This is a genomic window from Pseudomonas sp. NPDC089428, from assembly GCF_044749325.1.
Lineage (GTDB): Bacteria > Pseudomonadota > Gammaproteobacteria > Pseudomonadales > Pseudomonadaceae > Aquipseudomonas.
The window spans coordinates 57,672-112,522 of the sequence record NZ_JBIVHT010000015.1 but is presented as its reverse complement, the minus strand read 5'-3'; the positions used below and the strand labels follow the sequence as shown (position 1 = coordinate 112,522).

The window sequence follows — 54,851 nt, the reverse complement described above, 5'->3', positions numbered from 1 at the left end:
CTACGGCGGCTACCACCCAGAGCTGGGCCTGATCTTGCGCCAAGCCCAGGAAAAAGGCCTGAAAGCCAAGTTCATGGGTCCGGAAGGCGTGGGTAACGACTCCATCTCGCAAATCGCCCAGAACGCCTCCGAAGGCCTGCTGGTCACCCTGCCGAAGTCGTTCGATGCAGACCCAGAGAACAAAGCCATCGTCGACGCCATCAAGGCCGACGGCAAGGACCCAAGCGGCCCGTTCGTGTTCCCGGCCTACTCGGCTGTCGAACTGATCGCCAAAGGTATCGAAGCGGCCAAGTCCGAAGACACCGACAAGGTGGCAGCCGCCATCCACGCCGGCTCCTTCAAGACCCCGACCGGCACCCTGTCGTACGACGAGAAGGGCGACCTGAAAGACTTCAAGTTCGTGGTCTACGAATGGCACTTCGGCAAGCCGAAGACTGAAGTCTCCCCTCAGTAACTGCGTGACTAATAGCTGACCGTAGAAGCCCACTGTGCGAGCAGTGGGCTTTGTTTTACGAGGTTCATGGGCCTGATCCCCGCGATCCGGGGGCCGACCCACCTGAAAATCTTAAAACCGTCACCCGCGGTTTCCTGGCCGTACCCCTGCCAGCGAAATGCAAATCAGGTTTTTAGGAGCGCTGTAATGCCTGAGATCTACCATTTCTTCCAACAACTGGTTAATGGATTGACCATCGGCAGCACCTATGCCTTGATCGCCATCGGCTACACGATGGTGTACGGCATCATCGGCATGATCAACTTCGCCCACGGCGAGGTGTACATGATCGGTTCCTACGTGGCCTTCATCGCCTTGGCGGGCCTGGCCATGATGGGTATCCATTCGTTGCCGATCCTGATGACCGTCGCCTTCGTCGCGACGATCTGTGTCACCAGTGCCTATGGCTACAGCATCGAACGGGTTGCCTACCGCCCTCTGCGTAACAGCAACCGCCTGATCCCGCTGATCTCCGCCATCGGTATGTCGATCTTCCTGCAGAACACGGTCTTGCTGTCGCAAGACTCGAAGGACAAATCCATCCCCAACCTGATCCCGGGAGCCTTCTCCTTCGGGCCGGGTGGTGCAGAAGAAGTCCTGGTTTCCTACATGCAGATCCTGGTGTTCGTGGTCACCCTGGTGGCCATGACCTGCCTGACCCTGTTCATCTCCCGTTCCCGTCTGGGCCGCGCCTGCCGCGCCTGCGCCGAGGACATCAAGATGGCCAACCTGCTGGGCATCAACACCAACAACATCATCGCCCTGACCTTCGTCATCGGTGCCGCCCTGGCGGCCGTGGCGGCCGTGCTGCTGAGCATGCAGTACGGGGTGATCAACCCCAACGCCGGTTTCCTGGTGGGCCTGAAGGCCTTTACCGCGGCGGTACTGGGCGGCATCGGCAGCATCCCGGGCGCCATGCTCGGCGGGCTGGTGCTGGGCGTGGCCGAAGCGTTCGGCGCCGATGTCTTCGGCGACCAGTACAAGGACGTGGTGGCATTCGGCTTGTTGGTTCTTGTCCTGCTGTTCCGGCCGACCGGCATCCTCGGCCGCCCGGAGGTTGAAAAAGTATGAACAGAAATCTCAAACAGGCGTTCTTCAGCGCCTTGCTGGTCTGGGCCGTGGCCTTCCCGGTGCTGGGCCTGAAACTGAGCATCGACGGCATCAGCCTGGCGGTGCACAGCCAGGGTTCATTCACCATCAGCATCATCGCCGTGTGCTCGGTACTGATGTTCCTGCGCGTGCTGTTCGACAAGCAGTGGAACTCGGTGATGGGCCGTCGCTCGGATCGCAAGCTGATCCCGCCAGCCGTCAGCAACTACCTGACCCTGCCGAAAACCCAGCGCTATGTGATCATCGGCCTGATCGTCGCGGCGCTGGTGTGGCCGTTCTTCGGCTCGCGCGGGGCGGTCGACATCGCCACGCTGATCCTGATCTACGTACTGCTGGGCCTGGGCCTGAACATCGTGGTCGGCCTGGCCGGTCTGCTCGACCTCGGTTACGTCGGCTTCTACGCCGTCGGTGCCTACAGCTACGCGATGCTCTCGCACTACCTGGGCTGGAGCTTCTGGGTCTGCCTGCCGATCGCGGGTCTGATGGCTGCTACCTTCGGCTTCCTGCTCGGCTTCCCGGTGCTGCGCCTGCGCGGTGACTACCTGGCAATCGTGACCCTCGGCTTTGGCGAGATCATCCGCCTGTTCCTGCGTAACCTCACCGACTGGACCGGCGGCCCCAACGGCATCAGCAACATCCCCAAGCCGGAGTTCTTCGGCCTGACCTTCGAGCGCAAGGCTGCCGAAGGGATGCAGACCTTCCACGAGTTCTTCGGGCTGGAATACAACTCGATCAACAAGGTCATCTTCCTCTACCTGGTCGCACTGCTGCTGGCCCTGCTGGCGCTGTTCGTGATCAACCGCCTGCTGCGCATGCCGATCGGCCGTGCCTGGGAAGCGCTGCGCGAGGACGAGATCGCCTGCCGTGCGCTGGGCCTGAACCCTACCGTGATCAAGCTCTCGGCATTCACCCTGGGTGCCTGCTTCGCCGGTTTCGCCGGCAGCTTCTTTGCGGCGCGCCAGGGTCTGGTGACGCCGGAGTCGTTCACCTTCATCGAGTCGGCGATCATCCTCGCCATCGTCGTGCTCGGCGGCATGGGCTCACAACTGGGCGTGATTCTCGCGGCCATCGTGATGATCCTGCTGCCGGAGCTGATGCGTGAGTTCAGCGAATACCGGATGCTGATGTTCGGTGCGCTGATGGTGTTGATGATGATCTGGCGTCCGCAAGGCCTGCTGCCTATGCAACGTCCCCACATGGAGCTGCATCGATGAGCCGTGAAATTCTGCAAGTCAGCGGCCTTAGCATGCGCTTCGGCGGCTTGTTGGCGGTCAACGGCGTGGCCCTGACCGTCAAGGAAAAACAGGTGGTGGCGCTGATCGGCCCGAACGGCGCCGGCAAGACTACGGTGTTCAACTGCCTGACCGGCTTCTACAAGCCTAGCGGTGGCACCATCCTGCTCGACGGCCAGCCGATCCAGGGCCTGGCCGGTCACCAGATCGCCCGCAAGGGCGTGGTGCGAACCTTCCAGAACGTGCGCCTGTTCAAGGAAATGACTGCGCTGGAAAACCTGCTGATCGCCCAGCACCGCCACCTGAACACCAACTTCTTCGCCGGCCTGTTCAAGACACCAAGCTTCCGCCGTAGCGAGAAGGAGGCCATGGAACGCGCGCAGTACTGGCTGGAGAAGGTCAACCTGACCGAGTTCGCCAACCGTACTGCCGGCACCCTCGCCTACGGCCAGCAACGCCGCCTGGAAATCGCCCGCTGCATGATGACCCAGCCACGGATCATCATGCTCGACGAACCGGCCGCCGGCCTGAACCCGAAGGAAACCGAAGACCTCAAGGCGCTGATCGCCTACCTGCGTGAGTCGCACAACGTCACCGTGCTGCTGATCGAACACGACATGAAGCTGGTGATGAGCATCTCCGACCACATCGTCGTGATCAACCAGGGCACGCCCCTGGCCCACGGCACGCCAGAAGAGATCCGCGACAACCCTGACGTGATCAAAGCCTACCTGGGGGAAGCGTAAATGCTGAAGTTCGAGAACGTTTCCACCTTCTACGGCAAGATCCAGGCGCTGCACAGCGTCAACGTGGAGATCAACCAGGGCGAGATCGTCACCCTGATCGGTGCCAACGGCGCCGGCAAGTCGACCTTGCTGATGACCCTGTGCGGCTCGCCGCAGGCGCACAGCGGCAGCATCAAGTACCTCGGCGAAGAGCTGGTCGGCCAGCCGTCCTCGCACATCATGCGCAAGAGCATCGCGGTGGTGCCGGAAGGCCGTCGCGTGTTCGCCCGCCTGACGGTCGAGGAAAACCTGGCCATGGGCGGTTTCTTCACCGACAAGGGCGACTACCAGGAGCAGCTGGACAAGGTCCTGCAACTGTTCCCGCGGCTGAAGGAGCGTTACATCCAGCGCGGTGGCACCATGTCCGGTGGCGAGCAACAGATGCTGGCCATCGGCCGGGCGCTGATGAGCAAGCCCAAACTGCTGCTGCTCGACGAGCCTTCGCTGGGCCTGGCGCCGATCATCATCCAGCAGATCTTCGACATCATCGAACAGCTGCGCCGCGATGGCGTGACGGTGTTCCTGGTGGAGCAGAACGCCAACCAGGCGCTGAAGATCGCCGACCGGGCCTATGTGCTGGAGAACGGCCGGGTCGTGATGCAAGGTACCGGTGAGGCACTGCTGACCGACCCGAAGGTGCGCGACGCGTATCTGGGGGGTTGAATGAAAAGGGCCTTCGGGCCCTTTTTTCTGCCTGTCAGAAATGAGTGACCCGTGCCGGCCTCTTCGCGGCAGTTCGACGCGAAGAGGCCGGCACAGGTTCAGCAAAGGCTTGTGATCCCCGCCGAGCCTGAGTAACGTGGCCAGCTCTTTGGCAAAGATTCCCCGGAGCCCGCCCCATGCGCCTCACCCCTACCCTGCTGCTCAGTGCCGTGCTGCCCCTGTTCGCCGGCTGCCAGTTGCTGGCCGAGCAGCCCCGTGACCCGAACATCGGTACCACGCGCATGCAGGGTGAGCTGAGCGCAGGTGGCGGCCGGCTGCTGTTCAAACCCTGTGGTGAGAGCCGCCACTTCGTGATCAACGATGTCGCCGGCACTGGCATCCTCCAGGAGTCCGTCAACCTGGCCAAGGACGCCAACGCCAAGCTGTTCGCCGACGTGCGCGGTCGCCTGAGCGGCAGCAAGCAGGCCGACAACGATGGCCAGCTGGAGGTCAGCCGCCTGTACCGCCTGGAGCCCTCCACCCGCGCCTGCGACGACCCCAACTTCAAGCAGCTGACCTTGCGCGCCAATGGCCATGAGGCGGGCTGGGACATCAAGGCCAGTGGCAAGGGCATGGTGCTCAACCGCGTCGGCAAAGACCCACTGCCCTTGCCGTTCCTCGAAGAAGAAGTGCCCGGCGGTGGCCTGACCCTGACCAGCGAAGCCAACGGCCAGCATGTTGAACTGTGGGTCGCCCCACAACGCTGCGTCGATGCCGCCACGGGCGCCGTGCGCCACCTGCGCGCCGAGCTGCGTATCGACGGCCAGACCTTGCGCGGCTGCGGTTACTACGGCGGCGCGCGCGACAACTGATCGCCGGGCGCTTTTATCCTGCCAGTCAGGGCGGCGAACAGCTTATACTTGGCGGTTTGTGTAAAGCCGCCGGCCGCCCATGGCCGGGATACTGGACCCTGCCATGCTACGAATCACCGAACTGAAGCTGCCCCTGGACCATCCCGACGAAGCCCTGCGTGAAGCCATCGTCCAGCGCCTGGGCATCCGCGACGAGCAACTGCTCAGCTTCAACCTGTTCAAGCGCAGCTACGATGCGCGCAAGAAGAACAGCGAGCTGCTGTTCATCTACACCATCGACCTGGAAGCCAGCAACGAAGCCGAGCTGCTCAGCAAGTTCGCCGACGATCACAATATCGGCGTGGCCCCGGACGTTACCTACAAGTTCGTCGGCCAGGCCCCGGCCGACCTGCAGGAACGCCCGATCGTGGTCGGCTTCGGCCCGTGCGGTATCTTTGCCGGCCTGCTGCTGGCGCAGATGGGCTTCAAGCCGATCATCCTCGAACGTGGCAAGGAAGTACGCCAGCGCACCAAGGACACCTGGGGCCTGTGGCGCAAAAGCGTGCTCAACCCCGAGTCCAACGTGCAGTTCGGTGAAGGCGGCGCCGGGACCTTCTCCGACGGCAAGCTCTACAGCCAGATCAAGGATCCGAACCACCACGGCCGCAAGGTCCTGGAAGAGTTCGTCAAGGCCGGTGCGCCAGACGAGATCCTGTACATCAACAAACCGCACATTGGCACCTTCCGTCTGACCGGCATGGTCGAGCAGATGCGCCAGGACATGATTGCCCTCGGCGCCGAAGTGCGCTTCCAGGAGAAAGTCACCGACCTGCTGATCGAAGACGGACAACTGACTGGCGTGGTGCTGGAGAGTGGCGAGCAGCTGCACTCGCGCCATGTGGTCCTGGCCCTCGGCCATAGCGCCCGCGACACCTTCCGCATGCTGCACGCCAAGGGCGTATACATGGAAGCCAAGCCGTTCTCGGTGGGTTTCCGTATCGAGCATCCACAAACGCTGATCGACAAGGCACGCCTGGGCAAGTACGCCGGCCACCCGAAACTCGGCGCGGCTGACTACAAACTGGTGTACCACGCCAAGAACGGCCGTTCGGTGTACAGCTTCTGCATGTGCCCGGGTGGCACCGTGGTCGCAGCCACCAGCGAACCGGGCCGCGTCGTTACCAATGGCATGAGCCAGTACTCGCGTAACGAGCGCAACGCCAACTCCGGCATCGTTGTCGGTATCGACCCCGAGCGCGACTACCCGGGTGGCCCGCTGGCCGGCATCGAGTTGCAGGAGCGCCTGGAAGCCCACGCCTACGTCATGGGTGGCAGCAACTACCAGGCGCCGGCGCAGCTGGTGGGCGACTTCGTCGCTGGCAAACCGTCCACGGCCCTGGGCAGCGTCGAGCCGTCGTACAAACCAGGGGTGACCTTGGGTGATCTGGCGCCGAGCCTGCCGGACTTCGCCATCGAGGCCATCCGCGAGGCACTGCCGGCATTCGACCGCCAGATCAAAGGCTACAACCTGCATGATGCGGTGTTGACCGGGATCGAGACGCGCACCTCCTCGCCACTGCGCATTACCCGTGGCGCTGACTTCCAGAGCTTGAACCTGAAGGGGCTGTTCCCAGCAGGTGAAGGTGCCGGGTATGCCGGCGGCATTCTTTCGGCAGGTGTGGATGGCATCCGCATTGCCGAAGCAGTGGCGCGGGATATGCTCGGGCTCTGAGCTGCATTGCCTGGGCTGGCCTCTTCGCGGGTAAACCAGCTCCCACAGGGATTGCACAGCCCTTGAAAACTGTGCAGTACCTGTGGGAGCGGGTTTACCCGCGAAGAGGCCAGCCCAGAAAATGAAAAACCCCGAACAGTGCTGGACCGTGCGGGGTATTTATTTGCCGCTGCGATCAGTGCGAAACGCGGCTGGTACCGTCAACGGTCATGATGCGCACGCGGTCGCCAACGCGGAAGACTTCATTCTCCTGCACGGCCTGGACATAGGCACGCATGCTGCCATCGTCTTCGCGCACGGTGATTTCCACGCCCTGGGTACGGGTGATGCCTTCCTCGGCAGCCGAACCTGCCAGGCCACCGGCAACGGCACCGATCACCGCAGCGACGACGCTGCCACGGCCACCGCCAACGGCGCTGCCAGCCACGCCACCGACGATGGCGCCAGCGCCACCGCCGATCGGGGTCTTGGTGCCTTCGATCTTGACCGGACGCAGGGATTCGATGGTCCCCATGCGCACGGTCTGCACGCGACGGGCCTCATCACGGGAATAGCTGTCACCGGTCAGGCTCGAGGCACAGCCACCGAGCAGCAGCGACATGGTGGTGAAAGTCGCCACCAGCAAAGCGGATTTACGCATGGGTACAATCTCCAGAAAAACAGGTGTCCATTAGACGCTGCGCATTGACGGCTGTCACGGCGCTAACGCGAAAAATTTATTTCCATTCAGCCCCTGTACAGCCACAGAGGACAGTAATGCGGGCGTTACAGCTCAGACCAAGCATAGCCACGGATTACTTCATCGTCGTGTGCAGAAGTTGTGGAATCAGGAAAGCAAAGGGCCGCAAAAGCGGCCCCAGGCAGTCACGGAGCCAGGCGCTCCCGGGCCCACTGGCCATCGACCAGGCGGTAGTTCAAGCGGTCATGCAGCCGGCTGGCTCGCCCTTGCCAGAACTCGACCCGCTCCGGCAGCAAACGGTAGCCGCCCCAATGCTCCGGGCAATGCGGTTGGGTATCGGAAAAGCGCGCTTCGGTGGCCTTGACCAACCCTTCGAGCTCCTCACGATTGGCAATCACCCGGCTCTGCGGTGAAGCCCAGGCCCCCAGGCGGCTGCCCAGCGGACGCACCTGGTAGTAGTCATCCGACTCCTTGGCCGTGACCTTTTCCACCCGACCTTCGATCCGCACCTGGCGCTCCAGCGCCGGCCAGAAAAAGGTCATGGCAGCGAACGGATTGACCAGCAGTTGCTGGCCCTTGGCGCTGTCATAGTTGGTAAAGAAGGTGAAACCACGGTCATCGAGGCCCTTGAGCAGCAACACACGGCAATGCGGGCGGCCCTCGCCATCGACCGTGGCGAGGGTCAGCGCGTTGGCCTCCACTGGTGGCTGCTCGGTCTTCACGGCATCGGCAAACCACTGGTGGAACAGGGCGAACGGCTCACCCGGAGCCTGGGCTTCAGCCAGGCCATCACGGGTGTAGTCGCGGCGCATATCGGCCAGGGATTGGGTCATGGCTGCGTTTCCTTGACGATCAGTTGGTCTTCGCAGGGCTGTTGGCGGCTACTTTCTTGTCGGTGGCAGCAGCCTTCTTGGCGGCAGGCTTGGCTGGCGCGGCTTTTTTCTTGGCGGTGGCCTTCGCCGCAGGTTTGGCAGCGGCTTTTTTCGCTGCAGGCTTGGCGGCCGGTTTCTTGGTTTCAACAGGCTTGGCGGCAGGCGCCTTGGCATCCTGCACGGCAACCATCGAAGCCGGGGTTGCCACCGGGGCAGCCTGCTGGTACTTGGCCAGCAGGGCAACCATGGTGTTCTGCGGCGTAAGCAGCATTTCCACACGACGGTTCAGTGCGCGGCCTTCGGCACTGTCGTTGGCGGCGCGCGGCATTTCCGAGCCCATGCCCTTGAGCGACAGGCGGTCACGTTGCAGGCCACTCAGGCGGAAGATCGCCGATACCGAGGCGGCGCGCTCCAGGCTCAGCTTCTGGTTGGCAGCGGCCACACCGCTGCTGTCGGCATGGCCGAGTACCAGCACGGCAGTCTTCGAGTCACCTTCGACAGCCTTGGCCACGCGGGTGATCGGGCCCAGAGTCATCGGCAGCAGCATGTTCGGGCGATCCGGGTTGTACGAGCTGTCGACCGGGATGGTTACCACCAGCACGTTGTCGCGGCGCTCAAGCTCCAGCTTGCTGTCCTTGACCGCTTCACGCAGCTTCGGCTCGTACTGGTCCAACCAGGCCTGGGTGGCCTTTTCGTCAATCTTCGGCACCGCTGGCCCTTTGGCCTGCTGGTCGTCACCGCCAAACGGCCACCACCAGTGGCTGGCGCTCTCGGACTTGGCATCAGCCTTAGCGACTTTGTCGGTTACCGCCGCTTTCACTTCCTTGTCGGCTACCTTGTCCGAACCGAACGGCCACCAGCTGCTACCGCCTTCCTTGGAGGCGTCCTGGGAGTGGCTGGCGCAACCGGTCATAGCGGCCAGGCACAGGGCGAGAGCTAAGGTTTTATGTGAAGACATCAGCGATACACCATGAAATTGATAGATATTTTGCCAACGCACTTCAGGCGTTGGCATTGAGGATAGTCAAAGCGGTTGCCTAATACCCGCTTTACCCGATCAAAGGCAAGTGCCAAGCACGCGTACCAGCTGCTGGGCTCTTGGATCCATGAGCACGTAGGGGCCAAGGGTATTGACCACGAAACCGAAGGCCACGTCGTGCTCCGGGTCGGCAAAACCGACCGAGCCACCAGCCCCTGGATGGCCGAAGGCCCGCGCGCCGAGGCCGAAGGTGGCGTTGGCCACGTCGGGCTGGTCGAGCATGCAACCCAGGCCGAAACGGGTCTGGGTCAACAAGGTACGGTCCTGGCCAAGGCTGTGTTCTCGGGTCAGTTCGTCGAGCAGTTCGGATTCGAGCAGGCTGCCGTCGAGCAGGCCCGCGTAGAAACCTGCCAGGCTGCGCGCATTGCCGTGGCCATTGGCCGCCGGCTGCTGCATGCGCCGCCATTCGGGCTTGTTGGTGCTGGTCAGGATCGCTGGTGGGTTGGTGAAGGCACGCGTCGACAGCGCCTCGGGTTCACGCATGGTTACCTGTAGCAGGCGCTGGGCGGCGGCATCACCCGCGTTGCCCTTGCCACGGGCAATATGCGCCACGCGGTGGAACTCTTCGTCGGCCAGGCCGACGTGGAAGTCCAGGCCCAGCGGCCGTGCCGTACGGGCAACGATCGACTCACCCGGGCCACGGCCATCGACACGGCGGATCAGCTCGCCGATCAGCCAGCCGTAGGTGATGGCGGCATAGCCGTGTTCAGTGCCGGGCGTCCACCAGGGCGTTTCGGCGGCCAGGGCATCAACCATGGTTTGCCAGTCATACAGGGCTTGCGCCGGCAGCAGCTCACGAATGGCCGGCAGGCCGGCACGGTGGCTGAGCAACTGGCGCAAGGTGATGTTCTGCTTGCCGGCCTGGGCGAACTCCGGCCAGTAGCGCGCTACCGGGGCATCCAGGGCAAGTTTGCCCTCACCCACCAGCTGCAGCGCCGTCACGGCGGTGAAGGTCTTGGTGCAGGAAAACAGGTTGGCGATGGTATCGCTGTGCCAGGCCTGCTGGCCGTCCTTGTCGGCACTGCCCGCCCACAGATCGACCACGGTCTCGCCACCGATCTGGATGCACAGCGCAGCGCCACGCTCCTGGGGATCTTCGAACAATGCCGCAAACGCTTCACGCACCGCTTCGAACTTCAGCTCATAGTGACCCTGGATCTGCACCCACTGTTCTCCGTACGACCTTGCTGACAAAGGCGTGCATTGTTTCAGTAGTTGGCAGTTTTGCATACTGGGCAAGGCCGGATGGTCCGTACCGAAACCGCAGTGTCAGCCTTGCCAGGGGCGCACAGCGCCCCTGGTAGACATTCAGGGGGCCTTTTTCTCCAGCCCACTGCTCAACTGACCAACGGCCTGCAGGTTGCTCTTGCGCACTGCGTCGACGAACCCTGGGTACGGCACATCCGTAATCGCCACCAGGCCCAGGTGGCCGTTCTCACCATCGAGCAATCGCCCACTGGCCGGCTGGTCGAGGTACTGGAACCAATGCACGCCCACGATCATCGGCTGTGCCAGGGCGGCCTTGAGGAAATTACTGTAGGCCGGTCCACGGTCCTCTTCCCTTGCCACCTCAACCGGCCCCGGCCAGAACGGCCCACGATCGCGGGAACCAAACTGGAACTCGGACACCAGCACCGGCTTGTCGAGTTCGGCCAGACGAGCAAAGTCATAGCCATCCTCGGGCTTGAGGGTATAGAAATTGAAACTCAGCACATCGCAGAACTCGGCGCAGGCCTTGACCGCTTCCGGTGTGCTCACGGCGTAGCGACCGCCCAGCAGCAGGTGGTTGGGCGCATGCCACTTCAGCGCATCGGAAATGGTCTTGAAGTAGGTTTCGGCGAATACCTGCTGGAAGTATTGGTAATCACGCTCGATTTCCGGGTGTTCGGGGTCGGGCAGCGGCGCCTCGAAGCCTGGGTCTTCCATCAGCTCCCAGGCCTGCAGGTCGATACCCCAGGCCTTGGACAACCCCTCCTGGTTGCGGTACTTGTCGCGCAGCTGCTTGAGGAAGGCACGTTTGGCCGGCACGTCGGTGGTCAGGCGCAAGGTGCCGTAGGCCAGGCCATAGCGCGCCTTGGGGTCATTGCCGGGCGCGGCCCAGGCCAGTTCGTTGTCGGCGAAATAGCCGATCAGCCACGGGTCGTCACGGTGGTCGCGCGCGGCAATGGCCACAGCGCGTTCAGTGGCCATGGCAAACCGTGGGTCGAACGGGTCAGGCATGCGGCCCCACCAGTCCATGCCGGTGCTGATGCTGGCATAGTCACCGACGATCGACAGCGGCAAGGTGTAGGGCATGCGTTTGGCCTGGCCGACGGCCGGATCGCTCCAGTTGCCCAGGGTGTTGAAGCCCCAGGCCTGCAGCCGGTCCAGCGTGTGCCCCTGCCAGCGTTCGGCATCCAATGCCAGCGGTGGGCACACGGGGGTGGCTTGCCCCTCCACGGCTGGCGGGCAAGGTTTGCCGTAGGTGCGCTGGATGTTGGCGGCATAGAAGTCGAACCAGCGCCCCTGCTTGAAACTGCGCCCTTGCGACGAGGCGTTGCCATCGTCGTTATTGCCTTCACCATAAAAGGCCGTGAGTGCGTCGCCTTCACCTGGCAAGGCCTTGAACATCCCCTCGCGGCCGGCAACGTAGGTGCGCCCGCCATCGGCGGCCACGGCATTGACGCCCAGGGAAAAGAACGGGTGGCCTTCCGGCGTGACCAGGTACCAACGACCTTCGCGCTTTTCGGTGCGGAAAAAACCCTTGGCTGCGAACGCCGGCCCGGCCAGCAAGCCACCGTAGCTGTCCAGTTGTAGCTTCTGACGGTCGGCCAACCAGCCCTTGAGCTGCTGTTGTTCACGGCTGTCGGCGGCCTTAAGTTGCTCGTCGTTGACGATTTTCTCGGGCCAATGCCCCCGGGTGGATTGGCCGTAGGCATCGATCAACTCGTGGTAGGCCGCCTGGTAGGCCTGGTCGTCGTCCTGGATGCCGACCTTCTCGATCAGCAGGTTCTGCGCCACCTTCGGGTTGGGTATGGTCAGGCTGACGGCCACCACCTGCTTGAGATCAACCTCGCCGGCACTGCTGGTCAACAGTAACCGTTGCCCTTCGTAGGCCCATGGCATGGGCGGGCCGGCACGCATGCCCTGGCTCAGCGGCGAACTGGCCTTGAGCGGCACCATGACGGTTTGCGCAGGCCCTGCAGGCAGGTCGATACGGCTGGTCAGCGTGCGCCCATCGCTGCCGAGCACCGTGACGTCGACGGTCAATGCCCAGTCCTGGGCGCTTTGCATGCGCAAGGTGAGGAACTGCCCGGCCGACCAGTCCCATACGCCGCTCTGCGGGCTCAGGCGCAGAGTCGGGCGTTCGACCGGATTGAACACCACCCGCCTGAGCACCTCGCCTTCGGCCGTCTGCTCCGCGTTGTACTGCGGCATGCCGGTACCTTCGGTCGCCACATTGACCACCGAGGCCGGGCGAACGAAGCTGAACAGCGTCTGCTGCCCGGCCAGCAAAGGCGTGCTGAACAACAGGGTAAGTACCACGGGCAAGGTGCGGCGGAACATAAGGCTGGGGCTCTCCTTCCAGGCCCTCATGGGCCCGCGACTGAGTAATGGACAACGGGCCGGCGCATCGTGCTCCGGCCGTCAGGAAATCTCCCGCCGGAAAGGCGGCAGCGCATTGAGAATAGCCTTGCCGTAGCGCTGCGTGACCAGTCGCCGATCCAGCAAGGTGATGACGCCGCGATCCTGCTCGGTACGCAGCAGGCGACCGCAGGCCTGAATCAGGCGCAGCGAGGCGTCGGGCACGGCAATTTCCATGAACGGGTTGCCGCCACGGGCTTCGATCCATTCGGCCAGGGCCGCCTCGACCGGGTCGTCGGGCACGGCGAAGGGGATCTTGGCGATGACCACATGTTCACAATAGGCGCCTGGCAGGTCGACACCCTCGGCGAAGCTGGCCAGGCCGAACAGCACACTGTGCTGGCCATCGTCGACCCGTGCCTTGTGCTTGTTCAGGGTTTCCTGCTTGGACAGATTGCCCTGGATCAGCACCAGCTTGCGCCAGTCGCGATCCAGGCCGTCGAACACTTCCTGCATCTGCTTGCGCGAAGAGAACAGCACCAGCGCACCGCGGGCATCTGCGACGATGTTCGGCAGTTCGCGAATGATCGCCGCGGTGTGCGCTGCCGCGTCGCGCGGATCGGCCTTGAGGTCGGGGACCCGCAACAGGCCGGCATCGCCGTGCACGAACGGGCTCGGGACCACGCAGGTGACGGCATCGCGGGGCAACCCCGAGCGCATGCGGAAGCGGTCGAACTTGCCCAGTGCAGTCAGCGTGGCCGAGGTTACCAGGGCGCCATGGGCGACACTCCAGAGGCTGCGCCGCAGCATCTCGGCGGCAAGAATCGGGCTGGCATTGACCTCGATGTCGAACAGCGCGCCGCTTTCCGCCAGGGTCAGCCAACGCGCCATGGGCGGGCTGTCTTCCGGGTCTTCGGCGGTGAACGCGGTCCACAGCTCCCAGTTGCCCTGGGCACGGGTGACCAGGCTGCCGAACAGCGGGTACCACTCTTCGGCCTGGTGGCTGGCGATGCCGATGTTGACCTCACCGTCCATGCCTTCCTTGAGCAAGTCGGCCAGACGGGTGAACAAGTCGTTGAGGCGGGCGAAGCCCTTTTTCAGTTCGATGCCGACTTCGCGGATCTGCTCCGGCACCACCCCACCTTCAAAGCGGTAACGCGGGCGCTCGCGGCCTTCGGTGTCCTCGCTCGGGCGGAAGTCGGCGACCTGCTCGCACAGGGTGAACATGAACTGCTGCTGGGTGCGCACTTCCCGCGCCAGCTCCGGCACCTGTTCGATGTACTTGCCCAGGTCGCCCGGCAACGGGTGCTGGGCCAGCAGCTTGGTGAGGTTCTTGGCAGTCTGCTCCAGCCAGTCGGCAGTGGAGCGCAGGCGCGAATAATGGGCGAAGTGGCCGATGGCCTTGTCTGGCAGGTGGTGACCTTCGTCGAACACGTACAGGGTGTCGCGCGGGTCAGGCAGCACCGCGCCACCGCCCAGGGCCAGGTCGGCCAGGACCATGTCGTGGTTGGTGACGATCACATCGACCTTGCCCATGCCTTCGCGGGCCTTGTAGAACACGCACTGCTGGAAGTTCGGGCAGTGGCGGCCGGTGCACTGGCTATGATCAGTGGTCAGGCGCGCCCAGTCCTGGTCCTCGATGGCCTCCGACCAGCTGTCGCGGTCGCCGTCCCAACGGTTGCCGGCGAGCTTTTCGATCATGCTGTTGAACAGCTTCTGACTGCGCTCGTCGACCTCGATGTGGAAGCCTTCTTCCTCGAACAGCTGAGCGGTGGCCGACTGTGCATGCCCCTCCTGCAGCAGGATGTCGAGCTTGGACAGGCACAGGTAACGACCGCGGCCCTTGGCCAGGGCGAAGCTGAAGTTCAGGCCGCTGTTACGCATCAGGTCCGGCAGGTCCTTGATGACGATCTGCTCCTGCAAGGCCACGGTCGCGGTGGCAATCACCAGGCGCTTGCCGGCGGCCTTGGCGGCCGGGATAGCGGCCAGCGCGTAGGCGACCGTCTTGCCGGTACCGGTGCCCGCCTCCACCGCAACCACGGCGGGTTCGCCGGCGCGGCGGCCTTCGTCGTCACAGGCGATGTCGCCGAGCACCTTGGCCACTTCGGCGATCATCAGGCGCTGGCCATACCGCGGCTTGAGGCTCTTGGCTTCGAGAAAACGCGTGTAGGCGCCCTGGATGGTGGCTTTGAGTTCGTTGCTGATCATGGTCTGCAGGCGCCCGGAGGGCTGGATATATTTTCAGTGTTTCACATGGGGCGGCTATCATACCCCGCTATTGCCCTTTGTGCCGCATGGAGATCCGGATGCTTGCCTTTGCCCTGCCCTACACACTGCATGTCTTCGCCGCCCTGGTATGGGTCGGCGGCATGTTCTTCGCCTGGCTGGTGCTGCGCCCGGCAACCGTTGCAGCCCTTGAAGGGCCTGCCCGCCTGCGCCTGTGGGTGGAAGTTTTCCGACGCTTCTTCGTCTGGGTCTGGCTGGCCGTGGCGATTCTGGCGATAAGTGGTATCGGCATGTTGCACATGCGCTTCAGCGGCTTCGAGACTGCGCCCAAATATGTGCATGTGATGATTGGCGGCGGGATTGCCATGTTCGCGCTGTTCATGCGCATCCAGGCATTGCTGTTGCCGGAACTGAAGGCAGCGGTGCAGGCTGAGGACTGGCCGGCGGGCGCTGCGGTGCTCGGACGCATTCGGCGGATGGTGGGGATCAACCTGCTGCTGGGCCTCGCGGTGGTCGCGGTGGCCAGTTCACGGCTGTTGATGTGAGGGGTTCTACGCGGCATTTTCAGTGCCTGTGAGATCGTGCGCCGCCCGCGCGGCGCTCGATCTCACAGGCACCACAGATCCAAAGGCATGCGCCTCAGAGGCGCTGCAGGACCAGTTCACCCTCGGCACCTGCCAGCCCAGGCTGCCCCTCCTGCCCCGGTCGGCCATTGGCCCCGGCATCGGTGCGATACACCAGGCAGCCCTTGCTTGCCCCGCCTTTACCGGCCTTGCCGGCAGCTCCGGCCTTGCCCGGCGCACCACCATCCAGGCGTACCACGATGCGCTCCTGCGGGAAGCCCTGCGGCAGGCTCAGGCGAATCCGCCCACCAGGCGCACCATCATGCCCGTTGCCACCATCATCGCCATTCGCCCCCGGGCTTGCCTGGCCCCAAGTGCAACCGCCAGCCTGGCCATTGGCGCCATCAAGGCCCACGTAACCTGGCGCCCCGGCACCACCTCGGGCATCAATGGCCAGCCGCTCGGCATCGACCGCGGCGAGCTTCAAATCCAGGCTGCGCCCAGAGCGCGCAGCCCGCTCATAGGTGCCGGGCGCCCCTGGCGCGCTGATCTCGCTGCCCACACCCAGCACAGCACTGCGTACATCGATGAGCAGCGGTGCTTCGGCAGGTGCAACGGCAATCCGTGCATCGCGGCCCAGTTGCAGATGATCGACCTTCAGTTCGGTCAAGCTAGCCGGCAACAGCAAAGTCGCCGAATCCGCCACGCGCAATTGCTCCAGGTGCACGCTGGCCGACTTGTTCGGCAGGCGCAGCATGGAATGGGAGGCAACCTCCAGGCTCTGCGCCTGGGCCATGGGCGCAGCCAATAGCGCCAGCAACATCAATTTACGCATGGCGAGGCGCCTCCTGCGGACGGGGAATGGACATGACATGAAAGATACCGGTCAGCAGGATCTGCAACCGGTCGAACCAGCGATGGCTGCGGCCACGCAGGCTGCCATTGAAAAACAGCACTTCAAGAAAATGCAGGCTCAGCACAAGAATCCCAAGCGCATTGATCAGCAGATTCAACGGCAGCGGTTGCGGCATCATCAGATTGAACAGCACCACGCCCCAGAACGCCACGGTGAGGACCTTGCCCAGGCCCAGGATGAATTTCATACCCCGCCCCTACATGTCTATTTATTGTTATGTCTACGCGGCCCGAGCAAGCGCGCCGCGCAGCCAACACTACCTGCATGCCTGGGCACACGCCAGTGCAGTCAGTTGAGGTGCAGGTCCACCCGTCGATTGTGCGCACGCCCCTCTTCGGTGGCGTTGTCGGCGATCGGCTCATGGGCGCCACGGCCCTCGCTGGTCACCTTCTGCGGCGCCAGGCCCTGACTGATCAGGTACTCGGCGACACTGGCGGCACGGCGTTGGGAAAGCGCCTGGTTATAGCTGTCGGAGCCAACGCTGTCGGTATGGCCCACCACTTTGATACGGGTAACCCCCAGTTCGTTGAGGCGCGGCAACAGGCTTTTCAGGCGCTCCTCGCTACCCGGGGTGAGGTCGGCTGAATTGAAGGCAAACATCACCTGCCCCTGATCGTCGAGGGTGATCACCTCGGGCTTGGGCTCGGGTGCGGGCTGGGACGGCGGGTACTGCGCAAGCGGGCAGCCCATGTGGTCAACTGTGGTGTTGGCGGGGGTGTCGGGGCAGCGGTCGCGACGGTCGAACACACCGTCGCCATCTTCGTCGCCATCCTGGGCGTAGCAGATCAGGCCACCGGCGATCGCACCCAGGATACCGGCGCCAGCCGCCCAGCTTGAACTCTCGAAGGCGCCCAGGCCACCACCTACCGCGCCGCCGAGCAGGCTGCAGATGGGCCAAGTCCTTTGATTGAGGGGCGCACTGCCGTCACTGTGGGTGGCGCAGCCTGCCAACAGGCCGGTCACCACCAGCAACGGCAACGCCGCCTTCGACGATACACTCATCATGAATGCTCCTGTGTCATCGGCCGCAACCGGCTAACAGGATTAAAGACGCGCCCGCGCCACTTCTCAAGGCACGGGCGCCGGGACGTCAACGCTGGATCTTGATCTCGGTACGACGATTCATGGCTCGGCCTTCGGCCGTGGCATTGTCTGCCACCGGCTGGGTTTCGCCAGCACCTACCACCGAAACGAAGCTGGCGCGAGGCACACCGCTATCAATCAGATAGTCAGTTACCGCGTGGGCACGGTGCTCGGACAACTTCTGGTTGTACTTGTCGGAACCCACACTGTCGGTGTGGCCGGTCACGGTCAGGCGGGCACTCGGAGCTTCTTGCTTCAGGCGAGTGGCAACCTTGTTGAGGCGTTCCTTGTCGGCCGCGGTCAGGCGCGAAGAGTTGAATTCGAAGTGCACATCACGGATGACGATCACCTCCTCTTTTTGCACTACCACCTCCTCGACGACAGGTGGCGGCGGCGGGCAGCCATTGGCATCGACCTTCACACCGTGCGGCGTGCCGGGGCACTTGTCACGGCTGTCCGGCACGCCATCACCGTCCTCGTCGCCATCGCCGTGAGCCCAGCAATAGCCTGCTGCCAGGCCACCACCGAGCAGCGCGCCCCAGCCCGCCCAGCTGGAACTCTCGATGGCACCCAGGCCGGCACCGGCGACGCCCCCGACGGCAGCGCACTTCGGCCAGTCGGTTTTTTGCAAACCTGCACAACCAGTCAACACACTGGTGAGCAGTACCAGGGGTAACGCTGTGCGTACTATGCTCATTTTCGTAGCTTCTCCTAGGGGGAATCGGCATAAGACCGATCTCTGGCAGTAAAGACCGCGCAATCCATCCCTGCCAGCAATAAGCCACGACGCGGCCACTTGCCTCTATGCCGGCGAACAGCAGCCCGCTAGTCTTGGATGACTTGAACGAGGATTGGCAATGACCGACGGTTTTTCCCAGCGCACCCCGCAACAAGCCCTGGCCGCCCTGCTGGAGCGCTTCACCCCGCAACGCCTGCTGCTGGTGGGCACCCGCTTCCCGGCCCTGGATGCCTTTGCCCAGGCTCACCCCCAGGTGATCATCGAAACCTGTGAGCCGGGGCCATTGCCGGCAGCGCTGGCGGCCCAGCGCTTTGACCTGGCGGTGCTGGTGGACTGCCTGGAGCACTTGCCCAAACGCACCGGCCTGCAACTGCTGGGCGGCATCCGCAACCTCAACGCGAGCCGGGTTGCAGTGCTGGCAGACCTGCCCGCCTGCGGCTGGCAAGACACCGATTTCTTCTCCTTGGCGCTGCAGGCCAGCGAGAAATTCCGCCGCGATGAGCAGGTGTTGAGCTTGTTCACCTATGATCTACATGACTACAAGCAGGTCCCGGACTGGCTCAACGCCAAGTTCTGGGCCAACCCTGAAATGTTTGGGAAGTACTGGTGGTGAACCCCATGCACATCAAGGGCTTGAGCACCAATGACCACCTCCCGAACTACGCCCGAGCAGGGCCAAGCGTCACCAGCCTGTCACCACAAACCGCCTCAAAGGCTTTCGGTTTGGCATTACCGACGTAACGGCATCTACTATCTCCGGGTCCGACCTCGGGGATGCTCCGCCCGCAGCCTCACAGTTTCACTTCGCACCACGGAACGCCCCTCCGCTATGACGCTATCGCAAGAAATTCTCAGGGCTCTGGCCGTCTTTCACCTCGACCGCCCGGAAGCCACATGGTCAGAACTGAAGGAACGCTTGACAGAAATCGCCCACGGGCTGCTGATGCAGGCTTATTCCGAAAGCGATCTATCCGTTTATGACGAGATTTACTCTGACCTCGCCCAATCGCTCGCAGAGGCAAGTGCTACGGCCTCACTAAGCTTCGACCAACACAGGGCCTTGGAAGTGAGCCGGGAGATAGTAAAAGGCGCTCAGGCGCGCTTAAGGGGCAACCCACGGCCTCTGATCGACACCATCGAATGCTTGGATAAACCGGACGAGGCTGAGGATGCGTCCCTGTCTGTAAGCTCTCCCCCCGCCTCTACCGGTGACCTCCTTGACGAATACACTCCCCTAACTTTCGCGGATCTCGCTGCGATGTTCCTCAAAGAACGCCAAGGAAACGTTAAGGACTCGACGCTCCACGGCATTGACTCCAACTGTCGAACCCTGACAAAGCTGTTAGGTCGCCTCGACATCCGCAGGCATACGCGGGCGGACATGGTGGCACTCAAGGATAAGGTCGCGGTTGGCCGTAAGGCGCTGACCGTGAACAAGCTACTCACACAGCTATCCACAGTCATGGACTGGGCGGTCAATAACGGATTCATTGAACGCTCATTCGATAAAGGCTTGAAGATCGAACGAGGCGCTGAAAGCGAGCGTAGGCCATTCACCCGTGACGAGGTGGCAACCATCATGGAACATGCGAACGCTCTCCCTCCGAGCGATTGGAAGCGCTGGGCGCTATCTCTCGGCGTGCTCACTGGCGCCCGTATTGGTGAGCTATATCAACTCACCCAAGCTGACGTAAAGGGAGTGGAAGGAGGTATCACAGTTATTGACATCAACAAGGATGAGCAAGGAAAGACGCTCAAAAATGACTTCTCGATCCGAATGGTACCGTTGGTCGATGGCGCCTACGGGTTTAACCTCAAGACATTCCTTACATGGGTCGCATCAGAGCCTGGGAAGTTGTTCAAGTCGAAACCCCATTACTACAACAAGCCTCTGAATGACACTGTGCGAAAGCCGCTGGGCCTGGCGCCGGGCAGCGATCAGTCGTTTCACTCACTACGTCACTCGCTCTCCGGGCTTCTAAAGGCCGCAGCAACTCCGGATATCATCGCACAGAGCATCACCGGGCATAGCTCCGGGAACATCACCTACGACCTCTACGCGGGTTCACAGAGGGTCGGCGTCGATAAACTGCACATCGCCCTCGTGGAGGCATTCCGTACCGGAAATGCATTCTGAGGAAGGGGAGCAAGGTCATCGAGGTATTGGCTATAACGGATTCTTAAGCACGCCCCTATGTGAAATCTGTAAATCGTGACACCTAACGAATCGAACAGAGCTCACACAGAGGCGGCCTGAGAACGCACCTTCAATCGCTCGTCATCGGTGAAGGCATCTATCTGGGCTTAGGAGAGTCTAATAGGGAAATACCCTATCAGGATGCTCGCCGTGCTCGCTCACGGCTTAGGTGTAGCTTGATGGAGGAATCCTCCTACAGGCTTACGAGCAAGATCTACAAGACGACCGACATGCAGCTTGCTTTAGCTTTATCGAAGGGTTGCCATGACTTTCACAGCAAAATGCTTCAATCACGTTTTTCGGAGTATCGTGGCAAACGCCTCACGCTTCTCTCGCGCCCTTGGGGATCGCCACCATTTCTCCTCCGTATCCACTCGGCAGAGTGAGACCTCCGTCTGCATAAAAGGTCTAAGCCACGGGAGGGCTTGCTGGTCTTGCTCCCACTGCATACGCTCTAAAGGCCCCTCAGGGTCAGGTCGTTTCTCAAAGTACGGTACTCCTCTACGCAGGAGCTCGACTTCTTCACAAGCCATTCTCAAAAATTCATGCTCTTGCTTCAGCCTCTTCTTTAACTGCTCAGCATGCCTTCTTTCTGCAGCAAGTTCACGCTCAAGAATCTTTATGGTTAATGCCATGCGCGCATTCTCGGAGCCAACCGAAGTAGTCACCGCGTGAGAATCATCTGCTTGCGCCATCCCCCGTACATCAGGAAGTATATTTCGGGCCACTAAATTTCGGAAAGATAGTGCCGATGGGGACCCCGCGCGCAGAAGCACCCTGTATGTTTCTGCCGCAGAGGCCAACCACACGCCACCATAGCAATTAAGCTTAGGAGAGTCGCATATGACCGAGCCTGCGATGGGCGCAACGATGTCATTAAGCTGCATGAAGCCGTACCCTTCGACCTCCTCCATCACTAAAGCACGAGCAGAGGATGGGTTCTCGACAAATCCTAATCTTGCAATATGTTCGACAGTGAAAAGCACTTCAAACTCTGGATGACCCGCAAGAACAGACACCCATTCGCCGTGGAAGAGATACGTCATGAATCGCATGGAAGGCACAGTAAAGCTCCAATGATGACTATCATTAGGCCAGGGCTTTTCATTGCTTTACGTTAACGTTGCAGCGGCATTTCATTACCCGAGCGAATGCAACGAATCTTATTGTCATATTACAGCACGGTCAACCAAACATTGGCAGCCATAAACTAATAGCGGGTTATGACGCTGATTGACCAGGTAGCGTTTGACCTGGCTCAACGACGGGTTTAAAGAGGAGGCTGCGAGATTATTCACTGACAAAAACCTTCAAGACCATGTACGAGGATGTTGAAGCCGATAAAACCCACTGATAAGCCAAAGCAAGCGGACTCCAGAAACCCTCACTATTAGGGGAAGGGGGATCCTAAGAATCTCTCCCCAAGGCCTTGTCGTTCCCCTTCTCCGTTGTAATAAACTTCGCCCGTCGCTGGGCTCTCTCAACCATCCAGTTCTTCTGATAGTGCCTTCCATGCCACACCGGGTCCCTCGTCTGGGGTCTGGATGTCCGGCTGTGGGTGCGACCTGGAGGGCACTACCAAAAGAAAAACAGACAATTATGAATATCAACATCGAAACCACCATCCAGACGCTCAACTCTTCCGGCGATTTCCACCCGACGACCATCAATGGGCTACCCGGCATGACCTCGCTGGAGATCGCAGAGGCGACCGGAAAGAACCACAAGCACGTATTGCGTGGAATCCGAAAGATGCTGAGTGAGGTGGGTCCTCTTCTGGACCGACCCCAGTACGCCGAGACGAGCTACCGCGATGCGCAGGGTAAGTCACAGCCTTTGATCATTCTCGACAAGGAACTGACCTTCACTGTCCTGACCGGCTACAACGCCTCGCTGCGCCTCCTGGTGAATCGCCGGTGGCTGGAGTTAGAAGGCTCCGGGTTCGCCCGTGTGTCCGTACAGGCGGCTGTGGTCGAGCTCGTGGATCGCGAAAAGGACATCCGAGCGGATGCTTTTGCGAAAATGAGACGGCGGCATCCACGGATACTGACCGAGGCCGAAAAGGAAGCTGAGCGCTACAAGCGTCAAGCTGACCGACAGCGAAGCAAGACCCTCAAGGAGGGTGGTTGGAAGTTCATTGCCGATGGCGGCTAAGGATCTTGGTCCGAGTACTTCTGAGGGGACCTGACGAAAATTCAAGAAGAATTTCTGAGACCCCATCCCACTAACTCTGCCAGCCAAGAGTCCCCCGTGGCCCGGCCCTCGCCACTCAATCCTGGCGAGCAATGACCACTCATGCGCGTAATAAGGACCGGGTACTCAGCGGGCTACTGCCGGAGTATCCGTGGTCTGCCCTTGGTGGCCAGCCGATCCTGCTCTGGTATCCAGGTGTTTTGAATGCTTGCACTGGCGCCTCCGCCTATAGTCCCAATCGTTGTGGTGATTGGGTACACTCATGCACGATCCCTCACAGGACAATGTATATGGATGACCGCATTCCCATCACTGCTGACACACTTGAGCTGCTGCACCTTAACCAAATTGCCATACGTGCTGGCCTTGAGGAACTGTCGCTGTGGATAGCCCAACGCGGCTCAACCAACGTGCATGACAACATGCTCAGCATCCTGCAAACCTTGGACACTAATGCCCAAGCAATCGCCACAGGAATCGAGTCTCTCCGTCGTTCATAGATGCCCAGTCAGGTACGCTCATGTACTCTTTTGGGTACACCCCACGGCCACAGTAGTGTGAATACAGAAGACGGTACGAATTCGTATTCATTAGGGTTGACTCATGCCTTGAACACGGACATTCTGCCTGCCTCTAAACCCTATTGAATACACGGAGAGGATGGTGATGGCCCAGGTCGGTTACAAGCGAGTGAGCTCAGCAGACCAGAACACTGCCCGCCAGTTGGACGGAGTGAATCTGGATGAGGTCTTCGAGGACCAAGTGAGTGGGGCCACCACGGAACGTCCAGCGCTCCAAGAGATGCTCAGATTCATCCGTCAAGGTGACACAATCCACGTTCACAGTATTGATCGACTTGCTCGGAGCCTGAAGGATCTGCTGGAGCTCGTTGAGGGCCTTAAGGCTCGCGGCGTACAACTCCACTTCCACAAAGAAGGACTGATCTTCACCAGCGAGAAGAACCACACACAGGATCTGATGCTAAGCATGATGGGCGCTGTGGCTCAATTTGAACGCAGCATGATCCGGGAGAGACAGGCAGAGGGGATAGCTAAAGCGAAGGCTGCGGGGGTCTACAGAGGTCGGAAAAAAATCGTAGACGGTAAAGCAATCAGAGCAGCTATCTCCGAGGGATACAGTTTCCGACAAACTGCTCTAATGCTTGGTGTTAGCTTAAGCAGTGTCCAACGAGCTATGAGAGACCAGTCATCCTAAGAGCTCATAGGATTCAACTCACGCAAGAATGCACAAACCATGATAGTTCAGCGGATGGCCTCTATATGCAACCTCCATCCGCTGCAATTCGTGTTCGCCCCGTCCATATCTGTAAGCAACTTCGGGCGACTCTTATCTCTTGAACTCAGCTGACCAATGTCGGGTCGTACGAAAGCACTGCATCGATCTCTTGCTTAAAAATTCGAGGGCGACCCTTGGTTACATAGGTCACACCCAGGCGCTCAGCTTGTAAGCGAACCTCATCGATATCATGGACGGAATAGAGAATTACCTGCCGCCCCCTATAAGAAATTCCCCGCGCGTGCTCCGCCACGAACAACCCCCTATAAGTAAGGTACAAATCGCCTTTTGCTTCGATTGCAGAATAATACTGTCCTGGCGCGGGAACGTTGAGGTCAAGTATAAGCGCTCGAAACCTCTGCCGTCCAAGCATATCAATAGCCTCGTCCACATTTTTTGCAAAGCTGCAATCACACCCCTTGCTTGAGAGGTACTCTTCCAACCAATCCAGAAGATGCGGTTCATCATCCATAATAAGGATCTTATGTCGTTCCATCTCATCGCTCCTTCATGAAGGCATTTGGAATACGAATTTCAAAAACGGCCAGCCGAGTATCACTCACATACTTAGCGGTTATCGTCCCACCGAACACTCGTTCCACAATGAGGCGACAGATATGAAGACCAAGGCCCGACCCAGCAGAGGTTTTACCTTCTGCTTTCTTGCCTCGCACTCCGAGACCAAATATATCTTCATCAGAGTCATATGGAGTGCTCTTTCCAGAGAATTCGACTATCAAATCCTTGGTCTTTTTCTGAATCCAGTGCTTTATTTCAACGATACCATTCGAATCACCATACTTTACATAGTTATCATAAATATTCATGAAGACCTGCCGGAGCAACTCCGGATCGCCATGAACACAAGTATGAAGAGAACGATCACCAACTTCAAATCGTATTCCGCTTAACGCTGCCTGTTCTTGAAAAAATTGCGCAGCCTCAATGAGTAACTGTGGAATCACGCATATTTTATTTGATGTTTTTAGCACTACAGCAACATCAGCACCGTATTGGGCAAAGTAGGCGAGATTTCGAATGAGAGATACAGTATACTCAAGCTGTGCTCTCGCACTTTTCAAGCGTTGCTCTCTACGTTCCTTGCCAATGGTCCCATCAATCAGATTATCAAGGGTCCCTATTACACCATTCAGCGGATTTATTGCCTGATGGGTAATATTTTGGATTAAGGCAATAGTTTGACTGGGATCAATTGGCTGCATACTGGCTCTCAATGATAATCGAATTAGAGTCTGAGGCAATATTCAACCCACCCCAGAATGCAATAGTTTTAAGATCCGGGAGAAGCTCCTCGACAACCGGACCAGCCTGCAAGGTCAACTTATTCGCGGACGCATCAGCAATGATTACTTCGCTGGAGGAAGAGTGGCAATGAATCAAAGCAGCGATACACCGAAACGCATATCGATCAAAGCCTTTACCCTGAACAGCCTCTACCTGCTTCAACCAATCAGGGGCATCGTAATTCGGCCTGAATGGTATTACAGAGATGCGGCCATACTGCTCAATTTCAGCAAGCCTGGCGCTAATCAACTCTGACAATGTTTGGACCACATCAAGCCGGCGCTCCAATACACCACTAAACTCCACGCAAGCCGTAATACTGTTTGAATACTTTAAAAGAACCTTTGACAGCTCAATCATTGAAAGGGCTGCATCCTGAATAGGGGTATGACTAAGCCCGTACTTAACCTTTATATCGAGGTGCAGCCCCAATCTTGCTTCCACATCTTGTCGATTCCAAAATCGCACACTCGGATTCTTATGAGCGTTATTCCAACGATTTACTTCATCTATAGCTTGCGGAGACAAGGTGGACGTTGTGACCACCAAAAGAACATCAGCGGAATTAGAGTCAGCGTAAGAGATCTTCTCCCAAACATTTGGCCAACTCACGGTATCGGCGTAACGCTTACACTCAACATACCAACTTGATCTGGAAACAAACCCAGAAAAATCACTGACAAATGAGTCACCTTGGATGTCCCGACCACCATCACGCCCAGGCGTCCGCCACACAGCGTTCTTCAAGCCAAGACGCACAACCAGGTCAAGCGTAAGATTTTCGAACTCCGTGGGAGTAAGATCAGACAAACTACGAATAGATAGAGCCGACACCGCACACACCCCCAGTGATAACCGCCGAGCAACCCTGACCAATACCAACAAATATGCATCCGACATTACGCAAGCAATGTTAGCCAACTTGCCGCGACATGTCTACAGGCAACAAAAACGAAATCTCATCTATCTCGCAACCCCTACACCACCTAAGTAACCTCAATCAAATTTTATAGCAATTCACCACTGTAAACACATACACAATTCAGAAAACGCACATGCGAATAGTCAACCACATCGACATGCGGCCTAACATCCCCAATAGAGATACGACCGAGCAACGCCTCTCCTGGGGCAGTTAGCACTACCTCATCAAAGACCATATGCTCGCCCCGAATAGCTACTATCATAAAAATCGCAAGCACACCCGAGCACACCGTAGATACTTTACACTACGCTTAAGTCAAACCGCATTGGATACCGACATCGCTTGCCTCACTCGCCATTTGTCACCAACACTGTCACCATCGCGTAACCAGCAATCTTTGAGGTCCCCTATGAACCACGCTATGCTTGGCCTCCCACCTCCACCCCATCAGTTCTGGGCCAACCCTGAAAACTTCGGCAAGTATTGGTGGTGATGATGAGTGTCTCGGTTTGCCCTTGTGGCAGCGGCAATCTGCTCGACGCCTGCTGCGGGCATTACCATGCCGGCACCCCGGCGCCCGATGCCCAGACGCTGATGCGTTCGCGCTACAGCGCCTATGTAATGGGGCTGATCGACTACCTGGTCGCCACCACCCTGCCGGCCCAGCAGGCCGGGCTGGACCGCGCCGCCATGGCGGCGTGGAGCGCCCAGAGCACCTGGTTGGGCCTGGAGGTGGAAAGCGCCGAAGTACTCGGCGGCCAGCCCGAACACGCCTTCGTGACCTTCACCGCGCGCTGGCATGACCAGGAGGGCGACCATCAGCACCGCGAGCGTTCTGCTTTCGTGCAGCACGAGCGGCGCTGGTACTTCATCGACCCTACCGTCGCGCTCAAGGCCGGCCGCAATGACCCCTGCCCCTGCGCCAGCGGGCAGAAATTCAAGAAATGCTGCGCCAGCTACGTCGGTAACTGAGCATGATCGCCGCCCCCCGCCTGCTTTTGCTCAGCGCCCTGCTGACGCTGCTGGCGGGCTGTGCGAGTTGGGGCAGCGATGATGCGCGCGTGCCGGAACTGCACCTGGACAAGGTCGAAACGGTGAAGGCGCGGCTGCTGCAACAGGAGTTCGTCCTGCACCTGCGCGTCGACAACCCGAACGACAGCCGCCTGTTCATTCGCAACCTGAGCTATTCGGTATGGCTCGACGACTTGCTGCTGGCGCAGGATGACGTCAGCCTCTGGCGCAGTGTCGGCGGGCATGCCCGGCGTACGTTCAAGATCACGGCGCGGACCAACCTGTGGCAGCACCTGAAGCCTTTGGCCAAGCTGCTCAAGAGCGGGCAGCCGCTGCATTACCGCCTGCAAGGCGAGCTGGAGACCGGGCTGATCATCCATCAGGACCTGCACTTGTCGCGCAGTGGTGAGATAATCCCCGGCGATTTCATACCGGAGTAACCCTGCAATGACCCAGCAACCCCATGTTCATGGCCCGGACTGCAACCACAGTCACGATCATCAGCATGATCATGACCACGGCCATGTACACGGCCCGCACTGCAACCACGGCCACCAGGAGCCGGTGCGCAACGCCCTGAAAGACGTTGGCCGCAACGACCCGTGCCCATGTGGCAGCCAGAAAAAGTTCAAGAAGTGCCACGGCGCTTGATGGGCCTGGCTCAGGCCTAGTAGCGCCTTTGAGATCGAGCGCCGCCCGCGCGGCGCATCGCGGATAAATCCGCTCCTACATTTGTTGCAACGTGGCCATGCCTGAAAGGCCATGGTTGTCAGCCGGTTTGCACGACTCAAGACATGCACCAAGGCTGGCAACCATGGCGTAACAGGTTCGGCACGTTGCAACAAATGTAGGAGCGGATTTATCCGCGATGCGCCGCGCGGGCGGCGCTCGATCTCACAGGCGCCGAAACCCTGTCGGCATGCTACCTTAGCGCCTCCCAACACCCGCCACGCCTTGCAGGAGCCCTTGTCATGGCCGCCCCCGTCCTTCCTCCCTTCCGCCCGCGGCTCAGCGCCGCCGCCACGCTGCTCGGCATGCTCGGGCTCGCCGGCTGTCAGATGGGGGGCTATCAGGACAGCGTGCCACCAACCACCGGCGTGCAGCCGCTCAAAGGCCTGGCACAGAACGTCTCGGTCCGGCGCAACACCATGGGCGCACCGCTGATCGAAAGCAGCAGCTTCCATGACGCCCTGTTCACCCTCGGCTATGTGCATGCAGGCGACCGCATCGAGCAGATGCTCGCCATGCGCCTGCTCGCCCAGGGCCGCCTGGCGGAGCTGGCCGGCAGCGAAGCGCTGGACATCGACCGGCTGATGCGCGCTGCCAACCTCAAGCAAAACGCCGCGCAGCAGTACGCCGATGCCTCGCCGCGCCTGAAGCGCTTCTTCGAGGTGTATGCCCGTGGGGTCAACGCCTACCTGTTCCGCTACCGCGACAAGCTGCCGGCCAACCTGGCCAGCAGCGGTTATCGTCCGGAATACTGGAAGCCTGAGGATTCGGCACTGATCTTCAACCTGTACGCCTTCAGCCAGTCGGTAAACCTGCAGGAAGAGCTCAGCGCCCTGACCTTGGCGCAGAAGGTTGGCAACGACAAGCTGCCCTGGCTGCTGCCCGGCGCACCGGACGAACCCTTGGCTGACGCCGAGGTGGAAAAACTCAAGGGCCTGAACCTGGGCAGCCAGCTGCCAGGCCTGTCCGCGTTGGCGGAGGCCAGCCAGAAGCTCGCCGACCTCGACCTGCTCGGCAGCCCCGGCTCGGCCAACCTGGCGCTCGGCCCGCAACGTAGCCGCAGCGGCAAGAGCCTGCTGGCCAGCGACAGCCGCGCCGCCTGGGCCCTTAGCCCGGTACAGATCCACACGGGCAAGTACCAGGTTGCCGGCCTGTCACTGCCGGGCCTGCCGATCGTGCTGGCCGGCTACAACGGCAAGCTCGCCTGGAGCAGCAGCGCGGTGATGGCCGACAACCAGGACCTGTACCTGGAGCAGCTGCGTCATGCGGGCAACCAAGTGACCTACCTGGCCGACGGCAAGTGGCTGCCGGCCCGGGCCCGCAGCGAGACCTTCTTTGTTCGCGGCCAGCGCCCACAGCGCGAGGTGATGTACGACACCCGCCACGGCACCCTGCTGCCCCAGGCGGGCAACGCCAGCCTCGGCCTGGCCCTGAGCCTGCCGCAACTCAAGGGCGACCGTAGCCTCGATGCGCTGTTCGACCTGACCCGCGCGCAGAACATAGAACGCGCCTTCGAGAGTACCCGTGAAGTCGCCACTGCTGCGCTGAACTTCGTCTTCGCCGAACCCGAACACATCGGCTGGCAAGTCAGCGGCCGCTACCCGAACCGCCGTGAAGGCCAGGGCCTGCTGCCGTCGCCTGGCTGGGACGGTCGCTATGACTGGGACGGTTATGCCGACCCGATGCTGCACCCCTATGACCAGGACCCACCGGCCGGCTGGATCGCCCACGCCAACCAGCGCAGCCTGCCGCGTGGCTATGGCATGCAGCTGTCCAGCACCTGGTACTACCCTGAGCGCGCCGAGCGCCTGGGCCAGCTGGCTGGCAACGGCCGCCACGACAGCCGCAGCCTGATGGCGTTGCAGAACGACCAGGTGACGCTGCTGGCTGACAAGCTCAAGCAGATGTTCGATGCTCCGGGCATGGCCCAGCCGCTCAAGCAGGCCATCGACGCTCTGCCTGCGCCCCAGCGCGACAAGGCGCGCGACGCACTTGCCCGGCTGAAGGCCTTCGATGGCCGCCTGAGCCCGGTATCGGCAGATGCCGCGCTGTACGAGCTGTTCCTCCAGGAAGTGACCCGGCAGACCTTCCTCGACGACCTAGGCCCGGAATCGAGCCCGGCCTGGCAGGCCTTCGTCAGCAATGCCCGCCTGTCGTACTCGGCCCAGGCCGACCACCTGCTGGGCCGCGACGACAGCCCGTTCTGGGACGATCGCAACACCCCGCAAAAAGAAGACAAACCTGCCATCCTCGCCCGCAGCCTGGCCGCGGCCGTGGATGCCGGCACCGTGCAACTGGGCAGCGAGCGCCGTGCCTGGCAGTGGGGCAAGTTGCACCAGTACCGCTGGCCTGCCCCTGCCTACCACGGGCTGGGCGATGCGCTGAACCGCTCGCCAATGGCCGCCGGTGGCGACTTCACCACCCTCGCCCTGACGCCTTACGCCTGGGGCAGCGATTTCGACACCCGCCTGCCGGCCTCGGCGCGGATGATCGTCGACTTCGGCCAGGTCGAGCCGCTGCAGGTACTGACCAGCAATGGCCAGTCGGGCAACCCGGCCAGTTCGCATTACAGCGACGGGCTGGATGCCTGGTTCAAGGGGCGGTTCATGAGCCTGCCGCTGCAGCCGCAGAACTTCGGGCGGGCATATGGCAGCCAGCGGTTGACGCTGGTTCCGGGGCGGTAAGGGATTTCGGAAAAATTGAAAGGTGATTCAGGGCCACCAGGGGCTCGCCGCTAGATTTTCAGCGCCTGTGAGATCGAGCGCCGCCCGCGCGGCGCTCGATCTCACAGGCCCTGAAAGCTTTGTGGCGAGCACCTGGCAGCCCTGACACCAATTCATGCCAAGCACCTGCCAGCCCCAACTCCATCCGAACTTCCACCCACGCCCACGGTTCCTAACTGGTAACCCCAAACCAGCGCACAGAAGCCATGGACCTCGTCATCGCCCGCCCCGAAGGCCTGTACTGCCCACCCGGCGACTTCTACATAGACCCCTGGCGCCCGGTCAACCGCGCCGTGATCACCCACGGTCATGGTGACCATGCGCGCAGCGGCAACCGCCACTACCTGACCGCCGCCCCTGGCGCGGGCATCCTGCGCAGCCGACTGGGCCAGGATATCGACCTGCAGACCCTGGCCTACGGCGAGCAAATCCGGCACCACGGCGTCACCCTTAGCCTGCACCCGGCCGGCCATGTGCTGGGTTCGGCACAGGTGCGTCTCGAGTATCAGGGCGAAGTCTGGGTCGCCTCGGGTGATTACAAGGTCGAGCCGGACGGGACCTGCGCCGCCTTCGAGCCGGTGCGCTGCCATACCTTTATCACCGAGTCCACGTTCGGCCTGCCCATCTACCGCTGGCCCAGCCAGGCGACCATCTTCGCCGGGATCAATGCCTGGTGGCGGAGCAACCGCGAGCAAGGCAAGGCCAGCGTGCTGTTCTGCTATGCCTTCGGCAAGGCCCAGAGAATTCTCCATGGCCTGGCCCCGGAGATCGGGCCGATCCTCGTGCATGGTGCTGTCGAGCCGCTGAACCGGGTGTACCGCGAAGCGGGTGTGCAGCTGCCGGTTACCCGCTATGCCGGTGATATCCCCCGCAACGACCCGCTGATGCGTCAGGCATTGATCCTGGCACCACCCTCTGCCGCAGGTAGCAGCTGGATGCGCCGCTTCGGCGAGTACAGCGATGCCTTTGCCAGCGGCTGGATGCTGCTGCGCGGTACCCGACGACGGCGCGGTGTGGATCGTGGCTTCGTGTTGTCCGACCATGCCGACTGGCCGGGGCTGCTGTGGGCCATCGGCCAGACCGGTGCCGAGCGGGTCATGGTTACCCACGGCTCAGTGCATGTGCTGGTGCGCTACCTCAACGAACAAGGCCTGGACGCGCGCGCCTTCGTCACCGAATACGGCGAAGAAGATGACACCACGGTCACGGAGCCTGCGGCATGAAAGCCTTCGCCGAACTGTACCTGCGCCTGGATGCCACCACCTCCAGCAATGCCAAGCTCGAAGCCCTGCGCGACTATTTTGCTGCAGCGCCCGCCGAAGATGCCGCCTGGGCCGTGTACTTCCTCGCTGGCGGGCGCCCGCGCCAACTGGTGCCCACGCGCATGCTGCGCGAGCTGGCCACGACCTTGGCGGGGTTGCCCGAATGGTTGTTCGAAGAGAGCTACCAGGCCGTGGGTGATCTGGCCGAGACCATCTCGCTGTTGTTGCCGCAAGCCGCCCATGCCAGTGACGACGGCCTGGCATACTGGGTCGAAGCGCACCTGCTGCCCTTGCGTGGCCTGCCTGCTGAAGAAGTCCAGCAGCGCCTGCCGCCTCTGTGGGCACAACTGGACCGCCCCAGTCTGATGCTGTGCCTGAAGCTGATCACCGGTAGCTTTCGCGTCGGCGTGTCCAAGCTGCTGGTCACCCGCGCCCTGGCGCAACTGGCCGGCCTGGATGCCAAACGCGTGGCCCAGCGGCTGGTCGGCTATACCGATATCGGCCATCGCCCAACGGCCGCCAGTTACCACAAGCTGGTCGCCGAAGAATCCGCTGATGAACATAGCCAGCGTGGAGGCCAGCCTTACCCCTTCTTCCTGGCTCACGCCCTGCAGGCCCCGGTAGAGCAGTTCGAAGCTCTGCTCGGCCCGCCCGCTGCGTGGCAGATCGAATGGAAGTGGGATGGCATCCGCGCGCAAGTCGTCAAGCGCGAAGGCCAGCTGTGGGTCTGGTCGCGGGGCGAAGAGTTGGTCACCGAGCGTTTTCCCGAGCTGCATGGCCTGGCCGAAAGCTTGCCGGACGGCACGGTGCTCGACGGCGAGATCCTGGTCTGGAAGCCAGGCGCCGATGCCAGCATACCGGCTGTACAGCCGTTCGCCGTGCTGCAACAACGCATTGGCCGCAAGACCCTGAGCAAGAAGCTGCTGGCCGACGCTCCGGTGGTGCTGCAAGCCTACGACGTGCTGGAATGGCAAGGCGAGGACTGGCGCAACCGCCCGCAACATGAACGGCGCCAGCAATTGCAGCACCTGGTGGCCGAGTATCCCCTGGCCCCGCTGTTGCTTTCACCGCTGCTCGAGGGCAATGACTGGAACGACCTGGCCAGGCAACGCGAACAGTCGCGCAACCTTGGCGTGGAGGGGTTGATGCTCAAGCAGCGTGATTCGCTGTATGGCGTGGGCCGAACCAAGGACATGGGCCTGTGGTGGAAGTGGAAGATCGACCCCTTCAGCGTCGATGCTGTACTGGTCTACGCCCAGCGCGGTCATGGCCGCCGTGCCAGCCTCTACAGCGACTACACCTTCGCGGTGTGGAACGCGCCACCCGGCACGCCCGAGCGCACGCTGGTACCCTTCGCCAAGGCATATTCGGGGCTCAGCGACGAAGAGATGCGCAAGGTGGATGCGATCATCCGCAAGACCACGGTGGAAACCTTCGGGCCAGTGCGCAGCGTCACGCCGACCTTGGTGTTCGAGCTCGGCTTCGAGGGCATAGCACTGTCCAAGCGCCACAAGAGTGGTATCGCCGTCAGGTTTCCGCGGATGTTGCGCTGGCGCCTGGACAAGCCGGTCGACGAAGCCGATGACCTGGCAAGCCTGCAGGCATTGCTGGTCTGAAAGAAGGCAACACGGTGAGGCGCGATAACGGAATTTATGCTTCTATCTTTGAGCCGACCCGTGTCGCAGACCGTTTTCGCCACGCAGCCAGGACCACCATGCACCATTCGACCCACGACCTGCTCGCGCCCGTACCGGGCATTACCCGCCAATTGCACAGTTTCCACTTCGGCCCACGGGGTGGCGCCAAGGTGTACATCCAGGCCTCGCTGCATGCCGACGAACTACCCGGCATGCTGGTCGCCTGGCATCTCAAGCGCCGCCTGGCCGAGCTGGAACAGCAAGGTCGCCTGTTGCGCGAGATCATCCTGGTACCGGTGGCCAACCCTGTCGGCCTGGAACAGGTGATGCTGGACGCGCCCCTGGGCCGTTTCGAATTGCAAAGCGGCGAGAACTTCAACCGCAACTTCGTCGACCTGTCCGACAGCATCGGCGACCAGATCGAAAGCCACCTGACCCAGGACCCGGCGCACAACGTGGCATTGATCCGCGAATACTTGCGCCGCGGCCTGGATGCTCACCCGGCGCACACGCCGTTGCAGTCCCAGCGCCTGACCTTGCAACGGCTGGCCTGCGATGCCGACCTGGTGCTGGACCTGCACTGTGACTTCGAGGCTGTCGAACATCTCTACACCACCCCTGAAGCCTGGCCACAGGTCGAGCCGCTGGCCCGTTACCTCGGGGCCCAGGCCAGCCTGCTGGCTACCGACTCCGGTGGCCAATCGTTCGACGAGTGCTTCAGCCTGGTCTGGTGGCAGCTGCAACAGCGCTTCGGCAAGCGCTTCCCGATCCCGCAGGGCAGCATTGCCGTGACTGTCGAGCTGCGCGGCCAAGCCGATGTCAGCCATGACCTGGCCAGCCAGGACTGCCAGGCGATTCTCGACTACCTGACCCACGCCAACGTCATCGAAGGCACCGCCGCCCCACTGCCAGCGCTGACACGCCCGGCCACACCACTGGCCGCCGTCGAACCGGTGACCGCGCCCCTTGGCGGGCTGCTGGTGTATCACGCCCGTCCCGGCCAGCACCTGGAGGCCGGGCAACTGATCGCTGAAGTCATCGACCCGCTCAGCGACCGGGTAACGGCCGTGCGCAACAGCCACCCCGGCCTGCTCTACGCCCGCAGCGTGCGACGCATGGCCACGGCCGGCATGGTCATCGCCCATGTCGCCGGTGAACAGGTGCTACGCAGCGGCTACCTGCTGGCCAACTGACCGGTTTAAACCAAAGCCTGTTGCGAGTGGTCTGTAGAAGCACAGCCTTTTCAGGACCGCCCGCCGCCATGCCCGCCTCTTCCGACCTCGCCAATGCCTGGTTCAGCGCCCGCGGCTGGAAGCCTTTCGCCTTCCAGCGCCAGGTATGGGCAGCGGTTGGGCGCGGTGAGTCCGGGCTGCTGCATGCCAGCACCGGAGCAGGCAAGACGTATGCAGTCTGGCTCGCGGCATTGCGCGCTTTCGCCAGGCCAGGCAACGGGCGCCAGCCCGCAGCACTGCAGGTGCTCTGGATCACCCCCATGCGCGCTCTGGCCGCAGATACCGCGCGCGCCCTGCAAACGCCACTGGATGAGCTTGGCCTGAACTGGACGGTCGGCGTGCGCAGTGGCGACACCGGCAGCGCCGAACGCGCACGCCAGGCCCGGCGCCTGCCGAGCACCCTGATCACCACGCCGGAAAGCCTGACCTTGCTACTGACTCGGGCACAAGCCCGTGATGACTTTGCCGGCCTGCGCCTGGTGGTGGTGGATGAATGGCATGAACTGCTCGGCAACAAGCGTGGCGTGCAACTGCAACTGGCCCTGGCACGCCTGCGCCGCTGGCATCCGGGCCTGATGACCTGGGGCTTGTCGGCCACCCTCGGCAATCTGCCGCACGCACTCGACGTGCTACTACCGGGGGGTGGACAGTTGGTGAAAGGCCGCCAGGATAAACAGCTGGTTGTCGACACCTTGCTGCCCGATGCCATCGAACGCTTTCCCTGGGCCGGGCACATGGGCCTGAAGATGCTCGACCAGGTTGCCGATGAACTCGACGCCAGCACCAGCAGCCTGGTGTTCACCAATACCCGTGCCCAAGCCGAACTCTGGTACCAGGCCTTGCTCGACGCCCGCCCCGATTGGGCCGGGCAGATCGCCTTGCACCATGCCTCACTGGCCCGGGCGAGCCGCGACTGGGTCGAGCAGAGCCTCAAGCAGGGCACGCTCAAGGCCGTCATCTGCACCTCCAGCCTGGACCTGGGCGTGGACTTCCTGCCAGTCGAGCGGGTGCTGCAGATCGGCTCGGCCAAAGGCATAGCCCGCCTCATGCAGCGTGCCGGACGCTCTGGCCATGCCCCGGGGCGCCGCTCGCGCGTCACTCTGGTACCGACCCATAGCCTGGAGCTGGTAGAAGCCGCCGCCGCCCGCGCCGCACTGACTGCCGGCCATATCGAAGCGCGCCACTCGCCGCGCCTGTGCATGGACGTGCTGGTTCAACACCTGGTCAGCATGGCGCTGGGCAGTGGCTTTCGCCCTGATGAACTGCTCGCGGAAGTCCGCAGCACCTGGGCCTTCCGTGACCTGCTTGACAGCCAGTGGCAGTGGGCGCTGGACTTCGTCAATCACGGCGGTCATACACTGACGGCCTACCCCGATTATCAGCGTGTCGAGGCGCACCCCGACGGAGTCTGGCGGGTGGCCAGCGAACGCCTCGCGCGGCGCCACCGCATGGGCATCGGCACCATCGTCAGCGACGCCAGCTTGCAGCTCAAGTACTGGAGCAAGGGTGGCGGCGGCAAGCACCTGGGCAGTGTCGAGGAAGCCTTCATCGCCCGCCTGCGCCCTGGCGACACCCTGGTATTCGGCGGCCGGGTGCTGGAGTTGGTGCGGGTCGAAGGCATGACCGCCTATGTGCGCCGCAGCACCGCACGCAAGGCCGCCGTGGCGCGCTGGAATGGCGGGCGCATGCCACTGTCCAGCGAACTGGCCGACGCGCTGGTCGAGCAACTCGATGCAGCCGCCCGCGGGCATTACATTGGCCCGGAAATGCAGGCCGTAAAGCCCCTGCTGGCCTTGCAGTCGCGGTGGTCGGCCTTGCCCACCAGCGGCACGCTGCTGGCCGAAACGCTGGAGTCGCGCCAGGGCTCGCACCTGTTTCTCTACCCCTTCGCCGGGCGCATGGCCAACCTGGGCCTGGCCAACCTGATCGCCTGGCGAGTGAGCCGGGTGCAGCCACTATCGGTATCCATCGCAGTGAACGACTATGGTTTCGAGCTTCTCAGCCCCGGCCCCGTGGATTGGGCCAGCTGCCTGCCAGAAGCGCTGTCGGGCGAAAACCTGCTGGAGGACGTGCTGGCCAGCCTGAACGCTGGCGAAATGGCGCTCAGGCGCTTTCGAGAAATCGCCCAGATCGCCGGGCTGGTTTTCGGCGGCTACCCGGCCGCGCAGAAGAGCACGCGGCAGATCCAGGCCTCCAGCGGGTTGTTCTACGAGGTGTTCCGCAAACATGATGCAGGCAACTTGCTGCTCGGCCAGGCGCGCGATGAAGTGCTGAGCGAAGAACTGGAGATCGAGCGCCTGCACCGCCAGTTGCTCAAGATGCGCGCCCTGCAACTGGACCTGCGCGCGCTGCAACGCCCTGGCCCGCTGGCCTTCGCCCTGCTGGTCGAGGGCATGCGCGAGACCCTGAGCACGGAAAAGTTGGCGGACCGCATTGCTCGAATGGTGGCCGACCTGGAACAAGCGGCAAACCGGCCATGAATACCTATCTGCCTATCGAACACTGTGGCGAAACGCTCTGGCTGCTACCGGACAAGGCCATCTACTGGCCAGCCCGCCGCGCCTTGCTGGTGGCAGACGTGCATATCGGCAAGGCGGCCAGTTACCGAGCCTTGCATCAACCTGTTCCGCGCGGCACCACGGCCACCACCCTGGCACGCCTGGATGCGCTACTGAACAGCCATGACTGCGAGCAGTTGATCATCCTCGGTGACTTTCTTCATGCGCGCGCAGCACATTCGCCGGACATCCTGGCCAGCCTGTACGCATGGAGAAACCGCCATGAAACGCTGAAGGTAGTCCTGGTGCGCGGCAACCATGACCACCACGCCGGTGATCCGCCTGTGGTTCTGGCTATCGAGGTGAAAGACGAGCCTTTGCTGCTGGAACCCTTCGCCCTGCAGCACGAACCCTTGCCACACCCCAGCCACCCTGTGCTGGCCGGGCATGTGCATCCGGTATACATGCTGCGAGGGCGGGCACGGCAACGGCTCAGGCTACCTTGCTTCCTGATCGATGCTCAGGTCAGCCTGCTGCCGGCATTCGGTGAATTCACCGGGGGATGGTTGGTCCAGCCAGGTGTGGGCGCCCGCGTTTTCCTTGCCGGCGGCGATCAGGTCTGGGCACTTGGCGACTGATCAGGCTACGGGAGAAGGCGGTGGCTCATCGGGAAGGGTGGGCTCACCTGGCTCCATCGGCGGATGTTCACCGGGCTCCGGCGGCTGCGGCGTATCGGGATCAGGCTGGTGCGGCACGCCGCCGGCTTGCATGGGCAGCGGATGCGCCAGCAGTGACCACGCCAGCAACCCGACCTGATTGGGCTGAAGTACAGCCAGCTTCGCACTGATTGCGGGGTTGAGTTTCATTGGCAGCTCCTGACAAGGGCCGACACGCTTCATACCTGTCGGCACTGTTCACAGCGTTGGAGTGCCATCAGGGAAACTAATTCCCCGCGCTCGTCGGATCAGGTGCGCGGCAGGGTGACGCCGCGCTGCCCCTGGTACTTGCCGCCACGGTCCTTGTACGAAACTTCGCACTCTTCATCGGACTCGAGGAACAGCATCTGCGCCACGCCTTCGTTGGCGTAGATCTTCGCCGGCAGCGTGGTGGTGTTGGAGAACTCCAGGGTCACGTGGCCTTCCCACTCCGGCTCGAGCGGGGTGACGTTGACGATGATCCCGCAACGGGCATAGGTGCTTTTGCCCAGGCAGATGGTCAGCACGTTGCGCGGGATGCGGAAGTACTCGACGGTACGGGCCAGGGCGAAGGAGTTCGGCGGGATGATGCAGACGTCGCTCTTGACGTCGACGAAGCTGCCGGCGTCGAAGTTCTTCGGGTCGACGGTGGCCGAGTTGATGTTGGTGAACACCTTGAATTCATCGGCGCAGCGCACGTCGTAGCCGTAGCTGGAGACGCCGAAGGAGATGACCCGGCTGTCGTGCTCGCCGCGCACCTGGCGCTCGACGAACGGTTCGATCATGCCGTGTTCCTGCGCCATGCGGCGAATCCACTTGTCCGATTTGATGCTCATGGCGGGGTGTCCTGAAGAGTTGCGAGGGGAAAATCCAGACGCGCATATTACCGGTCCCGGCGCCTGGGTTAAAGTTCAATGCCACATCCCGCGCCGGACGGGGGCTGCAGCCGCCGTCGATCCGAATTTGCGTAAAGCGTTCACAGACCATTGGCAGCTCGTGGAAAGTGGGGTAAGGTGGCGCCACTGTGCTGCACGTGACACCGAGAATCTCTAGTTTGATGCACGATCCTGATCGGCCCATCGCTGAATTTTCTGCTCTCTTTGCGCTCAGTCCCGGCCAGGGTTTTTCCTGACCGTTATCAAATTGTCCAAGGAGACAGAAAAATGTCCAACCGTCAATCCGGTGTTGTTAAGTGGTTCAACGATGAGAAAGGCTACGGCTTCATCACCCCTCAGTCGGGCGACGACCTGTTCGTGCACTTCAAAGCCATCCAAGCTGACGGCTTCAAAACCCTGAAAGAAGGCCAGGCTGTTACTTTCGTCGCTACCCGCGGCCAGAAAGGCATGCAGGCTGAAGAAGTTCAGATCGCCTAAGTCGATCTCAGCTTTCTAGCTTTCAAAAAAACCCGCCTTCTGGCGGGTTTTTTTATGCCTGACCGAAATACCGAGTCGCCTGCTTCGCGGGCAAGCCCGCTCCCACAGGGACTGCAAAAGGCTTGAAACCTACGCGATCCCTGTGGGAGCGGGTTTACCCGCGAAGAAACCAGCGCGGTCTTCAGTCCTCGCTGATGGTAATGCTCGGCATCGCCGGGGCCGCCGCTTCCTGCAGCACGATCCGTGCACCCACCTGACGGGCCAGCTCCTGGTAGACCATGGCAATCTGGCTTTCCGGCTCGGCGATCGCCGTCGGCTTGCCGCTGTCGGCCTGCTCACGGATCAGCATCGACAGCGGCAGCGAGGCCAGCAAGTCGACACCGTACTGCGCCGCCAGCTTCTCGCCACCGCCTTCACCGAACAGGTGCTCGGCATGGCCGCAGTTCGAGCAGATGTGCACGGCCATGTTCTCCACCACGCCCAGCACCGGAATATTGACCTTGCGGAACATCTCCACGCCCTTCTTGGCATCCAGCAGGGCCAGGTCCTGTGGCGTGGTGACGATTACCGAACCGGCCACCGGCACCTTCTGCGCCAGGGTCAGCTGGATATCGCCGGTACCCGGCGGCATGTCGATGACCAGATAGTCCAGGTCATCCCAGGCAGTCTGGGTCACCAGTTGCAGCAACGCACCGGACACCATCGGCCCACGCCAGACCATCGGCGTGTTGTCATCGGTGAGGAACGCCATGGACATCACTTCCACGCCATGGGCCTTGATCGGCACGAACCACTTCTGTTCGCGGATCTGCGGGCGGGTGCCCTCGGCGATACCGAACATCACGCCCTGGCTGGGGCCATAGATGTCGGCATCGAGAATGCCCACGCGGGCACCTTCACGGGCCAGGGCCAAGGCCAGGTTGGCGGCGGTGGTCGACTTGCCGACCCCGCCCTTGCCCGAGGCAACGGCAATGATGTTCTTGACGTTGGCCATGGCCGGCACCTGGGCCTGGGCCTTGTGCGCGGCAACCACGCAGTCGATCGACACCTGGGCCGAACTGACGCCGTCGAGATTCTCGATCGCGGTCTGCAGTACCTGGGCCCAGCCGTTCTTGAACAGGCCGGCGGCATAGCCCAGTTGCAACTGCACAGCAACCTGGCCGCCCTGGATGTCGATGGCGCGCACGCAACCGGCGCTGACCGGGTCCTGATTCAGGTAGGGGTCGGTGTACTGGCGAAGCACGCCTTCAACGGCGGCACGGGTGACGGCACTCATGGACACTCCCATTGGCAAACTGAGTACGGAACAGACGCCTATCCTAACCCGTCAATCGTCAGCAGATGCGTGCTTGGGGTGAAATATCTTCGCCGGCCCTTTATAGTGGCCGATCACCCTCATTTTTACCCGAGCCAGATAAGTAGCCGAGCCACCATGTCCGAGCCACGTCAGATTCTCGTTACCAGCGCCCTGCCCTATGCCAATGGATCCATCCACCTTGGCCATATGCTGGAGTACATCCAGACGGACATGTGGGTGCGCTTCCAGAAGCTGCGCGGCAACCAGTGCATCTACGTCTGCGCCGACGATGCACACGGTTCGGCCATCATGTTGCGTGCCGAGAAAGAAGGCATCACCCCGGAGCAACTGATCGCCAATGTCCAGGCCGAGCACAGCGGCGACTTCGCCGACTTCCTGGTTGACTTCGACAACTTCCACTCCACCCACAGTGACGAAAACCGTGAGCTGTCGGGCCTGATCTACGGGCGCCTGCGTGACGCCGGGCACATCGCGACCCGTTCGGTGACCCAGTACTTCGACCCTGAGAAAGGCATGTTCCTCGCCGACCGCTTCATCAAGGGCACCTGCCCTAAATGCGCGGCTGAAGACCAGTACGGCGACAACTGCGAGAAATGCGGTGCCACCTATGCCCCGACCGAACTGAAGAACCCCAAGTCGGCGATCTCCGGTGCCACCCCGGTACTGCGCGATTCCCAGCATTTCTTCTTCAAGCTGCCAGACTTCCAGGCCATGCTGCAGCAGTGGACCCGCAGCGGCACCTTGCAGGACGCGGTGGCCAACAAGCTCGCCGAATGGCTGGACTCTGGCCTGCAGGAGTGGGACATCTCGCGTGATGCGCCGTACTTCGGCTTCGAGATCCCGGGCGAGCCAGGCAAGTACTTCTACGTCTGGCTGGATGCGCCGATCGGCTACATGGCCAGCTTCAAGAACCTTTGCGCACGTCGCCCGGAGCTGGACTTCGACGCGTTCTGGAACGAAGACTCCAAGGCCGAGCTGTACCACTTCATCGGCAAGGACATCGTCAACTTCCACGCCCTGTTCTGGCCAGCCATGCTCGAAGGCGCCGGCTTCCGCAAACCGACTGCGGTCAACGTGCATGGCTACCTGACCGTCAACGGCGCCAAGATGTCGAAGTCGCGTGGCACCTTCATCAAGGCCCGCACCTACCTGGACCACCTGCAGCCGGAATACCTGCGCTACTACTACGCCGCCAAGCTTGGCCGTGGTGTCGATGACCTCGACCTGAACCTCGAGGACTTCGTGCAGAAGGTCAACTCCGACCTGGTCGGCAAAGTGGTCAACATTGCCAGCCGTTGCGCCGGCTTCATCCACAAGGGCAATGCGGGCGTGATGGTCGCTGGCGACGCTGCGCCGGAGCTGACCGAAGCCTTCCTCGCTGCCGCCCCGTCGATCGCCGAGGCTTATGAAGGCCGCGACTTCGGCCGTGCCATGCGCGAAATCATGGCCCTGGCCGACCGTGCCAATGCCTGGATCGCCGACAAGGCGCCCTGGTCGCTGGCCAAGCAGGAAGGCAAGCAGGATGAAGTCCAGGCCATCTGCGCCCAGGGCATCAACCTGTTCCGCCAGCTGGTGATCTTCCTCAAGCCGGTGCTGCCGCTGCTCGCCGCTGATGCCGAGGCGTTCCTCAACGTCGCGCCGTTGACCTGGAACGACCATCAGTCGCGCCTGGAAAACCACCAGCTGAACCCGTTCAAGGCACTGATGAGCCGTATCGAACCGGCCAAGGTCGAAGCCATGGTCGCCGCCAGCAAGGAAGACTTGCTGGCGGCCGAAGCCCAGGCGCCAGCCGGCAATGGCGAGCTGGCCAAGGACCCGCTGTCGGCCGAGATCGAGTTCGACACCTTTGCTGCCGTCGACCTGCGCGTCGCACTGATCGTCAAGGCCGAAGCCGTGCCCGGCGCCGACAAGCTGCTGCAGCTGACCCTGGATATCGGTGACGAGCGCCGTAACGTGTTCTCCGGCATCAAGTCGGCATACCCGGACCCATCCAAGCTGGAAGGCCGCCTGACCATGATGGTGGCTAACCTCAAGCCGCGGAAAATGCGCTTCGGCATGTCCGAGGGCATGGTCATGGCGGCCGGCCCTGGCGGCGAAGAGATCTACCTGCTCAGCCCTGACAGCGGCGCCAAGCCAGGTCAGCGTATCAAGTAACCCCTCCTGCCCCGGCCTCACCGCCGGGGCAATGCCATCTGCTGGGCCAATGCCGGACGATCCGGGCGTTTCCCGGCTATCGTCATTCACATGAACGATTACATGCTGATCCTGGCCAGCGCTGCGCTGGTCAGCCACCTGTTCTTGCAACAACAGCCGTTGAGCCGGCTGCGCCTGCACGTGTGCGGCCTGGCAGGCGCCTTGTCGATCGCACTCGGGGTAGCCGGTGGGCAAATGCTCGAACGACTGGTCGTAGCGCCCTGGCAGATACAGGACCTGCGCCTGTTCCTGCTGCTGCCCTGGCTGGGGTTGCTGGCATGGGGCGTGCCGCAGGTGCTGGCAAGGCTACGCCCGCAGTGGCCCACCGGGCACCTTGCGCTGCCATTGCTGGGAAATGCATTGCTACTGGGCCTTGCACTGCAAGCGGCAGGCGATAACGCCACGGTGCTTGCCACGTTGCGCACAGCGATAGTGGCCGGCCTGGGCTTCTGGCTTGCGCTGGCGCTGTTCGATGACCTGCACCAGCGCAGCCAGCAGGCTGAAGTACCGGCTGCGCTGCGCGGCCTGCCCATTACATTGATCGGTACGGGGGTCATGGCCCTGGCGTTCTCGGGATTCAACGGACTATTCACGCAATGAACTTGATTCAACGCATCGACGCCCTGTTACCGCAGACCCAATGCGGCAAATGCGGCCACAATGGTTGCCGGCCCTACGCCGAAGGCCTGGCAGCGGGCGAAGCCATCAACAAGTGCCCGCCAGGCGGCAGCGAAACCATCGCCGCCCTGGCCGCACTGCTCAAGGTGCCGCTGCTTGACCCTGACCCGCAGCGTGGAAGCGCACCGCCCCAGGTGGCCTATATTCGCGAAGCCGAGTGCATCGGTTGCACCAAATGCATCCAGGCTTGCCCGGTGGATGCCATTGTCGGAGCCGCCAAGCTGATGCACACGGTCATCGCCAGCGAATGCACCGGCTGTGACCTTTGCCTGGCTCCTTGCCCGGTCGACTGCATCGACATGCAGCCACTGCCGGCGACGGTGGTACCGATTGTCAGCGGCCAGGCCCATACCCCCGAACAACTGCTGGCCCGCCGCCAGCGCCGTGATCATGCGCGCCAGCGCCACGAACAGCGCAACGCCCGCCTGCAACGCGATGTGGCGCGCCGGGAAGCGCAACGCCTGGCACGTACGGCAGATGCCGCAAAAGGCCCGGCAGACCCTATCAAGGCCGCCCTCGAGCGGATCAAGGCGCAAAAAACCGCCGCTGCCGATGCTGCACAAACAGCGGCCGGGCACGACCATGGCAAGCCCTGATCCACGCTTGCGCAAGGCCATGGGCCTGGTGCTGCTGGCCTGCCTGCCCGGTTTGCTCGCGGTGTTCTGGACGCAGGGCTGGGGGGTGCTGTCAAACCTGTTGCTGTGCGCCAGTAGTGCATTGAGTTGCGAAGCGGCCCTGCTGGCCGTGCGTCGCCAGCCTGTTCTACCGGCATTGAACGACGGCAGTGCCCTGGTGACTGCCGTACTGCTGGCCATCGCCCTGCCTGTAGCGGCACCCTGGTGGTTGCCAGTGACAGCCGCAGGCATCGCCATCGGCGTCGGCAAGCAGGCCTTTGGCGGAGTGGGCCGCAACCTGTTCAACCCGGCGATGGTCGGTTACGCCTTTGTGCTGCTCAACTTTCCGCTGCAGATGAACCATTGGCCCAGCCAGCCTCTCGGTTTTATCGACAGCCTTCAGCTGGTGTCTGGCAGTAGCCCCCAGATCGATGCCTGGGCGGGGCCGACCATTCTCGACGGCCTGCGCCACAACCGCAGCCTGACCCTCGACGAGCTGTTCGCCAGCCACCCCGGGTTTGGCAGCATTGGCGGCCGCAGCAGCGAGTGGGTCAACCTGGCACTGCTGTTCGGCGGGCTGTTTCTGATGCTGCGCAAGGTCATCAGCTGGCATGCCCCGGCGGGCCTGCTGAGCGGCCTGTTCCTGTTCAGCCTGCTGGCCTGGAATGGCTCCGGTTCGGATTCTAACGGCTCACCACTGCTGCATCTGTTCAGCGGCTCGACCATGCTGGCGGCGTTCTTCATCGCCACGGAGCCAGTGTCCGGCCCCAAGGCCAACCTGGCCAGGCTGCTGTTCGGCTTCGGCGCAGGCGCGCTCATCTACCTGATTCGGACCTGGGGCAGTTACCCGGATGGCACGGCTTTCGCCATCCTGCTTATGAACCTGGCGGCGCCCGCCCTGGATCGGTTCGCCTTGCGGCGCCAGCAGGCCTTGCCATGATCACCCCCGTTCGCAGCACATTGCTGCTACTTGCCATCGGTGGGTCGACTGTAGCGGTGACCTTGGCCTGGCAGCACTGGACCCGCCCCACCATCGCCGATGCCGAGCGCCAGTTGCAGGCAAGCCAGTTTCTCGCTGCCCTGCCTGCGCAAAGCTACGACAATCACCCGCTGGACAGTGCGTTGCCATTGCCAGCCGATCAGCCAATGCATAGCCAGGTACTCGCTGCCTATCGCGCAACCCACGGCAGCTCGCCAACTGCCATCGTGCTGCTGAGCCAGGTACAAGGCTATGCCGGCCCTATAAGGCTTACCATTGCCATCGACGCCGATGGTCGCCTGATCGGTACCCGGTTGATCGAACAACAGGAAAGCCCTGGGCTGGGTGGCCAAATTGCCGATCCGCAGTCTGGCTGGCTGGCACAGTTTGCCAAGCATGGCCTTGCCGATCGCTGGGCGATCCGGCGCGACCAGGGCGACTTCGACCAGTTGGCCGGGGCGACCGTTACTTCCCGGGCAGTCATCGAAGCCCAGCAGGAAGCCTTGCGCTATTTTGACCGGCATCGCAGCGAACTGCTCGGAGCGCCCGGGCATGAATAGATTCTGCTTGCTGATAACCGGCCTGGCTCCGCTGCTTGGCGCGACTCGAACCTTCCCTCAAGCGGTGGTTCTCGGCATGTGCATGCTCGTGCTGCCCCTTCTCCACCAAGCCTTGCTATGGCCACTGCGGGCAACGCTCAGTGGTGCAAAATACTGGCTGGCAAGCCTGCTGCTACTTGCTGCACTTGCCAGTTGCCTGCAGCTGGCGCTGCGGGCCTGGGCATTGCCATTGGCACTGACGCTTGGTTATTTCCCGGTGCTGATCTGCCTGCAATGCCTTGCCATCGATACACTGCTGCCAAGCACTGGGCGCTGGCGCCAACTGCTGCTTCATTTGACCGGCCTGCTGCTGGCCTGCTTGCTGTTGGGTGCCGGTCGCCAATGGCTGGATCAGGTCGCTGGCATGCACCTGGCCAACCTGCCACCAGGCGCGCTGCTGCTGCTCGGCGCGCTGCTGGCCTTGTACAATTGGCTACGCCCCACCCTCACACGTCGTCAAGGAAAGCGTTGACCCCATGAATGCCGCCAAACGCCTGGAGATCTTTCGCAGGCTGCACGAAGACAATCCCGATCCAAAAACGGAACTGGCTTACACCACTCCTTTCGAGCTTCTGGTTGCCGTGACGCTTTCCGCTCAGTCCACCGATGTCGGCGTCAACAAGGCCACCGCGCGCCTGTTCCCGGTCGCCAATACGCCGCAAGCCATCTATGCACTTGGTGTCGCGGGGCTGAGTGAATACATCAAGACCATCGGTCTCTACAACAGCAAGGCCAAGAATGTCATCGAGGCCTGCCGCCTGTTGATCGAGCGCCATGGCGGCGAGGTCCCACAGACCCGTGAAGCACTGGAGGCGTTACCGGGCGTTGGCCGCAAGACCGCCAACGTGGTGCTGAACACCGCCTTCCGCCAGCCCGCCATGGCTGTGGACACGCACATCTTCCGGGTCAGCAATCGCACCGGCATCGCACCTGGCAAGACCGTGCTCGAAGTCGAGAAGAAACTGCTCAAGTTCGTCCCCAAGGATTACCTGCTCGACGCCCACCACTGGCTCATCCTGCATGGCCGCTACGTTTGCCAGGCACGCAAGCCGCGCTGCGGCAGCTGCCGCATCGAAGACCTTTGCGAATACAAGCACAAGACCTCCGACGATTGAGCCAATAGCAAAAACCGCTGTGTTGCGATTGAAAAAATCTTTTTTACCAGACTTCGCTTTCTCGCTATAAGGACGGCCAATGGCCCTTTGGCTTGGAGCGACTCATGAGTACCGATAAAGACGACCTGTCGATCGAAGATGACTTTGCCACCGCTGACGACGAAGCAGAGCCCCAGGTGGAGACTGCGAAGACCAACCTGAGCAAGCGTCGCACCATAGACAACCTCCTCGAAGAGCGGCGCCTGCAACGGCAACTCGCCGATTTCGACTACGACCTGTAACCTCTCACCAAGCCCCCTCACGGAGGCTTGGTGCATTGCAGGTTCAGTTCAGACCATGCCGCCGGGCCAGTTCGATCAGGTCCACCAGTGAGTGGGCATTCAGCTTCAGCAGCAGGCGGGTCTTGTAGGTGCTGACCGTCTTGTTGCTGAGAAACATGCTGTCGGCAATCTCCTTGTTGGACCGCCCCCGTGCAAGCTGCTGCAACACCATCATCTCCCTTGCCGACAGGCGATCGACCATGTCCGCCTCGCTTGCGCTCCCCACCCGGCCGCGCGACTTGTGCAAGGCCTGATTCGGGAAATAACTGTAACCGGAGAGCACAGCCTTGATGGCACTGAGCAGTTCGGTGAGTTCCTGCTGTTTGCACACGTAGCCTGACGCTCCCGCCTGCATGCAACGCATGGAGAAATGCCCCGGCGCCTGGGAAGTCAGCACCAGAACACGGCTGCCAGGGCTGGCCGCTGCCATGCGGGCAATGACCTCCAAACCGTCGAGTTTGGGGATACCGATATCGAGTACGACAACATCGGGAAGGTGTTCGCGAGTGAGCTGCAAGGCCGCTATGCCGTTGTCGGTTTCCGCGACAACATCGTACCCATGCCGCTCCATCAGCATGCGCACTGCCAAGCGTATGACCGGATGATCATCCACGATAAGGACTTTATTCATGCGATATCCATCATTCGTTATTTTGCTTTGACGACTGGCTCACCTTAACCGAGCAGAACGCTCAATGGCGCACCCATTCCCCGTACAAATAGCCGAATAGATGAACCCTACGTCGGTTTGGGAATTTTCCTACAAGAAAAAATTTACAGCTTCCTCGCGAAAGTGCTTATGAACACGCGAATGAAAAAATGATTGAATCGCGCGCTTCATCAACCCCGTCGAAAAATTCCCTCCCCCGGAAAAATTCCACAATTTAGTTGAAGCAGCCAGTAGGTTATTGATAAGCAGAACATGCAGGAGGCAATGACATGACCGATAACCAACCTGTTGCTCCGTTGACAATAATCGCCATCTTCGCTGGCATCATCGAAGCTTCTGCTTTGGCGACCTTGCCTTTTCTCAGCGAGAAAAGTCAGACGTACTACACTTGGTTCCTCGTAGGGTTTCCATTTTTCCTCACTGCCCTGTTCTTCCTCACCCTGAACTTCAATTACAAATCCTTTTACAAGCCAGCCCCGGCCGAGCAGAAGAGTTCTCCCGAACAAGCAGGGCGTCCTGAAACGCAAGAAACTGTAACCATGATGTTTTCAGGCCCTGACGCGCCGAAACTAATTCAACAACACGTCATGCAGGCCATTGCCCAGCCGCATAGCGAGAACAGGCAGTGGCGCTTGTGCAATATGGATCTGCATCAATGCGTCGTTCTCTCGACCACCCGCTTGCCTGAGGATTTATCCCATGGACATTGATCAGAGCACGCACCTGAAGGCAAAAAAAACCCCGACCTGAGCCGGGGTTCATTTGCCAATTCAGCCTGATGCTCAGAGCATCCCGCGGCCCTTGTTGGCAGCGATGCGCATGCGCAGCGCATTGAGCTTGATGAAGCCAGCAGCATCGGCCTGGTTGTAGGCGCCGCCGTCTTCTTCGAAGGTCGCGATGTTGGCATCGAACAGCGAGTCGTCCGACTTGCGGCCAACCACGATGACGTTGCCCTTGTACAGTTTCAGGCGCACAACGCCGTTAACGTTGACCTGCGAAGCGTCGATCATCTTTTGCAGCATCAGACGCTCCGGGCTCCACCAGTAGCCGGTGTAGATCAGGCTGGCGTACTTCGGCATCAGCTCGTCTTTCAGGTGAGCGACTTCGCGGTCCAGGGTGATCGACTCGATGGCACGGTGGGCCTTGAGCATGATGGTGCCGCCAGGGGTTTCGTAGCAGCCGCGGGACTTCATGCCCACATAACGGTTCTCTACGATGTCCAGACGGCCGATACCGTTGGCGCCGCCGATGCGGTTCAGTTCGGCAAGCACGGTGGCCGGGGTCATGTCGACGCCGTCGATGGCGACGATGTCACCATTGCGGTAGGTCAGCTCGATGTAGGTAGCCTGGTCCGGGGCGTTCTCTGGCGAGACGCTCCAGCGCCACATGTCTTCTTCGTGCTCGGTCCAGGTATCTTCCAGGACACCGCCTTCGTAGGAGATGTGCAGCAGGTTGGCGTCCATCGAGTACGGCGACTTCTTCTTGCCGTGGCGCTCGATCGGGATACCGTGCTTCTCGGCGTAATCCATCAGCTTCTCGCGGGACAGCAGGTCCCACTCGCGCCACGGGGCGATGACCTTGACGCCTGGCTTGAGGGCGTAGGCACCCAGCTCGAAGCGAACCTGGTCGTTACCCTTGCCGGTAGCACCGTGGGAAATGGCATCGGCGCCGGTTTCGTTGGCGATTTCGATCAGGCGCTTGGCGATCAGCGGGCGGGCGATGGAGGTACCCAGCAGGTACTCGCCTTCGTAGACGGTGTTGGCGCGGAACATCGGGAAGACGAAATCACGCACGAACTCTTCGCGCAGGTCGTCGATGTAGATCTCTTTAACGCCCATTGCCTGGGCTTTGGCGCGAGCCGGCTCGACTTCTTCGCCCTGACCCAGATCAGCGGTGAAGGTCACCACTTCACAGTTGTAGGTATCCTGCAGCCACTTGAGAATCACCGAAGTATCAAGGCCGCCGGAATACGCCAGTACGACCTTTTTTACGTCCGCCATGCCATCACTCCACGGGGTTGTACGGAAAGGGGTCGATTCTACCGGCGTTGCGGATAAATTTACAGTGGGGCGACAGCTTCTGACGACAAAGCGACAGGAACTGTCAGCAGCGCGACGTGCTCGCCACAAAAGGTTCAGCGCCTGTGAGATCGAGCGCCGCCCGCGCGGCGCATCGCGGATAAATCCGCTCCTACATCTGTTTCGGGCCAGTCTCTCCTAGGCCGCCAACAGGGACCGCCCTGTTCGCATGGCGATGCATCTCGGTGGAAGCCGACAGGGTCTGGCGATGCATTTCGGCGGGCGCAGATGCTGCTCCACCTATCTTCAGTCATGCACCAAGGCGGTCCCTGTTGGCGGCACAGGAGAGACTGGCCCGAAACAGATGTAGGAGCGGATTTATCCGCGATGCGCCGCGCGGGCGGCGCTCGATCTCAAAGGCGCTAAAGATGTTGTGGCAAGCACCTGTTGGCCTGATGCAATCCCAAGACCTACCCAGTGAAACACCTTGATATCAGGGTGTCTTGGCTCCGGGCGCGGGCACGGTCGCAGCCGGCGCCGCAGCGGCAGGCGGGACAGCAGGAGCAGCCTGCACCGGCTGCACCGTCGGCTTCTCGACCTGCGCCACCCGGTCCAGCTCGATATTCACCCGCCGGTTACGCGCCCGATTGGCCGGGCTGTTGTTCTTCACCAGCGGATAGCGCTCGCCATGGAAGCGCACGACGATCTGTTCTTCCGGCACACCATGGGCCTTGAAGTAATCGGCAACGGCCAATGCCCGGCGCCGCGACGTGTCGCGATTGGTCAGGCGATTGCCACTGTTGTCGGAATGGCCGTTGAGTTCGATGTGGTTCACCGTCGGGTCGGCCTTGAGGTAATCAAGGATCACATCCAGCCGTGCACGGGCGTCGGCATCAAGGTCGTAGCCTCCACCCGGGAAGCCAACCTGGGTCTGGCGCACCTGGTCATAGTTCATCGGCAGCATCTTGCTGGCACAGGCCTGATAGTCGCTGTACGCCTTGGCGAAGCTGACCGGCAACACTCGAACCTCCATCACCCGCCCGCCTTCGCCGGTGTAGTTGCGCACGACCGTGCTGCGGCCATCGAGCAAGCCATTGATCAAGCGGCTGGCCTGGCTCTGCGACGAGCTGAACAGCACCCCGCTGCGCGCCATGCGTACGGCGCCGAGGTTCACGTCACCGCGGCCCGGCTGCCAAGGGGCAGCGGCAGCCAGCAAGGTGGCCGAGCCTGCCCCCAGCACGTTGCTGTGCGAACGCAACTGGAACACCGGCTGCTCACCTGCCTTGCGCACGAACTCGCCGCTGCCGAAACCGTCGATCGGCTGGATCAGGCGGCATTCGAACTGGTCACCCTCGACTTTCCAGGCGACATTCTCCATGCGGGTCTGGAAGGTCAGTGCACCGGCCGGCAGGCTGGCGACGAGGGTCAACAGGGCTAGGTAACGCTGGCGCACAGGCGGCTCCACAAATTCTGACGGCTTACAGGCAGGCTATCGGGCGCTTGCCGGAAAACTTGATAGCCGTGCTCGGACCGGGGTTTTCCGGTAGCATTGGGGCCTGAGTTCGACCCGCCTGGAATTCCCAATGTCCGATCGCCTGACCCTCCTGCGTCCCGACGACTGGCACATCCATCTGCGCGATGGTGCCGTCCTGCCCCATACCGTTGGCGATGTGGCGCGTACTTTCGCCCGTGCCATCATCATGCCCAACCTGGTTCCGCCGGTGCGCAATGCCGTCGAAGCCGGCGCCTACCGCGAGCGCATCCTTGCTGCCCGCCCGGCTGGCAGCCGTTTTGAACCGCTGATGGTGCTGTACCTCACCGACCGCACCAGCCCCGAGGACATCCTCGCGGCCAAGGCCAGCGGGATCGTCTACGCCGCCAAGCTGTACCCGGCTGGCGCGACGACCAACTCCGATTCGGGCGTGACCAGCATCGACAACATCTTCCCGGCCATCGAGGCGCTGGCGGAAGTCGGCATGCCGCTGCTTGTGCATGGTGAAGTGACCCGCAGCGAGATCGACGTGTTCGACCGCGAAAAGCGCTTCATCGACGAGCACATGCGCCGCCTGGTCGAGCGCTTCCCGACCCTGAAAGTGGTGTTCGAACACATCACCACCGGTGACGCCGCGCAGTTCGTCACCGAGGCTCCGGCCAACGTCGGCGCCACCATCACTGCCCAGCATCTGCTGTACAACCGCAACCACATGCTGGTCGGCGGTATTCGCCCGCACTTCTATTGCCTGCCGATCCTCAAGCGCAACACCCACCAGGTGGCGCTGCTGGACGCGGCCACCAGCGGCAACCCGAAGTTCTTCCTCGGCACCGACTCGGCACCCCACGCCCGTCACGCCAAGGAAGCCGCCTGCGGTTGCGCCGGCTGCTACACCGCCTACGCCGCCATCGAGATGTACGCCGAAGCGTTCGAGCAGCGCAATGCGCTGGACAAGCTGGAAGGTTTCGCCAGCCTGCACGGCCCGGCTTTCTATGGCCTGCCGGCGAACACCGACAGCATCACCCTTGTCCGTGAAGAATGGACCGCCCCAGACAGCCTGCCGTTTGGCGAGCAGACCGTGATCCCGCTGCGCGCCGGTGAGAAACTGCGCTGGCGCCTGCTGGAGGACAACGCGTGAGCGAAGACCTCTACGAAGACGACCAGGACGGTCAGGTCGGCAGCGGTTCGCGCCACCCCATGGCCGAACGCTTCCGTGGCTATCTGCCGGTAGTGGTGGATGTCGAGACTGGCGGCTTCAACAGCGCCACTGACGCCCTGCTGGAAATTGCCGCAGTGACCATCGGCATGGACGAGAAGGGCTTCCTGTTCCCCGAGCACACCTACTTCTACCGGGTCGAGCCGTTCGAAGGAGCCAATATCGAGGCGGCCGCACTGGAGTTCACCGGCATCAAGCTGGACCACCCGCTGCGCATGGCGGTGAGCGAGGAAAGCGCGCTCACCGACATTTTCCGCGGTGTGCGCAAGGCGCTGAAGGCCAACGGCTGCAAACGGGCGATCCTGGTCGGCCACAACAGCAGCTTCGACCTTGGCTTCCTCAATGCGGCGGTAACGCGTAACGATATCAAGCGTAACCCGTTCCACCCGTTCTCCAGCTTCGACACCGCGACCTTGGCTGGCCTTGCCTATGGCCAGACCGTGCTGGCGCGGGCCTGCCAGAGCGCCGACATCGACTTCGACGGCCGTGAGGCGCACTCGGCGCGTTACGACACCGAGAAGACTGCCGAGCTGTTCTGCGGTATCGTCAACCGCTGGAAGGAAATGGGCGGCTGGCGCGACTTCAACGACTGACCTGAAAAGCTTCGGCGCCCGACTTGCCCGCGAAGAGGCCGGCCCAGGACGGCATAAAAAAACCGGCCACATGGGCCGGTTTTTTCATGCGCGTGGCAATTACAGCTTGCCAGCGTTCTCGCTCAGGTAAGCAGCAACGCCTTCTGGCGAAGCGGTCATGCCCTGGTCGCCTTTCTTCCAGTTGGCTGGGCAGACTTCGCCGTGCTCTTCGTGGAATTGCAGTGCGTCGACCAGACGCAGCAGCTCGTCCATGTTGCGGCCCAGTGGCAGGTCGTTGACGATCTGCGAACGGACAACACCGTTGGTGTCGATCAGGAAGGCGCCACGGAAGGCTACGCCGCCTTCGGACTCGACGTCGTAGGCCTTGCAGATTTCGTGGGTCATGTCAGCTGCCAGGGTGTACTTGACCTGGCCGATACCACCGGCGTTGACCGGGGTGTTACGCCAGGCGTTGTGGGTGAAGTGCGAGTCGATCGAAACGCCGATCACTTCAACGTTGCGCGCCTGGAAATCAGGAATGCGGTTGTCCAGGGCGATCAGCTCGGACGGGCAGACGAAGGTGAAGTCCAGTGGGTAGAAGAACACCAGGCCGTACTTGCCCTTGATGGCCGAAGCCAGGTTGAAGCTGTCGACGATCTCGCCGTTGCCCAGGACGGCTGGGACGGTGAAGTCGGGGGCTTGTTTGCCAACGAGTACGCTCATTGCAATCTCCTAGTGAGAGTGGAAAACCGTTTGCCGGGCCAAGCAGGCGTGCCCGACATCCAACAAAGGCCGCCCATCATACACGGCTTCCGGTGACAGGCCGAATGCAACCGTCGGTCGCTCAAGGACGGCCCTCTCAGAAAGCCCTTTGACAAGCATTCTCATTAACATTAAGCTCCAACCCATCGACTCAACCCGCGATGGTCAGCCCCTATGTATGTGTGTCTTTGTGTCGGCGTCACCGACGGACAGATCCGCGATGCGATCTATGAAGGATGCTGCAGTTACAAGGAAGTCCGAGCTGCGACCAACGTCGCCAGCCAGTGTGGCAAATGCGCCTGCCTGGCCAAGCAGGTGGTCCGCGAGACCCTCACCGAATTGCAGGTGAGCCAGCACGCCGCCCTGCCCTATCCGGTGGAATTTAGTGCCGCCTGATATTACAGAATTTGAAGAACCGGACCGCGCGTCCGGTTTTTTTATGCCTGAATATCAATAAGTTAGCGCTCCAACGCGGTTCACAAACATTCTTATTCCTATTAATTTTCACTTATTATTCAATAACTTAGGTTTGACAGCCCTGGGTATCAGGCTCAAACTTCCCTGTATTGGCACACTTCTACAGGGCAGGAACCCGACATGAAAGGCGACGTAAGCGTCATCCAGCATCTCAACAAGATCCTCGGAAACGAGCTGGTCGCGATCAACCAGTACTTCCTGCACGCGCGCATGTACGAAGATTGGG

General features: G+C 61.6%; 56 protein-coding genes and 1 pseudogene (2 of these 57 cut by a window edge). 36 read left to right on the top strand and 21 right to left on the bottom strand.

What is annotated here, in order from left to right; all coding sequences use genetic code 11:
* From ACIPZ5_RS22755 to ACIPZ5_RS22725, 7 genes are all read left to right on the top strand, one after another.
* Positions 1–454 carry the end of a branched-chain amino acid ABC transporter substrate-binding protein gene (locus ACIPZ5_RS22755; RefSeq protein WP_103449448.1) on the top strand. Its footprint begins 662 nt before the window's first position, so 454 of the gene's 1,116 nt are visible here — the last part of the coding sequence; its start codon lies off the left edge, out of view; it ends in the stop codon at positions 452–454.
* 186 nt (positions 455–640) lie between these two features.
* The gene (gene livH, locus ACIPZ5_RS22750) at positions 641–1,564 is read left to right on the top strand and encodes a high-affinity branched-chain amino acid ABC transporter permease LivH (protein WP_085675265.1); all 924 of its coding nucleotides are present in this window, start codon (positions 641–643) and stop codon (positions 1,562–1,564) included.
* Positions 1,561–2,817, top strand: coding sequence for a high-affinity branched-chain amino acid ABC transporter permease LivM (locus ACIPZ5_RS22745; RefSeq protein ID WP_261941291.1), 1,257 nt, complete (start codon positions 1,561–1,563; stop codon positions 2,815–2,817). The genes livH and ACIPZ5_RS22745 overlap by 4 nt, the downstream gene beginning before the upstream one ends.
* Positions 2,814–3,581, top strand: a complete 768-nt coding sequence (livG, locus tag ACIPZ5_RS22740) for a high-affinity branched-chain amino acid ABC transporter ATP-binding protein LivG (protein ID WP_003254878.1) — start codon at positions 2,814–2,816, stop codon at positions 3,579–3,581. The genes ACIPZ5_RS22745 and livG overlap by 4 nt, the downstream gene beginning before the upstream one ends.
* Positions 3,582–4,283 (top strand): ABC transporter ATP-binding protein, encoded by a 702-nt coding sequence (locus ACIPZ5_RS22735; protein ID WP_003254879.1) that lies wholly within the window; start codon positions 3,582–3,584, stop codon positions 4,281–4,283.
* Between the two features lie 176 nt (positions 4,284–4,459).
* Positions 4,460–5,134, top strand: a complete 675-nt coding sequence (locus tag ACIPZ5_RS22730) for a COG3650 family protein (protein ID WP_400810773.1) — start codon at positions 4,460–4,462, stop codon at positions 5,132–5,134.
* Between the two features lie 103 nt (positions 5,135–5,237).
* Entirely contained in the window at positions 5,238–6,845 is a 1,608-nt protein-coding gene (locus ACIPZ5_RS22725) for an NAD(P)/FAD-dependent oxidoreductase (protein ID WP_261941293.1), read from the top strand.
* A 175-nt stretch (positions 6,846–7,020) separates the two neighbouring features.
* On the opposite strand, the gene ACIPZ5_RS22720 is transcribed toward ACIPZ5_RS22725, so the two are convergent.
* From ACIPZ5_RS22720 to dinG, 6 genes are all read right to left on the bottom strand, one after another.
* Positions 7,021–7,485, bottom strand: a complete 465-nt coding sequence (locus ACIPZ5_RS22720; protein WP_261941294.1) for a glycine zipper 2TM domain-containing protein — start codon at positions 7,483–7,485, stop codon at positions 7,021–7,023.
* A 224-nt stretch (positions 7,486–7,709) separates the two neighbouring features.
* Positions 7,710–8,357, bottom strand: a complete 648-nt coding sequence (gene pdxH / locus ACIPZ5_RS22715) for a pyridoxamine 5'-phosphate oxidase (protein ID WP_343600162.1) — start codon at positions 8,355–8,357, stop codon at positions 7,710–7,712.
* Positions 8,358–8,376: 19 nt separating this feature from the next.
* Positions 8,377–9,354 carry an OmpA family protein gene (locus ACIPZ5_RS22710; protein WP_261941295.1) on the bottom strand — a complete coding sequence of 326 codons (978 nt, stop codon included), beginning with the start codon at positions 9,352–9,354 and terminating at the stop codon, positions 8,377–8,379.
* Between the two features lie 99 nt (positions 9,355–9,453).
* Positions 9,454–10,599: a serine hydrolase domain-containing protein gene (locus tag ACIPZ5_RS22705; RefSeq protein ID WP_261941296.1), complete on the bottom strand. Its 1,146-nt coding sequence runs from the start codon at positions 10,597–10,599 to the stop codon at positions 9,454–9,456.
* Positions 10,600–10,743: 144 nt separating this feature from the next.
* Entirely contained in the window at positions 10,744–12,981 is a 2,238-nt protein-coding gene (locus ACIPZ5_RS22700; RefSeq protein ID WP_400810771.1) for a beta-galactosidase, read from the bottom strand.
* An 81-nt stretch (positions 12,982–13,062) separates the two neighbouring features.
* Positions 13,063–15,207: an ATP-dependent DNA helicase DinG gene (dinG, locus tag ACIPZ5_RS22695; protein WP_261941298.1), complete on the bottom strand. Its 2,145-nt coding sequence runs from the start codon at positions 15,205–15,207 to the stop codon at positions 13,063–13,065.
* Between the two features lie 98 nt (positions 15,208–15,305).
* On the opposite strand from dinG, the gene ACIPZ5_RS22690 reads away from it, so the two are divergent.
* A complete protein-coding gene (locus ACIPZ5_RS22690; protein WP_400810769.1) occupies positions 15,306–15,770 on the top strand; it encodes a CopD family protein in 465 nt (154 codons plus the stop codon).
* A gap of 94 nt (positions 15,771–15,864) precedes the next feature.
* Here the strand turns inward: ACIPZ5_RS22690 and ACIPZ5_RS22685 are convergent, their stop codons facing one another.
* From ACIPZ5_RS22685 to ACIPZ5_RS22670, 4 genes are all read right to left on the bottom strand, one after another.
* Positions 15,865–16,623 (bottom strand): collagen-like protein, encoded by a 759-nt coding sequence (locus ACIPZ5_RS22685; protein ID WP_343600169.1) that lies wholly within the window; start codon positions 16,621–16,623, stop codon positions 15,865–15,867.
* Positions 16,616–16,891 carry a DUF1145 domain-containing protein gene (locus ACIPZ5_RS22680; RefSeq protein WP_079226805.1) on the bottom strand — a complete coding sequence of 92 codons (276 nt, stop codon included), beginning with the start codon at positions 16,889–16,891 and terminating at the stop codon, positions 16,616–16,618. The genes ACIPZ5_RS22685 and ACIPZ5_RS22680 overlap by 8 nt, the downstream gene beginning before the upstream one ends.
* A 101-nt stretch (positions 16,892–16,992) precedes the next feature.
* A complete protein-coding gene (locus tag ACIPZ5_RS22675; RefSeq protein WP_400810768.1) occupies positions 16,993–17,706 on the bottom strand; it encodes an OmpA family protein in 714 nt (237 codons plus the stop codon).
* A gap of 88 nt (positions 17,707–17,794) precedes the next feature.
* Complete coding sequence (locus ACIPZ5_RS22670; protein WP_313713507.1) at positions 17,795–18,484, bottom strand: OmpA family protein; 690 nt, start codon at positions 18,482–18,484, stop codon at positions 17,795–17,797.
* Positions 18,485–18,644: 160 nt separating this feature from the next.
* Here ACIPZ5_RS22670 and ACIPZ5_RS22665 point away from each other — a divergent pair, with 160 nt between their 5' ends.
* A complete protein-coding gene (locus tag ACIPZ5_RS22665) occupies positions 18,645–19,139 on the top strand; it encodes a DUF6231 family protein (RefSeq protein WP_400810766.1) in 495 nt (164 codons plus the stop codon).
* Between the two features lie 216 nt (positions 19,140–19,355).
* Positions 19,356–20,663 (top strand): tyrosine-type recombinase/integrase, encoded by a 1,308-nt coding sequence (locus ACIPZ5_RS22660; protein ID WP_400810764.1) that lies wholly within the window; start codon positions 19,356–19,358, stop codon positions 20,661–20,663.
* A 350-nt stretch (positions 20,664–21,013) separates the two neighbouring features.
* Here ACIPZ5_RS22660 and ACIPZ5_RS22655 read toward each other — a convergent pair whose 3' ends face one another.
* Entirely contained in the window at positions 21,014–21,769 is a 756-nt protein-coding gene (locus tag ACIPZ5_RS22655; RefSeq protein ID WP_400810763.1) for a hypothetical protein, read from the bottom strand.
* Positions 21,770–22,322: 553 nt separating this feature from the next.
* Here ACIPZ5_RS22655 and ACIPZ5_RS22650 point away from each other — a divergent pair.
* The 3 genes from ACIPZ5_RS22650 (at position 22,323) to ACIPZ5_RS22640 (ending at position 24,131) form a co-directional block, all read left to right on the top strand.
* Positions 22,323–22,877 (top strand): Rha family transcriptional regulator, encoded by a 555-nt coding sequence (locus ACIPZ5_RS22650; protein WP_400810761.1) that lies wholly within the window; start codon positions 22,323–22,325, stop codon positions 22,875–22,877.
* Positions 22,878–23,206: 329 nt separating this feature from the next.
* Positions 23,207–23,416, top strand: a complete 210-nt coding sequence (locus ACIPZ5_RS22645) for a hypothetical protein (RefSeq protein ID WP_400810760.1) — start codon at positions 23,207–23,209, stop codon at positions 23,414–23,416.
* Between the two features lie 166 nt (positions 23,417–23,582).
* Positions 23,583–24,131 (top strand): recombinase family protein, encoded by a 549-nt coding sequence (locus ACIPZ5_RS22640; protein ID WP_400810759.1) that lies wholly within the window; start codon positions 23,583–23,585, stop codon positions 24,129–24,131.
* 145 nt (positions 24,132–24,276) lie between these two features.
* Here the strand turns inward: ACIPZ5_RS22640 and ACIPZ5_RS22635 are convergent, their stop codons facing one another.
* From ACIPZ5_RS22635 to ACIPZ5_RS22625, 3 genes are read right to left on the bottom strand one after another with little or no spacing between them, the layout of a single operon-like run.
* Positions 24,277–24,708 (bottom strand): response regulator, encoded by a 432-nt coding sequence (locus tag ACIPZ5_RS22635; protein WP_400810757.1) that lies wholly within the window; start codon positions 24,706–24,708, stop codon positions 24,277–24,279.
* Position 24,709: 1 nt separating this feature from the next.
* The gene (locus ACIPZ5_RS22630) at positions 24,710–25,435 is read right to left on the bottom strand and encodes a sensor histidine kinase (protein WP_400810756.1); all 726 of its coding nucleotides are present in this window, start codon (positions 25,433–25,435) and stop codon (positions 24,710–24,712) included.
* On the bottom strand, positions 25,422–26,417 hold the full coding sequence (locus ACIPZ5_RS22625) for a restriction endonuclease (RefSeq protein WP_400810754.1): 996 nt from the start codon (positions 26,415–26,417) through the stop codon (positions 25,422–25,424). The genes ACIPZ5_RS22630 and ACIPZ5_RS22625 overlap by 14 nt, the downstream gene beginning before the upstream one ends.
* Positions 26,418–26,937: 520 nt before the next feature.
* Between ACIPZ5_RS22625 and ACIPZ5_RS22620 the strand changes: the two genes are divergently transcribed.
* From ACIPZ5_RS22620 to pdeM, 9 genes are all read left to right on the top strand, one after another.
* Positions 26,938–27,414, top strand: coding sequence for a YchJ family protein (locus ACIPZ5_RS22620; RefSeq protein WP_343600177.1), 477 nt, complete (start codon positions 26,938–26,940; stop codon positions 27,412–27,414).
* 2 nt (positions 27,415–27,416) lie between these two features.
* Positions 27,417–27,893, top strand: a complete 477-nt coding sequence (locus ACIPZ5_RS22615; RefSeq protein ID WP_343600179.1) for an LEA type 2 family protein — start codon at positions 27,417–27,419, stop codon at positions 27,891–27,893.
* 7 nt (positions 27,894–27,900) lie between these two features.
* Positions 27,901–28,104 (top strand): SEC-C metal-binding domain-containing protein, encoded by a 204-nt coding sequence (locus ACIPZ5_RS22610; RefSeq protein WP_343600181.1) that lies wholly within the window; start codon positions 27,901–27,903, stop codon positions 28,102–28,104.
* A 320-nt stretch (positions 28,105–28,424) separates the two neighbouring features.
* On the top strand, positions 28,425–30,866 hold the full coding sequence (locus tag ACIPZ5_RS22605; RefSeq protein WP_400810751.1) for a penicillin acylase family protein: 2,442 nt from the start codon (positions 28,425–28,427) through the stop codon (positions 30,864–30,866).
* A 245-nt stretch (positions 30,867–31,111) separates the two neighbouring features.
* Positions 31,112–32,128, top strand: coding sequence for a ligase-associated DNA damage response exonuclease (locus ACIPZ5_RS22600; protein WP_400810749.1), 1,017 nt, complete (start codon positions 31,112–31,114; stop codon positions 32,126–32,128).
* Entirely contained in the window at positions 32,125–33,783 is a 1,659-nt protein-coding gene (locus tag ACIPZ5_RS22595) for an ATP-dependent DNA ligase (RefSeq protein WP_400810748.1), read from the top strand. The genes ACIPZ5_RS22600 and ACIPZ5_RS22595 overlap by 4 nt, the downstream gene beginning before the upstream one ends.
* A 98-nt stretch (positions 33,784–33,881) precedes the next feature.
* Positions 33,882–34,997, top strand: a complete 1,116-nt coding sequence (locus ACIPZ5_RS22590; protein WP_343599933.1) for a succinylglutamate desuccinylase/aspartoacylase family protein — start codon at positions 33,882–33,884, stop codon at positions 34,995–34,997.
* Positions 34,998–35,065: 68 nt separating this feature from the next.
* Positions 35,066–37,516: a ligase-associated DNA damage response DEXH box helicase gene (locus tag ACIPZ5_RS22585; RefSeq protein ID WP_400810746.1), complete on the top strand. Its 2,451-nt coding sequence runs from the start codon at positions 35,066–35,068 to the stop codon at positions 37,514–37,516.
* Entirely contained in the window at positions 37,513–38,172 is a 660-nt protein-coding gene (pdeM, locus tag ACIPZ5_RS22580) for a ligase-associated DNA damage response endonuclease PdeM (RefSeq protein WP_343599929.1), read from the top strand. Before ACIPZ5_RS22585 ends, pdeM begins: the two co-directional genes overlap by 4 nt.
* Here the strand turns inward: pdeM and ACIPZ5_RS22575 are convergent, their stop codons facing one another.
* Positions 38,173–38,400: a hypothetical protein gene (locus ACIPZ5_RS22575; protein WP_313711297.1), complete on the bottom strand. Its 228-nt coding sequence runs from the start codon at positions 38,398–38,400 to the stop codon at positions 38,173–38,175. It lies immediately after the preceding gene.
* A 98-nt stretch (positions 38,401–38,498) separates the two neighbouring features.
* Entirely contained in the window at positions 38,499–39,065 is a 567-nt protein-coding gene (gene dcd, locus ACIPZ5_RS22570; protein WP_012313046.1) for a dCTP deaminase, read from the bottom strand.
* Positions 39,066–39,392: 327 nt separating this feature from the next.
* Here dcd and ACIPZ5_RS22565 point away from each other — a divergent pair, with 327 nt between their 5' ends.
* Positions 39,393–39,602, top strand: a complete 210-nt coding sequence (locus ACIPZ5_RS22565; protein WP_003254922.1) for a cold-shock protein — start codon at positions 39,393–39,395, stop codon at positions 39,600–39,602.
* A 181-nt stretch (positions 39,603–39,783) separates the two neighbouring features.
* Here the strand turns inward: ACIPZ5_RS22565 and apbC are convergent, their stop codons facing one another.
* Positions 39,784–40,878 (bottom strand): iron-sulfur cluster carrier protein ApbC, encoded by a 1,095-nt coding sequence (gene apbC / locus ACIPZ5_RS22560; protein WP_054885851.1) that lies wholly within the window; start codon positions 40,876–40,878, stop codon positions 39,784–39,786.
* Between the two features lie 156 nt (positions 40,879–41,034).
* Here apbC and metG point away from each other — a divergent pair, with 156 nt between their 5' ends.
* From metG to ACIPZ5_RS22520, 8 genes and pseudogenes are all read left to right on the top strand, one after another.
* Positions 41,035–43,074 carry a methionine--tRNA ligase gene (gene metG, locus ACIPZ5_RS22555; RefSeq protein ID WP_400810744.1) on the top strand — a complete coding sequence of 680 codons (2,040 nt, stop codon included), beginning with the start codon at positions 41,035–41,037 and terminating at the stop codon, positions 43,072–43,074.
* A 90-nt stretch (positions 43,075–43,164) separates the two neighbouring features.
* Positions 43,165–43,713, top strand: a complete 549-nt coding sequence (locus ACIPZ5_RS22550) for an Rnf-Nqr domain containing protein (RefSeq protein WP_400810743.1) — start codon at positions 43,165–43,167, stop codon at positions 43,711–43,713.
* A pseudogene (locus ACIPZ5_RS22545) lies at positions 43,710–44,372 on the top strand (RnfABCDGE type electron transport complex subunit B); the annotation flags it as partial. The gene ACIPZ5_RS22550 and the pseudogene ACIPZ5_RS22545, both read left to right, overlap by 4 nt.
* A gap of 1 nt (position 44,373) precedes the next feature.
* A complete protein-coding gene (locus ACIPZ5_RS22540) occupies positions 44,374–45,345 on the top strand; it encodes an RnfABCDGE type electron transport complex subunit D (RefSeq protein WP_343599919.1) in 972 nt (323 codons plus the stop codon).
* Positions 45,342–45,944, top strand: coding sequence for an RnfABCDGE type electron transport complex subunit G (locus tag ACIPZ5_RS22535; protein ID WP_400810742.1), 603 nt, complete (start codon positions 45,342–45,344; stop codon positions 45,942–45,944). The genes ACIPZ5_RS22540 and ACIPZ5_RS22535 overlap by 4 nt, the downstream gene beginning before the upstream one ends.
* The gene (locus tag ACIPZ5_RS22530) at positions 45,937–46,455 is read left to right on the top strand and encodes an Rnf-Nqr domain containing protein (RefSeq protein WP_400810741.1); all 519 of its coding nucleotides are present in this window, start codon (positions 45,937–45,939) and stop codon (positions 46,453–46,455) included. Before ACIPZ5_RS22535 ends, ACIPZ5_RS22530 begins: the two co-directional genes overlap by 8 nt.
* A gap of 4 nt (positions 46,456–46,459) precedes the next feature.
* A complete protein-coding gene (nth, locus tag ACIPZ5_RS22525; protein WP_261941319.1) occupies positions 46,460–47,098 on the top strand; it encodes an endonuclease III in 639 nt (212 codons plus the stop codon).
* A 104-nt stretch (positions 47,099–47,202) separates the two neighbouring features.
* Positions 47,203–47,379, top strand: a complete 177-nt coding sequence (locus ACIPZ5_RS22520; RefSeq protein ID WP_027918964.1) for a PA3496 family putative envelope integrity protein — start codon at positions 47,203–47,205, stop codon at positions 47,377–47,379.
* A 43-nt stretch (positions 47,380–47,422) separates the two neighbouring features.
* On the opposite strand, the gene ACIPZ5_RS22515 is transcribed toward ACIPZ5_RS22520, so the two are convergent.
* Complete coding sequence (locus ACIPZ5_RS22515) at positions 47,423–48,049, bottom strand: response regulator (RefSeq protein WP_400810740.1); 627 nt, start codon at positions 48,047–48,049, stop codon at positions 47,423–47,425.
* Between the two features lie 308 nt (positions 48,050–48,357).
* On the opposite strand from ACIPZ5_RS22515, the gene ACIPZ5_RS22510 reads away from it, so the two are divergent.
* Positions 48,358–48,798 (top strand): hypothetical protein, encoded by a 441-nt coding sequence (locus ACIPZ5_RS22510; RefSeq protein ID WP_343599910.1) that lies wholly within the window; start codon positions 48,358–48,360, stop codon positions 48,796–48,798.
* 72 nt (positions 48,799–48,870) lie between these two features.
* Here ACIPZ5_RS22510 and ACIPZ5_RS22505 read toward each other — a convergent pair whose 3' ends face one another.
* A complete protein-coding gene (locus ACIPZ5_RS22505; RefSeq protein ID WP_054885859.1) occupies positions 48,871–50,088 on the bottom strand; it encodes an argininosuccinate synthase in 1,218 nt (405 codons plus the stop codon).
* Between the two features lie 511 nt (positions 50,089–50,599).
* Positions 50,600–51,559, bottom strand: coding sequence for an OmpA family protein (locus tag ACIPZ5_RS22500; RefSeq protein ID WP_400810737.1), 960 nt, complete (start codon positions 51,557–51,559; stop codon positions 50,600–50,602).
* A 130-nt stretch (positions 51,560–51,689) separates the two neighbouring features.
* On the opposite strand from ACIPZ5_RS22500, the gene pyrC reads away from it, so the two are divergent.
* Both pyrC and rnt read left to right on the top strand, forming a co-directional pair.
* Positions 51,690–52,736, top strand: coding sequence for a dihydroorotase (gene pyrC, locus ACIPZ5_RS22495; RefSeq protein ID WP_400810736.1), 1,047 nt, complete (start codon positions 51,690–51,692; stop codon positions 52,734–52,736).
* A 59-nt stretch (positions 52,737–52,795) separates the two neighbouring features.
* A complete protein-coding gene (rnt, locus tag ACIPZ5_RS22490; RefSeq protein WP_400810782.1) occupies positions 52,796–53,407 on the top strand; it encodes a ribonuclease T in 612 nt (203 codons plus the stop codon).
* A gap of 99 nt (positions 53,408–53,506) precedes the next feature.
* Here the strand turns inward: rnt and ACIPZ5_RS22485 are convergent, their stop codons facing one another.
* Positions 53,507–54,109, bottom strand: a complete 603-nt coding sequence (locus tag ACIPZ5_RS22485; protein WP_261941325.1) for a peroxiredoxin — start codon at positions 54,107–54,109, stop codon at positions 53,507–53,509.
* A gap of 213 nt (positions 54,110–54,322) precedes the next feature.
* Between ACIPZ5_RS22485 and ACIPZ5_RS22480 the strand changes: the two genes are divergently transcribed.
* Positions 54,323–54,544, top strand: coding sequence for a bacterioferritin-associated ferredoxin (locus tag ACIPZ5_RS22480; RefSeq protein ID WP_085675228.1), 222 nt, complete (start codon positions 54,323–54,325; stop codon positions 54,542–54,544).
* Positions 54,545–54,745: 201 nt separating this feature from the next.
* Positions 54,746–54,851, top strand: the 5' end (the start) of a protein-coding gene (gene bfr, locus ACIPZ5_RS22475; RefSeq protein WP_003258014.1) for a bacterioferritin. Its footprint extends 368 nt past the window's final position; the window shows 106 of its 474 coding nt (coding positions 1–106); the start codon lies at positions 54,746–54,748; its stop codon lies off the right edge, out of view.

What these genes read in the sequence shown, in the direction of transcription:
- ACIPZ5_RS22590 (WP_343599933.1), top strand. Translation starts at nt 33,882, where the DNA reads ATGCACCATTCGACCCACGACCTGCTCGCGCCCGTACCGGGCATTACC.
- ACIPZ5_RS22520 (WP_027918964.1), top strand. Translation starts at nt 47,203, where the DNA reads ATGAGTACCGATAAAGACGACCTGTCGATCGAAGATGACTTTGCCACC.
- ACIPZ5_RS22690 (WP_400810769.1), top strand. Translation starts at nt 15,306, where the DNA reads ATGCTTGCCTTTGCCCTGCCCTACACACTGCATGTCTTCGCCGCCCTG.
- ACIPZ5_RS22675 (WP_400810768.1), bottom strand. Translation starts at nt 17,706, where the DNA reads ATGAGTGTATCGTCGAAGGCGGCGTTGCCGTTGCTGGTGGTGACCGGC.
- ACIPZ5_RS22670 (WP_313713507.1), bottom strand. Translation starts at nt 18,484, where the DNA reads ATGAGCATAGTACGCACAGCGTTACCCCTGGTACTGCTCACCAGTGTG.
- ACIPZ5_RS22620 (WP_343600177.1), top strand. Translation starts at nt 26,938, where the DNA reads ATGAGTGTCTCGGTTTGCCCTTGTGGCAGCGGCAATCTGCTCGACGCC.
- ACIPZ5_RS22700 (WP_400810771.1), bottom strand. Translation starts at nt 12,981, where the DNA reads ATGTTCCGCCGCACCTTGCCCGTGGTACTTACCCTGTTGTTCAGCACG.
- ACIPZ5_RS22640 (WP_400810759.1), top strand. Translation starts at nt 23,583, where the DNA reads ATGGCCCAGGTCGGTTACAAGCGAGTGAGCTCAGCAGACCAGAACACT.
- pyrC (WP_400810736.1), top strand. Translation starts at nt 51,690, where the DNA reads ATGTCCGATCGCCTGACCCTCCTGCGTCCCGACGACTGGCACATCCAT.
- ACIPZ5_RS22685 (WP_343600169.1), bottom strand. Translation starts at nt 16,623, where the DNA reads ATGCGTAAATTGATGTTGCTGGCGCTATTGGCTGCGCCCATGGCCCAG.
- rnt (WP_400810782.1), top strand. Translation starts at nt 52,796, where the DNA reads ATGGCCGAACGCTTCCGTGGCTATCTGCCGGTAGTGGTGGATGTCGAG.
- ACIPZ5_RS22720 (WP_261941294.1), bottom strand. Translation starts at nt 7,485, where the DNA reads ATGCGTAAATCCGCTTTGCTGGTGGCGACTTTCACCACCATGTCGCTG.
- livG (WP_003254878.1), top strand. Translation starts at nt 2,814, where the DNA reads ATGAGCCGTGAAATTCTGCAAGTCAGCGGCCTTAGCATGCGCTTCGGC.
- apbC (WP_054885851.1), bottom strand. Translation starts at nt 40,878, where the DNA reads ATGAGTGCCGTCACCCGTGCCGCCGTTGAAGGCGTGCTTCGCCAGTAC.
- ACIPZ5_RS22485 (WP_261941325.1), bottom strand. Translation starts at nt 54,109, where the DNA reads ATGAGCGTACTCGTTGGCAAACAAGCCCCCGACTTCACCGTCCCAGCC.
- ACIPZ5_RS22680 (WP_079226805.1), bottom strand. Translation starts at nt 16,891, where the DNA reads ATGAAATTCATCCTGGGCCTGGGCAAGGTCCTCACCGTGGCGTTCTGG.
- ACIPZ5_RS22725 (WP_261941293.1), top strand. Translation starts at nt 5,238, where the DNA reads ATGCTACGAATCACCGAACTGAAGCTGCCCCTGGACCATCCCGACGAA.
- dinG (WP_261941298.1), bottom strand. Translation starts at nt 15,207, where the DNA reads ATGATCAGCAACGAACTCAAAGCCACCATCCAGGGCGCCTACACGCGT.
- ACIPZ5_RS22610 (WP_343600181.1), top strand. Translation starts at nt 27,901, where the DNA reads ATGACCCAGCAACCCCATGTTCATGGCCCGGACTGCAACCACAGTCAC.
- ACIPZ5_RS22480 (WP_085675228.1), top strand. Translation starts at nt 54,323, where the DNA reads ATGTATGTGTGTCTTTGTGTCGGCGTCACCGACGGACAGATCCGCGAT.
- ACIPZ5_RS22630 (WP_400810756.1), bottom strand. Translation starts at nt 25,435, where the DNA reads ATGCAGCCAATTGATCCCAGTCAAACTATTGCCTTAATCCAAAATATT.
- ACIPZ5_RS22565 (WP_003254922.1), top strand. Translation starts at nt 39,393, where the DNA reads ATGTCCAACCGTCAATCCGGTGTTGTTAAGTGGTTCAACGATGAGAAA.
- ACIPZ5_RS22585 (WP_400810746.1), top strand. Translation starts at nt 35,066, where the DNA reads ATGCCCGCCTCTTCCGACCTCGCCAATGCCTGGTTCAGCGCCCGCGGC.
- livH (WP_085675265.1), top strand. Translation starts at nt 641, where the DNA reads ATGCCTGAGATCTACCATTTCTTCCAACAACTGGTTAATGGATTGACC.
- metG (WP_400810744.1), top strand. Translation starts at nt 41,035, where the DNA reads ATGTCCGAGCCACGTCAGATTCTCGTTACCAGCGCCCTGCCCTATGCC.
- ACIPZ5_RS22660 (WP_400810764.1), top strand. Translation starts at nt 19,356, where the DNA reads ATGACGCTATCGCAAGAAATTCTCAGGGCTCTGGCCGTCTTTCACCTC.
- ACIPZ5_RS22530 (WP_400810741.1), top strand. Translation starts at nt 45,937, where the DNA reads ATGAATAGATTCTGCTTGCTGATAACCGGCCTGGCTCCGCTGCTTGGC.
- ACIPZ5_RS22615 (WP_343600179.1), top strand. Translation starts at nt 27,417, where the DNA reads ATGATCGCCGCCCCCCGCCTGCTTTTGCTCAGCGCCCTGCTGACGCTG.
- ACIPZ5_RS22540 (WP_343599919.1), top strand. Translation starts at nt 44,374, where the DNA reads ATGGCAAGCCCTGATCCACGCTTGCGCAAGGCCATGGGCCTGGTGCTG.
- ACIPZ5_RS22515 (WP_400810740.1), bottom strand. Translation starts at nt 48,049, where the DNA reads ATGAATAAAGTCCTTATCGTGGATGATCATCCGGTCATACGCTTGGCA.
- ACIPZ5_RS22635 (WP_400810757.1), bottom strand. Translation starts at nt 24,708, where the DNA reads ATGGAACGACATAAGATCCTTATTATGGATGATGAACCGCATCTTCTG.
- ACIPZ5_RS22595 (WP_400810748.1), top strand. Translation starts at nt 32,125, where the DNA reads ATGAAAGCCTTCGCCGAACTGTACCTGCGCCTGGATGCCACCACCTCC.
- ACIPZ5_RS22600 (WP_400810749.1), top strand. Translation starts at nt 31,112, where the DNA reads ATGGACCTCGTCATCGCCCGCCCCGAAGGCCTGTACTGCCCACCCGGC.
- pdxH (WP_343600162.1), bottom strand. Translation starts at nt 8,357, where the DNA reads ATGACCCAATCCCTGGCCGATATGCGCCGCGACTACACCCGTGATGGC.
- ACIPZ5_RS22655 (WP_400810763.1), bottom strand. Translation starts at nt 21,769, where the DNA reads ATGACGTATCTCTTCCACGGCGAATGGGTGTCTGTTCTTGCGGGTCAT.
- ACIPZ5_RS22605 (WP_400810751.1), top strand. Translation starts at nt 28,425, where the DNA reads ATGGCCGCCCCCGTCCTTCCTCCCTTCCGCCCGCGGCTCAGCGCCGCC.
- ACIPZ5_RS22730 (WP_400810773.1), top strand. Translation starts at nt 4,460, where the DNA reads ATGCGCCTCACCCCTACCCTGCTGCTCAGTGCCGTGCTGCCCCTGTTC.
- ACIPZ5_RS22735 (WP_003254879.1), top strand. Translation starts at nt 3,582, where the DNA reads ATGCTGAAGTTCGAGAACGTTTCCACCTTCTACGGCAAGATCCAGGCG.
- ACIPZ5_RS22625 (WP_400810754.1), bottom strand. Translation starts at nt 26,417, where the DNA reads ATGTCGGATGCATATTTGTTGGTATTGGTCAGGGTTGCTCGGCGGTTA.
- dcd (WP_012313046.1), bottom strand. Translation starts at nt 39,065, where the DNA reads ATGAGCATCAAATCGGACAAGTGGATTCGCCGCATGGCGCAGGAACAC.
- ACIPZ5_RS22510 (WP_343599910.1), top strand. Translation starts at nt 48,358, where the DNA reads ATGACCGATAACCAACCTGTTGCTCCGTTGACAATAATCGCCATCTTC.
- nth (WP_261941319.1), top strand. Translation starts at nt 46,460, where the DNA reads ATGAATGCCGCCAAACGCCTGGAGATCTTTCGCAGGCTGCACGAAGAC.
- ACIPZ5_RS22575 (WP_313711297.1), bottom strand. Translation starts at nt 38,400, where the DNA reads ATGAAACTCAACCCCGCAATCAGTGCGAAGCTGGCTGTACTTCAGCCC.
- ACIPZ5_RS22505 (WP_054885859.1), bottom strand. Translation starts at nt 50,088, where the DNA reads ATGGCGGACGTAAAAAAGGTCGTACTGGCGTATTCCGGCGGCCTTGAT.
- ACIPZ5_RS22665 (WP_400810766.1), top strand. Translation starts at nt 18,645, where the DNA reads ATGACCGACGGTTTTTCCCAGCGCACCCCGCAACAAGCCCTGGCCGCC.
- ACIPZ5_RS22645 (WP_400810760.1), top strand. Translation starts at nt 23,207, where the DNA reads ATGGATGACCGCATTCCCATCACTGCTGACACACTTGAGCTGCTGCAC.
- ACIPZ5_RS22535 (WP_400810742.1), top strand. Translation starts at nt 45,342, where the DNA reads ATGATCACCCCCGTTCGCAGCACATTGCTGCTACTTGCCATCGGTGGG.
- ACIPZ5_RS22745 (WP_261941291.1), top strand. Translation starts at nt 1,561, where the DNA reads ATGAACAGAAATCTCAAACAGGCGTTCTTCAGCGCCTTGCTGGTCTGG.
- ACIPZ5_RS22650 (WP_400810761.1), top strand. Translation starts at nt 22,323, where the DNA reads ATGAATATCAACATCGAAACCACCATCCAGACGCTCAACTCTTCCGGC.
- pdeM (WP_343599929.1), top strand. Translation starts at nt 37,513, where the DNA reads ATGAATACCTATCTGCCTATCGAACACTGTGGCGAAACGCTCTGGCTG.
- ACIPZ5_RS22550 (WP_400810743.1), top strand. Translation starts at nt 43,165, where the DNA reads ATGAACGATTACATGCTGATCCTGGCCAGCGCTGCGCTGGTCAGCCAC.
- ACIPZ5_RS22710 (WP_261941295.1), bottom strand. Translation starts at nt 9,354, where the DNA reads ATGTCTTCACATAAAACCTTAGCTCTCGCCCTGTGCCTGGCCGCTATG.